This is a genomic window from Limosilactobacillus coleohominis 101-4-CHN (genome assembly GCF_000161935.1).
GTDB lineage: Bacteria > Bacillota > Bacilli > Lactobacillales > Lactobacillaceae > Limosilactobacillus > Limosilactobacillus coleohominis_A.
This window is the reverse complement of the sequence record NZ_GG698806.1, coordinates 82,853-140,523: the sequence shown is the minus strand read 5'-3', so window position 1 is coordinate 140,523 and position 57,671 is coordinate 82,853. Positions and strand designations below refer to the sequence as shown.

Sequence of the window (57,671 nt, the reverse complement as noted above, 5' to 3'; positions counted from 1 at the left end):
TATGACATTGTTGGCAGTTTTTTACGTCCAGAAAAGTTAAAAAACGCTCGCGAAAAATTTAATAATGGCGAAATTAGTCAAGACGAATTAACTGAAGTCGAAAATCACGCCATTATTGATTTAATTAAGCAAGAAGAAGCCGTGGGCCTCAAGGTCGTTACCGATGGTGAATTTCGTCGTAGTTATTGGCACCTTGATTTCTTTTGGGGTTTACAGGGCGTAAAGCATGTCAAGCTTGAACATGGTTATTTCTTCCATGATGAAGAAACCCGTAATGATTCAGCTCAGGTTGTTGGTAAAATTTCTGGTGAAAATCATCCCTTTGTTGAACATTTTAAATTCGTGCGGGACCATGTTACTGCTGGAATCCAAGTTAAACAAACGATTCCCGCGCCAGCTCAATTTCTTGAAGAATTAATTCGGCCCGAAAACCAAGCGAGCGTCAAGAATGCTTACGCCTCACTTGATGAACTTGACCATGACGTTGCCGCTGCCTATCATCAAGTAATCGAAGATTTGTATGCAGCTGGTTGTCGGACTTTACAACTTGACGACTGTACCTGGGGCATCGCTGTCAATAATTTTGCCAATTTGAAAAAGAAAGATCCGAATGCAGACACATCACAACTGAAGGAACTTCAAGAACGGTTCTTAAAAGTTAATAATGCGGCGATTGCTAACTTACCAGATGATCTAACCATTAATACCCACGTCTGCCGAGGTAACTACCATTCAACATGGGCAGCCGCTGGTGGATATGGACCAGTTGCTGATACTCTCCTTGCTCAAGAAAACGTTCACGCCTTCTACCTCGAATATGATTCTGATCGGGCAGGTGGTTTTGAACCACTCGCTAAGGTTCCTGAAGATAAGTACGTTGTCCTTGGTCTTGTAACCTCTAAATCCGGTGAGCTAGAAGATCGCGAAACCATTATTAAACGAATTCACGAAGCAGCTAAATTCCATCCATTAGATAAACTGTGTCTCAGTCCCCAATGTGGGTTTGCCTCAACTGAAGAGGGAAACATTTTAACCGTGGAACAACAATGGAATAAGATCAAATTCGTTAAAGAAATTGCCGCTGAAGTTTGGAACACCAAATAAGGAGGGATCACAATGAGTAACACCGTTCAAGCACTATTTAACCAACTTAAAAGTAAGGAATGGGTTGATTTAACGCACACCTTTGGTCCTGGCAGCCCCCGCTTTCCCCAATTTCATCCTGCAGAATTTAAAACCATTTTTACCCATTCTGACGGCTTTTTCGTCAAAGAATACACATTTCCTGGTCAATATGGTACCCATATCGATCCGCCAGTTCATTTTTATAAGGACAATGATCGATATGTTGAAGACCTTTCCCTTAAAGACCTGGTCTTACCACTAGTGGTCATTGATTTCAGTCAGCAGGCTGCCAAAGATCCGGATGCTAGTCTATCCGTCAAAGACATCAAAGCATGGGAAAAAATTCACGGGAACATTCCGGAAGGCTCTTTCGTTGCTTTACGAACCGATTGGAGTAAACGCTGGCCTTCTCAAGAAAAATTTGCCAACCCAGATCCTAATGGTCAAAATCATTATCCAGCCTGGTCCTTAGAGGCGCTTAAATATATCTATGAAGTTCGCCATGCGGCAGCTAATGGTCACGAAACTTTTGATACGGATACTGCAACTCAGCAACAAGATGGCCTCGTTGGTGAATATTATGTCCTTTCTCACAGCCACTACCAAGTAGAACTCCTTGATAACCTTGATCAAGTACCAGCAACTGGAGCCGAAATTTTAATTTCCGTTCCCAAAGCTGAAAAAGCACCTGGCTTTCCAGTTCGCACCTTCGCGATTTTCGATTCACCAGCCACAAAGCAAAAATCAGCAGATTAAATTAATATAACCTTCCCCTCTCCTGAAAATATTAGCTATTAAAAGAGGACGTGACAGAAGCTATAAATGGCTTCTATCACGTCCTCTTATTTTAATTGGCAAAGTAATGCTTCCAGAACTGGTTAACGTTGTATTTACGGGTCTTATTCTTAGACCAAAAACCAACCTTTACTACTCCATCAACTTTATTCTTGGGTACAAAACCCCAGTAACGACTGTCATTAGAAACTGTTCGGTTATCCCCTAACACGAAATATTCGCCCTTAGGAACCTTAGTTGCGCCAGCATTCCGGACCCAATTATTCTGTTTAGAAATACTCTTGAGGGTCCAATTACCAGTCCCCGCTTTTCGTTGGTCCATCTTGATATAGCTTTGGTTTGCTTTCTTACCGTTAACATACAAGTTTCCATTTTGCGATTTAACGGTATCACCGGGAACTGCAATTACCCGCTTAACGTAATCAGTCTTAGTAGAAACTTGGGGATCCACGCCATCCGCATTAAAGACGACCACACTCCCCCGGTGAATTTTGGATTGTTTAAAACTAAACGCCCGTTCATTATTTACCAAATTGGGCAGCATTGACGGACCATCAACTCGGACATTTTGAAATAAAAATTGCCGAATCAATAAGGCCAAGATTAAACCAATTACTACCGGAATGACCCAACTAAAAATTTGCCGTAATGTTTTCATTCTTCCATCCCCGAATTACATAAATATTCAGGATAATGATAGTACATTTTAAATTAAAATATCTACTATCTTGTCTGAACTTTTATTATTTTTCAGAATTTTCTTCAGGATTGATCTTGGCAATTCGGCCTTGCTGAATATAGACACTCAAAATCGCCAAATCAGCCGGATTGACTCCACTAATTCGTGATGCTTGGGCGAGTGTTTCTGGACGAATCTTTTCGAGCTTTTGACGACCTTCAGTAGCTAATCCATCAATTGCTTCATAGTCGATATTGGCCGGAATCTTTTTCGCTTCCATCCGCTTCAAGCGGTTAACCTTGACTTCCTCTTTTTTAATATAACCAGCATACTTAATCTGAATTTCAACTTGTTCAGCTTCCTGACGATCCAGGGCAGTAGTTGGTGACGGGATAAACTCTAATAATTTTTGATAAGTTACATATGGCCGTCGCAGTAATGCCGCTGCCGTTAAGGAATCCTTCAAAGGATTATCACCATTGGCTTGAATAAATTCATCAGCCGCCGTCTTTGGCTTAATCCGTAAGCTCTCCAAACGTTTAATTTCATCCGCAACGTGCTGCTTCTTTGTTTCCATCTTGGCTAGTCGCTCATCACTGACAAGGCCGATTGCATGACCCTTTTCCATTAACCGGAAGTCTGCATTATCGTGCCGTAAAATCAAACGGTATTCAGCCCGACTGGTTAATAGTCGATATGGTTCCTTGGTGCCCTTAGTAACCAAGTCATCAATCATGACCCCAATGTAGGCATCGGAACGTTTCAACACAAACGGACTCTTTCCTAGTGCACGGCGTCCAGCATTAATTCCGGCAATTAGACCTTGCCCAGCGGCTTCTTCATAACCGGAAGTCCCATTAGTTTGTCCCGCAGTGTACAAGTTCTTAATCTTCTTTGTTTCCAGTGTCGGGTGCAATTGGTATGGTGCCACCACATCATACTCGATCGCATAACCAGGCCGCATTAGTTGCGCATCTTCCAGTCCCTTAACAGAATGCAGCATTTTTTGCTGAATTTCTTCTGGCATTGAAGTTGAGAGACCATCAACGTAATATTCGTCAGTATCTCGTCCTTCTGGTTCCAAAAATAATTGGTGACGATCCTTATCGGCAAACCGGACAATCTTATCCTCGATTGATGGGCAATAACGCGGTCCTACCCCCTTGATTACTCCTGAAAACATAGGTGCACGATCGAGGTTAGCACGAATGAGGTCATGAGTATGGAGGTTAGTATATGTTAACCAACAAGAGATTTGATCTGATAACGCTAAATACTGACTGTCTGGGGTATCAAAACTGAAGTGGTTTGGTTCTTCATCACCAGGTTGCTCTTCAGTTTCATCATAGTGGATTGTGTTTCCGTTAATTCGTGGTGGGGTCCCGGTTTTGAAACGTTCTAGATCAAAGCCTAAACGCTCCAAGCATTCAGACAACTTAGTAGCACTCTTAGAGTTATTAGGACCAGACTCATACTGGAGTTCACCGATGATGATTTTGCCCCGCGCAGCTGTCCCAACAGTTAGCACAACCGCTTTTGCTCCATAGCGAGCACCAGTATTGGTAATGACTCCTTTACATACCCCATCTTCAACAATCAAATCGTCAACCGTTCCTTGACGCAAGGTTAAATTTGGTTCTTTTTCAATCGTTAGTTTCATCTGCCGATGGTAGGCATGCTTATCCGCTTGGGCCCGTAGTGCTCGCACTGCAGGGCCTTTACCAGTATTAAGCATCCGCATTTGGATGTAGGTCTTATCAATGTTGTGGCCCATTTCACCACCAAGGGCATCAATCTCACGGACAACAATTCCCTTTGCTGGTCCCCCTAGTGATGGGTTACAAGGCATGAACGCCACCATTTCCAAACTAATTGTAATTAATAATGTTTTATTCCCCATCCGGGCCGCCGCTAACGCCGCTTCTGATCCCGCATGGCCAGCACCAACTACGATTACATCGTAATTGCCACCGTCATATTGAACTGCTTCTCCTGTTTTCATTGCTAACCTCCTTGCTACTTTCCTAAACAGAATTGACTAAATAATTGATCTAATAGCTCATCTTGGTAACTGTCACCGGTAATTTCACCAAGTAAATCCCAGGCCCGTGTCATATCAATTTGAACTAAATCAACTGGCATCCCATCATCCAGGCCCTTTAATACATCACCCAAAGCTTGATCTGCTTGACGTAGTAACCCAATATGCCGCGCATTCGTGACCATAACATTATTTTGGTTACTTTCAATTCCTTCATTAAAGAAAAGATGACTAATTGCAGCACTTAATTCATCAATTCCCTCATGCTTAGTCATCGAGGCCGTGATTACTTTATCGCCATCAACGAGCGCTTGCAGTTTATCTTGATCAACCTTCGTTGGCAAATCACTCTTATTAAAGATAATGATTCGTGGCTTATTTGCGGTTTGTGCGATTAATTGCTGATCTTCTTTCGTGAGCGGTTGAGAGCTATCAATTAATAACAAAATTAAATCTGCCGTATCAATTGCCTGTCGGCTTCTTTCTACCCCAATCTTCTCGACTGTATCGTCAGTGTGCCGAATTCCTGCAGTATCAATTAACTTGAGTGGTACATCATTAACGTTGACATATTCTTCAATCACGTCTCGCGTGGTTCCGGCCACATTAGTTACAATCGCCTTATCTTCATGCAACAATGAATTTAATAAACTCGATTTCCCGACATTGGGGCGACCAATAATCGCGGTTGCTAAACCGTCACGTAAAACTTTGCCTTGCTTAGCAGTTTTAAGAAGCCCCTCAATTCTTTGACGAATTTCAATTGCCTTTTCCCGTAGAAGCTTGCTGGTCATTTCTTCAACCGCGTCATATTCTGGATAATCAATGTTAACCTCCACTTGCGCCAGCACATCTAAAATGTCCTTACGCAGATGTTTGATTAAATGTGATAAATTCCCATCAAGTTGGTTTAACGCCACCTTCATTGACTTATCAGTCTTAGCACGAATTAAATCCATCACCGCTTCCGCCTGTGAAAGGTCTAGTCGTCCATTCAAAAAGGCGCGTTTAGTAAATTCTCCTGGTTCTGCCATCCGTGCCCCAGCACCAATCGTCAACTGCAAGATCCGGTTAGTTGCTAGTAAGCCACCATGACAATTAATTTCGACAACGTCTTCCTTTGTATAAGTTTTAGGTGCCCGCATTACGGAAACCATGACTTCATCCACTTCTTGATTAGTCTGGGGATCAATAATATGTCCATAGTTAATGGTATGACTAGCCACTTTTGCTAAGTCTTTTCCCTTAAAAAGCTTTTTCACTACTGGAATCGCTTCTTCACCACTAACCCGAATAATTGATATTCCACCTTCCCCAACCGGGGTTGAGATTGCGGTAATGGTATCAAATTCTGAATTTGCCACTGTCTTCCTTCCTTTCTAACTTAATAAAAAAAGTGCCCCTCCAGCAACAACGATTCCCCGTTGGTGATGGTCAAAGCACTTTCACTACTCTAACAAGCTCGATTCAATTAACACCGCTATTTTAAATTTACCGGTTCTGAATGTCAATACTTACCTAATTTTGTGGCGCAATCACAATACTCCGGAATGGTTCCCGACCATGCGAGTACGTCCGCACTTCAGCATGTTGTTCCGCTAGCTTATGTAAATATTTACGTTCGCGTGCTGGCATTGGATCCAAAAAGACTGCTTGCCCCGTGGCAATTACTTGAGTTACGCTCCGCTCCATTAGTTTATCCAACGTTGCCCGGCGTTTTTCACGATAATCTCCTGTATTAAGAATTAATTCTACTTCACGAACGCCATGGTAGTTTAAAAAAGCTACACCAAGTTGTTCAATGGCATTTATTCGCCGCCCATGGTAGCCGACCACTTGTCCCGGACGATCGGTCGCCAAACTGACTTCACAATGATGAACCTTTACTACTTGAAGCTGTGGTTTAACATTAATCCCCAATTGTTGATAAATATCAATTAGATAGTCTGTTAATCCCACCATAGCATTCTTCACTTTAGCTAAATTATGTTGATGATTTTCTGCCATTTGTTTTTGCAGCTTCTCTTCTGGCGTCATTGTTATCTCTGGAGTCGTTTTCTTAGGTTGTTCATTTTCTTCATGCTGCTTATCTCTATTCACCGCTGATATAGATGGACCATTATTTTTCCTGCGTAGTGTAACTTCAACCTTAGCGGGACGACGGCCAATTCCTAAAAATCCATGGTGAGCAGTTTGCAAAACCTTTATTACTAATTGCTCCTTAGTCACCGCTAATTGCCTGATCGCTTTTTCGATTGCTACCGTTTCATCTTTTCCCGTAAAAATTGTCATTATTTCACCTCAACAAAAAAGCCACCAGCCGGAACCAACTAGTGGTTGCCAGGCTAGTGGCATTTGCTTTACTTTCGTTTACTCTTCATTGCATTTCGTTTAGCATGGGCAATCTTATTTTTCCGTTGGCGTTCTGCCCGTTGCTTTGCTTCCCGTTCACGTCTAATTTTGAATGGATTTTGCAACAGCAACGTTTGGACAACTTGAAAGGCATTCGTTACCACCCAGTAAAGAGTGATAGCAGATGAAAAACCTAACGCCATAAAGAAGATCATAATTGGCATAAACCATGTCATTGCAGTTGACATTGAGTTCTTTTCTGGCATTGATGCCATTGATAACCAAGAACTAATAAATGTAAACAACGCCGCTAAGATTGGGAGAACATAGTATGGATCAGGCCGTCCTAGTTGTAGCCATAAAAATGTCCCATGACGTAATGTACTTGTTCGCCAAATTGCTTGGTATAAAGCCCACATAACTGGCAGTTGGACAATTAATGGCAGCATAGATGCAAATGGATTAACTCCAGCTTCTTTATAAAGCTTTTGTTGTTCTACTTGTAGTTTCTGCATCGTTTCGCGATCCCGTGAAGAATACTTCTTTTGTAATTTCTTCAATTCAGGCGCTAATTCTTGCATCCGCATCATCGACTTTGTCTGATAATACATCAACGGTAAAATAATAATCCGAATGATGATGGTGAAGATAATAATCCCCATCCCATAACCACCAAAGTGATTAGAGAGCCAGATAATAAATCGGGAACAGTTATAGATAATGTAATGATCCCAAATTCCCGTACTATGACTAGTAATTGGTTTATTAGAACAAGCCGCTAAAAATAGCGTTAAACTTAAAATTCCTAATAAACTCACAAGTTTTTTTGAACGTTTTTTCATTTTTTAATCCTCAATTAATAGGTTGGCACGCTTTAAAGCATGTACCAAATTTTTCTTGGTTTCTGCCATGGTCATCCCATCAGCAGCAGGGCGAGCAATCACTAAGAAATCAACCTCAGACTTTAATTGTGGTTTAACTTCTAACAACGTTTGTCGAATACGCCGCTTTAGCCAATTGCGATGAACAGCATTCCCAATTTTCTTACCAACAGAGATCCCCACTCGAAAATGTGGTTGACCAGGCTTTTCCATTTGATAAATCACAAACTTATGATTAGCAACGGAATTATGGGTTTCAAAGACCCGTTGAAATTCGTTCTCTTTTTTTACTCGAAATGATTTTCTCATTATTAATCTCCTCAGTAACTAAAAAAGGGAGAAGGAACATAACAACACCACAATATTAAAATTGCAGCAAAGTGTATGGCCCTGCTCCCTACTGAGAAAAAAGCCGCCTTGACGGACTTTTTTATGCAGATAATACTTTACGACCCTTTTGACGACGACGGGCCAATACCTTGCGACCGTTACTAGTGCTCATCCGAGCGCGGAAGCCGTGAACACGAGCACGGTGACGCTTCTTTGGTTGAAATGTGCGCTTCATAAGCTTTTGCACCTCCTCGGCATTGTAATAAATTGTTCGGTTTAACGTCCAAAATGGACAAACTCTTCAAACATACTGTCAAAGTATATCATACTTTTTTTCTGCAATAAAGGGCGATTTCGCCGAAAAAACTTTTTAGTTTTCCACAAGAAGAAGTAAATAATCCACAGCGTTATTTTTTGACGATCAGATTCTTGAACCAATTCACAGGGTTTTTAACTAAAAATAACCAACTCACAGGGTTGTCAACAAAGTTATCCACAGCCTTGTGGAAAATCCTGTTAATTACTATTCTTTCACCTTTTAGCCCTGTTGATATCCACAAAAAGTTGTGGATATCTTTTATTTTCTGTGGATATTTCCACATTTCCACACCCCTGTGAGTATTTTCCACACAGCGTTGTGTAATTTGTGGATCAAATTTTTTACTGCCTGTGGAAAACTAGAAAAACTAATGATAAAATTACTCTTGGTTTTTATTTATCCACATTATTTTATTCTGAGGAGGAATTATTTTGACTGAGCTCGATTCTCTCTGGGAAACGGTCCAAAACGAGTTTAAGCAGTCGATCACTCCACCGACTTACGAAAACGTCGTTGCTCCGGCAAAAGCATACTCTCTTCAAAATCATCAATTAACGGTTGTCTTACCAACCGACTATCATCTTGATTGGTGGAAGAAGAGTTTAAATATTCAACTAAAGCATATTTTGCACGAAAAAACTGGTGAAGAAATTGAACCAATTTATGTTCTTACTAAGGATCTAATGAAAAAAGCGGATCCCGCACCAGATCAACCAACTTATAAAACCCAAACACCACTCAATCCTGAATATACATTCGATAATTTTGTTGAAGGACGTACCAATCAGTTTGCGTACGCATCCGCATTTGCCGCTTCCGAGCAACCAGGTGGTTTATACAATCCCCTCCTTATCTATGGGGACGTCGGTCTTGGTAAAACACACTTAATGCAAGCCATCGCCAATAACATGCTCGTTCATAATCCCGATGCAAAGATTAAATACGTGACGAGTGAAAATTTCATGAACGATTACATTAATTCTATTAAAACGGGTACACAAGAGCAGTTTAGGCAGGAATACCGGGATTTAGATGCACTCCTGGTGGACGATGTACAATTCTTCAGTGAAAAAAATGGGACGCAATTAGAATTTTTTAATACCTTTAATAGTCTTCATGACAACAACAAACAAATCGTTTTAACTGCTGATCAAAATCCGAAGGAAATCCCTAATTTGACTGATCGACTGGTTTCACGATTCGTTTGGGGATTAACCGTTGAAATTACTGCACCGGACTTAGAGACACGAATTGCAATTCTAAACCGCAAAGCCGAAGAAGAAAACCTTCAAGGTATTCCAAATGAAGTTTTCAATTTTATTGCTTCCAAAATTAATACGAATGTACGGGAACTTGAAGGTGCTCTCATGCGCGTACGGGTTTTTGCTGATTTACATAAAACTTCAATCAACGAAGCGGTCGCACGAGAAGCACTACAAGGAATTGGCAACGATGCTCCAGCAACTCTCTCAATTGATTTAATTCAAAAAAAGGTGGCTGCTCACTTTAACATCAACCAAAGTGATATTACTGGTAAAAAACGTGTCAAAAATATTGTGATCCCACGTCAAATTGCAATGTATCTATCACGGGAATTAACAGATAACTCTTTACCACGAATTGGTAAGGAATTTGGTGGAAAAGACCATACAACCGTCCTGCATGCAATCGATAAAATTGAAAAACAAATGACTTCAGATTCCAATTTACAAAAAGAAATTAATTCATTAAAGAAAGATTTACGTCCTTAATAGTTGTGGATAATTTTAAAGTTATCCCATAGTTTTCAACAAGTTATCCACATGTGGAAAAGTCAAGAGTACCATCTATTCTTATTATTTTTCCACAATTTCCACAAGCCCTATTACTACTACTAGTTATAATATTAATTAAATATATATATTAAGGAGCAGCTCAATATGAAATTTACAATTAATCGTTCTGTTTTTGCTAACCAATTAAATAATGTTTTACGGGCAATTTCTTCAAAAACAACGATTCCGATTTTAACAGGAGTTAAAATTGTTGTTGAAGATCAACAAGTTATCTTAACAGGAAGCAATGCAGACATTACGATCCAAACAACTCTTTCAGCTGAAAATGGTAAAACCGCTTTGACCATTGAAGAACCAGGCGCCATTGTGTTACCTGCAAGATTCTTCAGTGAAATCATCAAGAAATTGCCTGATCAAGATGTAACAATTGAAGTTCATGATGGATTTCAGGCTAAGATTTCTTCGGGAACTGCAGAATTTCAAATCAACGGTCAGGATGCTAATAACTATCCACACTTACCGGAAATTCAAAGTGCATCAACGATTACAGCTGTTGCTGATTTACTTCGAGATGTCGTTGAACAAACACGAATCGCTGTTTCTAAACAAGAAAGTCGTCCAATCTTAACTGGGATTCATATGCGGCTTGCTGATGATCAATTAGTGGCAGTTGCCACCGATAGTCACCGATTGGCACAACGGAAAGTTACTGTTCCAACTAATGGTCAGAGTTATGATGTTGTCATTCCTGGTAATAGTATGACTGAATTAGCGCGAATGATCGCTGATGTCAAAGGTGATATTCAAATTCAAATTGCTGAAAATCAAGTTTTATTCCAATTCGATAACGCCTTGTTTTACTCACGGTTACTGGAAGGAATGTACCCAGAAACGAGTCGGTTAATTCCAGATACTGCTGATACAACGATTGAATTGGAAGCAGGAAATTTCTTGGCAGCAATTGATCGGGCCTCACTGCTATCCCACCAAGGACACAACAATGTTGTTAAGCTGTCATTAGATCCTGATACAAATACTGCCAAGATCAGTGGTGATTCTGCAGATGTTGGTAACGTTGAGGAAGACGTTAGCTTTGAAAAACTAACTGGGAATAAGTTAGAAATTTCATTCAATCCTGACTATATGAGTGACGCTTTGAAGTCATTTGGTCAAGCCAGCGTCTTGTTGTCATTCACTTCACCATTACGACCATTTACGCTAGTCCCAACCGAAGATCAGGAAAATTTTGTTCAATTAATTACACCAGTTCGAACGTTTTAGTCGTGATTGCTAAAGAGAGAGCGTGCAAAGGAGTCATTAATGACCTCTTTGTACGTTCTTTTTTTATTGACCAAAAGGCTCAAAGATAAATAAAGCGATTCTCAACGAATTTAGGCCAATTTTGATTAAAAACATTCGTGGATACTAAATTCGCTAAAATCGCCTGAGAAGATGTTTAAGTTTGTTTTTGGAGTGATAAAAGACTATAATAAACTATTAGTAAAGCAGGTGAATAAGGTGAGTAATAGTAAAGTTTTCCAAATTGATCGTGACTTTATTACCCTTGGTCAACTTCTCAAAGAAGAAGGGATTATTCCAACTGGTGGAGCCGCTAAGTGGTTTTTGAAAGAACATCAGGTCAAAATTAATGGTGATCTCGATGACCGACGAGGTAAGAAACTCTATCCAAACGATCAAGTTGAAATTATTGGCATCGAATCTGTCAAAATTGAAAGTAAGCAGTGATGTTTGATGATTCTGCAGGAAATGCATTTAAAACATTTTCGCAATTATGATGAGTTAAAAGTGGTATTTTCACCCGGGATTAATATTTTGATTGGTGAGAATGCCCAAGGAAAAACGAATCTCCTGGAAGCAATTCATGTTTTAGCATTAACGAAAAGCCACCGCACTTCTAAGGACCGGGAACTGATCCAATGGAAGCATAAGCAGGCTTTTTTGTCTGGTAAGGTTCAAAAACAGGTTGAACGGGTTCCGTTGGAAATTCAGCTTGCTCAGGGCGGTAAGCGGGTTAAAGTTAATCATTTATATCAAAGCCGGCTATCAGCATATGTTGGTAATTTAAATGTTGTTCTCTTTGCACCGGAGGATTTAGCCCTGGTTAAGGGAGTACCCCAAGTCCGTCGGCAATTTATGAATATGGAATTTGGCCAGATGAGTAGTGCTTATTTGTACAACGTTAGCCATTACCATTCATTGCTTCAGCAACGCAATCAGTACCTAAAACAATTACGTTCTGGTGAGCAGACAGACCGGGTCTTGCTCGGGGTCATTTCCGACCAATTAGCACAGGACGGTGCGGCGATTGTTTTGGCTCGATTCAGATTACTGAAGCAATTAGAAAAGTGGGCTCAGCGACTGCATGAACATATTTCTTTGCAAAAGGAGCAACTACGGCTCAAGTATGTAACTCAACTCACAATTGATGAGCAAACGACAAGAGAGAATCTTGAAACGCAGTTAAGAAAACTTTTTGATGATAACCTAGAACGTGAGATTGCCCTTGGAACAACGTTAGCGGGGCCACAGCGGGATGATATTCACTTCATCGTGAATGGTCAAAATGTTCAGCATTTTGGATCGCAAGGGCAACAACGAACGACTGCCTTGGCAGTTAAACTAGCGGAAATCGATTTGATGAAGGAGCAAACAGGTGAATATCCATTGCTGTTATTGGATGATGTCCTTTCAGAATTAGATGATGATCGTCAGACGCATTTATTAACGGCAATTCAAGATAAGGTTCAGACGTTTTTAACAACTACTAGTTTGAGTGGAGTTGCACGGCAACTAATCAAGCAGCCAACAATTTTTAAAATTGTTGGCGGGACATTGACGAAGGAGGAAACAACGTGAGCGATAAAGAACGCGAACTACAGGAAGAAAAGGCTGAAAAGAAAGCTGAGCTCGGAAGTAAGTATGATGCTAGCCAAATCCAAGTTTTAAAGGGATTAGAAGCAGTTCGTAAGCGGCCTGGGATGTACATTGGTTCGACTACTGCTCAAGGATTACACCACTTAGTATGGGAAATTGTTGATAATGGGATCGATGAAGCGTTAGCTGGGTTCACAGATGAAATTAACGTTGTTGTTGAACCAGATAACAGTATTACCGTTACTGATAATGGTCGGGGAATTCCAGTTGATATTCAAAAAGAAACTGGTAAGCCTGCTCTTGAAACAGTCTTCACGGTCCTCCACGCTGGGGGAAAGTTTGGCAACGGTGGTTATAAAGTTTCCGGTGGATTGCACGGGGTTGGTGCTTCCGTTGTTAATGCCCTTTCTACGGAGTTGGATGTTCGAGTTGCTCGGCAAGGTAAAGAGTATTACATGGACTTTCAAGGTGGCCATGTTAAGACGCCAATGAAGGTGATTAAAGAGGGACTTCCAGAGACCCAGCATGGGACAATTGTTCACTTTAAACCAGATCCAGACATTTTCCGTGAAACGACGGTCTATAACATTAAGACGTTAACTGATCGAATTCGTGAACTTGCCTTTTTGAACAAGGGACTAAAGATCACGATTGAAGATAAGCGAAATGATGAAGATAACCGTCAAGAATTTCATTACGAAGGTGGAATTCGTCATTACGTTGAATTCTTGAATCGAGGTCACGAATTGATTTTCGATCCGCCAATTTATGTTGAAGGTGAATACAATGGCATTACGGTGGAAGTTTCCTTGCAATACACCAGTGGATACCGTTGTAATCTATTAACGTTTACTAACAATATTCACACCTATGAAGGTGGGAGCCACGAAACTGGATTTAAGACTGCTTTGACACGGGTAATTAATGATTATGGACGAAAGAGTGGCCAACTGAAGGGAAACAACAGTACGTTGTCTGGTGACGACGTTCGTGAAGGGCTGACTGCTGTTGTATCAATTAAGCACCCAAATCCACAGTTTGAAGGCCAGACGAAGACTAAGTTAAGTAACTCCGATGCACGAACGGCGACTGATCACATTTTTAGTGAAACAATGAACCGGTTTATGATGGAGCATCCGGATACGGCGAAGAAGATTGTCGAAAAAGGGATGTTAGCATCCAAGGCACGGGTAGCTGCTAAACGAGCGCGTGAAGTTACTCGTAAGAAGAGCGGACTAGAAATTAGTAACCTTCCTGGAAAGCTCGCTGATAATACCAGTAAAGATCCAAGCATTTCAGAATTATTTATCGTCGAAGGGGACTCTGCTGGTGGGTCTGCTAAGCAGGGACGTTCCCGGTTAACTCAAGCAATCTTGCCAATTCGGGGTAAAATTTTAAACGTTGAAAAGGCCAGCCTGAATCGGGTTCTTGCTAATGATGAAATTCGGTCATTATTCACCGCACTTGGGACTGGATTTGGGGAAGACTTTGACGTTTCGAAGGCTAATTACCATAAGCTTATTATCATGACGGATGCTGATGTCGATGGTGCGCACATTCGGACGTTATTATTAACCCTCTTTTATCGGTTTATGCGGCCGATGATTGAGAAAGGCTATGTCTACATTGCTCAGCCACCGTTGTATCAAGTTCGGCAAGGAAAATTCGTTAAATACATTGAAACGGATGAAGAATTAGAGCAAGTTGTCAATTCACTCCAACCGAGTCCCAAACCAGTTATCCAACGTTACAAGGGGCTTGGTGAAATGGACGCGGAACAATTGTGGGAAACTACAATGGATCCCGAAAATCGGCACTTGTTACGGGTTGATCTGGATGACGCTGCGGCAGCAGATGAAATTTTCCCAATGCTGATGGGAACCAAGGTCGGACCACGGCGTGATTTTATCGAAAAGAATGCAACATTTGTTAAGAACTTAGACCTTTAATTTGAGGAGGAACAAGACGAGTGGCTGAAGAAGAAATGTCAAACCGCATTACAGATGTCAAACTGACCAGTCAAATGCGGAACTCGTTTTTGGATTATGCGATGAGTGTCATCGTTTCACGGGCGTTACCAGACGTTCGTGATGGTTTAAAGCCAGTTCAAAGACGGATTTTATACGGAATGAATGAATTAGGAGTTACTCCTGATAAGCCTTATAAGAAGTCTGCCAGAATTGTCGGGGACGTTATGGGGAAGTTCCACCCCCATGGTGATTCTTCAATTTATGAAGGTTTAGTCCGGATGGCGCAGGACTTTAGTTACCGCTATATGTTAGTTGATGGTCACGGTAACTTTGGTTCCGTCGATGGAGATGGTGCGGCCGCAATGCGGTATACCGAAGCGCGGATGAGTAAAATCGCCGTTGAAATGTTGCGTGATATTAACAAGGATACGGTTGATTTCCAAGATAACTATGATGGAACTGAAAAGGAACCTACAGTTTTGCCTGCCCGTTTTCCAAACTTGTTGGTAAACGGTGCTTCAGGAATTGCCGTTGGGATGGCGACTAATATCCCAACGCATAATCTTGGTGAAGTAATTAGTGCAATTCATGTATTGATGGATAACCCTGATGCAACGACTGAAGATCTGATGAAGGTGTTGCCAGGACCAGATTTCCCAACTGGTGGGGTGGTACTTGGTAAATCAGGAATTCGGAAGGCTTATGAAACCGGTAAGGGAACCATTATCGTTCGCGCAAAAGTTGATATTGAAGAAACTAAGACAGGACGACAACAAATAATTGTTCACGAAATTCCGTACATGGTTAACAAGGCAAAGTTGATTGAACGGATTGCTGAATTGGCACGTGAAAAAGAAATTGATGGTATTACCGATGTCAATGATGAAACTGACCGTGAAGGAATGCGGATTGTAATTGATGTTCGACGGGATGCTAGTGCAGAAGTCATTTTGAATAATCTATACAAGATGACGATGATGCAAACGACCTTCAATTTCAATATGTTGGCAATCGTCAAGGGTGCACCAAAGATTTTAAGTTTGAAAGAAATCTTGACCTACTACCTTGAACACCAAGAAGAAGTGGTCCGGCGGCGGACAGAATTCGAACTTAAAAAGGCGGAAAGTCGGGCCCACATTGTCGAAGGGTTGCGGATTGCCCTTGACCATATTGACGAAATCATTAAGATCATTCGTCAATCACAAACTAGTGAGGTGGCCAAGAGCGAATTGATGAGCAAGTACGGATTGTCAGATCGTCAAGCCCAAGCAATTCTTGATATGCGACTAGTTCGGTTAACCGGTCTGGAACGGGAAAAGATTGAAGCCGAATATAAGAAATTAATGGAAGCAATTGCTGATTATAAGGATATCCTTGCTCATCGTGAACGGATTCAACAAATTATCTATGATGAATTGAAAGAAATTCAACGGCGATTTGGTGATGCCCGGCGAACCGAACTTCAGGTTGGGGATATTACGAACCTTGAAGATGAAGATTTAATTGAACAACAGGATATTGTGGTCACCTTAACCCATAACGGTTACATTAAACGGCTTCCCGTGGATGAATTTAAATCACAAAATCGTGGAGGTCGTGGAGTTAAAGGAATGGGCGTACACAGTGACGACTTCATTGAGCACTTAATTTCAAGTTCAACTCATGATATGCTGCTGTTCTTTACTAATTCAGGTAAGGTCTTCTCGATGAAAGGGTATGAAATTCCTGAATACGGACGGTCGGCACAAGGAATTCCGATTATTAATCTGCTCGGAATTGATGCTAAAGAAAAGATTAACGCTGTGATTAATGTTTCTAATACAGCGGAAGAAGACGCAGACCGTGATCTCTTCTTTGTAACTAAACAAGGGGTTGTTAAGCGAACGGCAGTTGAAGAGTTTAAGAATATTCGGAGCAACGGACTGAAGGCAATTAACCTGCATGATGGCGATGAATTAATTGCGGTGGAAATCATTGACCATGATCAAAATATGATTATTGGGACGCATGAAGGGTACGCAGTTAGTTTCAGTGCGAGTGCAGTCCGTTCGATGGGGCGTGCTGCTGCCGGAGTTCGTGGTGTTCGCCTTCGTGAGGGTGACTTTGTAATCGGTGCTGGTCAATTGAATCCAGATAGTCGGGTGCTTGTCATCAGTGAAAAAGGGTTTGGTAAACAAACGCCGGCTGCTGAATACCCAATTAAGGGACGTGGCGGTAAAGGAATTAAGACCGTTAATGTTACTGAAAAGAATGGTCCGTTAGCTGGATTAACAACGGTTGATGGTGATGAAGACATCATGCTAGTGACAACGGAAGGGGTCATTATTAGGTTTGGTGTTGAAACCGTCTCTGAAACCGGGCGGGCCACAATTGGGGTTCACCTAATTAAGTTGACCGATGGTTCAAAAGTAGCAACAATGACCCGGGTTGCTAAGGAAGAAGCAGCGGATGATGAACAACCAGATTTGAGTACTGAAGATGCTCAGTCCACATCAGAAACTGAAAATTAAATAATACAAAAGATCTGAAATTACGTCTTTAAATAATAGACCGCAATTTCAGATCTTTTTGCTTAATCCTTGTTATTTAGGAGTAATTATGCTATTATTCTAGTCTGTGAGTATACGTTAGAGAACGTCTACTCTCCTTGTTCTTTCTCATGAGGAGAAGGGGCCAGAGTCCATAAGGAGGTGTAACATTCATGGAAACACGCAAATATGAAATTACTTACATCATTCGTCCTGATATTGATGAATCAGCAAAGAGTGCTTTAGTAGAACGCTTTGACAAGGTTCTTTCAGACAATGGTGCAACTGTTGTTGACTCAAAGGATTGGTCAACTCGTCGTTTCGCGTACCCAATTGATAAGTACACAGAAGGTACTTACCACGTTATTAACGTAACGACGGATAACGACCAACCATTAAACGAATTTGATCGTTTATCTAAGTTCAGCGACGACATTTTACGTCACATGATCGTTAAGCGCGGTTAGTCTTAACGAAATATTTTGAGAGGAGTGATGTCCGATGTTAAATCGTGTAGTATTGACTGGACGGTTAACAAGAGATCCGGAATTGCGGTATACCGGTAGCGGAACAGCAGTCTGCAGTTTTTCAGTTGCTGTCGATCGTCAGTTCAGAAATCAGAATGGTGATCGGGATGCTGACTTTATTAACTGTGTCATTTGGCGAAAGTCTGCTGAAAACTTCGCTAATTTCACTCATAAGGGTTCGTTAGTCGGCATTGATGGACGACTATCAACGCGGAATTACGAAAACAATCAAGGTCAACGTGTTTACGTAACTGAAGTAACCGTTGAAAACTTTGCATTATTGGAACCACGGTCAAGCAATCAGGGTTCTAACAACCAGGGTGGCTACAACCAAGGTAATAATGGCGGTTTTAACAACAACCAAAACTTTAGCCAAAATAATGCATTTAATAATAACGGTGGTAATTTTAGCAATAATAACCCTGCTCAACCAGCCGCAAATAATCAACCAGTCTTTAATCAAGATAATCAGGTTGATTTGAGTACACTGCCGTTTAATAACGATGATTCAAATGATTCATCTAACGGTAATGGCATCAATATTGATGATAATAGTGCAATGAGCACAAATAAAGACAACAACAGTTCATCAGATAACGATGCTGGTGATCAACCATCAATCGATGATGTACCGTTCTAAATAATTAACGGGGAGGGAAATTTCATGGCACAACAACGTCGTGGTGGCCGTCGTCGCCGTAAGGTTGACTTTATCGCCGCAAACCACATTGAATACATTGACTACAAAGACACTGATTTATTACGCCGGTTCATCTCTGAACGTGGTAAGATTTTACCACGCCGGGTTACTGGAACAAGCGCTAAGAACCAACGTCGTTTGACGATTGCAATTAAGCGTGCGCGGATTATGGGTCTTTTGCCATTTGTTGCGGAAGATTAATCTGCAAATGGGGTATGAGTTTAACTCATATCCTATTTTTTTACCCAAAATTACTAAAGTGTTTGTGATAAGATAAGAATGTTAAACTATTCTACTGGGAGGTGAGGGAGATGCGATTTTGGTTTGGACAAAATACAATTGCAAAAGTGTTTAAAAATCGTCGGTTGCGACTAAATACACTCTTTTTACTTGCTACGACGACGATTGCGATTGTGATGGCCTTTCTCTATAACTGGGTTGCGGGAATAATCCTATTATTATTAGGAATTATTGGCTTAATATTGAGTCTCACGCAACTCCAACATCTTGCCGGAGAAACTGAGCAGTACCTTAGCGATTTAACTTATGAAGTCCAAAATAGCCAGCAGGAAGCCCTTCTTGAAATGCCCCTTGGCATTATCATTATGAATGAACGGGGAGTTGTTCGTTGGGCCAATCCATACATGGTGAAGTATTTTGGCAATCAAATTGTTGTCGGAGAAAAACTGGAAAACAGTATCCCAGAATTAGCGGAAATTGTTGACCAACATCAGGATGATCATGCTCCAACGATCGTTAGTTGGAATGATCATCAATTCGAATTCTTTTACCAAAAGCGGTTTAACAACCTCTATTTGATGGATATTACGAAGTATGAACGAATCAATAAGCGGTATTTAAATGAACGGCTCTTCCTTGGGAATATTTATTTAGATAACTATGTTGAACTAACGCAGGGAATGAGTGATTCAGATGTTTCCAACCTACATAATTACGTTACCTCTGAATTAAGTAAGTGGGCGGATAAGTTTAACTTATTGCTGAAAGTCATCGATGACGATAATTATCTTCTGATGGGACACGAAATCGATCTGCATAAGCTTGAGGAACGGAAGTTTAAAATCCTGGATACGATTCGAGAAAATACCTCTAAAATGAATTCACCAGTTACGCTGAGTGTCGGGATTTCGTATGGTCAAACTGACTTTATTAAGTTAGCAGATACCGCTCAACGAAATTTGGACTTAGCACTTGGTCGTGGTGGTGATCAAGTAGTTGTCCGGGCAGAAGATGAACAGGCTCGTTTCTTCGGTGGAAAAACTAATCCAATGGAAAAACGGACCAGAGTTCGAGCACGGGTAATTAGTCATGCATTCCAAGAATTAATGAACCAAGCTGATCAGATCTTTGTTGTTGGGCATAATAATCCTGATATGGACTCAATGGGGGCTTGTCTAGGAATTCGGCGAATTGCTGAAATGAATGGTCAAAAATGTTGGATTGTTCTTGATCAAGAACGTCTGCACTCTGATATTGCGCGGCTGATTTTTCAATTCAAGGACTATCAAAGCATTGAGGACTGTGTGGTAACGCCTGAACAAGCCTTAGATAAGGCTACGGATAAGAGTTTGTTAGTAATGGTTGATCATTCGAAGGTTAGTCTGTCAATGGCGCCGAAACTTTATTCGCGATTGGAAGATCGGACGGTTATTTTTGACCACCACCGGCGGGGAGAAGAATTCCCAGAAAATCCATTGTTGGTATATATTGAACCATATGCTTCCTCGACCTGTGAACTAATTACAGAAATGTTTGAATACCAACCACGAGAGGGGAAAGCCTTAAATAAGCTTGAAGCTACGGCAATGTTGACAGGGATTGAAGTGGATACCAAAAACTTTACCCAAAATGCCGGGACGAGAACGTTTGATGCTGCTAGTTATCTCCGGTCAGCAGGTGCTGATGGGTTAATGATCCAGTACTTTATGAAAGAAAATGTGGACGATTTTATGGAACGTAATCATTTAATCTCCAACACTGAATTTTTAAATGATAAAATAGCATTGTGCGTTGGTGCAGATGATAAGTTATATGATCCCGTAACGGCTGCCCAAGCCGCAGATATGCTGCTTCAGGTTGAAGGGGTCGATGCATCATTTGTCATCACGAGACGTTCTAGCGATGTAGTTGGAATTTCTGCTCGGTCAATGGGTGATTACAATGTTCAGCTAATTATGGAAAAAATGGGTGGCGGTGGTCATTTAGCAAACGCTGCGACCCAAATCAAGGATCAGCCAATTGCCGATGTAAAGCAACAACTAATGGAAATCATTAATTCAAGTGATGATCCAGAAACAGCTGAGGAGTGATTTAGAATGAAAGTTATTTTTATTGAAGATGTTAAAGGACGCGGTAAGCGCGGTGAAGTGAAGAATGTACCAGACGGCTATGCCCAAAACTTTTTAATTCCTCGTGGTAAGGCTAAGTTAGCCACGAAGGCGGCATTAAGTGAGGTTCAAGGCCAAGAACGTTCTAAGGAAAAGCAAGAAGCTGAAGAATTAGCTGAGGCAAAGAAATTAAAGCAAACCTTAGAAAGCGATGATATGGTTCTTGAAATGAAGGGCAAGGCCGGCACTGATGGTCGGATGTTTGGTTCAATTTCAAGCAAACAAATTGCTAAGGCGCTTCAAGATCAATACAATATTAAGTTAGACAAACGAAAGCTAGAATTAGCAGCGCCAATTAAGGCTTTGGGTTATGTAACGGTTAAGGTAAAGTTACACCATGATGTTGAAGCTAAGATGCGTGTTCATATTGCTGAAAAATAAAAATTAACATATTCCATAAAAAGGAGGGCAATCCATGGATAACGCGCCAGAAATTAATCGAACACCACCGCGGAATCTAGAAGCAGAACAAGCAGTTCTGGGGGCGGCCTTCTTGGCTAAAGATGCGATTGTTGAAGCTATGGAGTATGTCCAACCAGAAGATTTCTATACGCGGGCTCACCAGATTTTATTTTCAACAATGATCAAACTAAATGATCGTGATGTGCCGATTGATGTTGTTTCATTGAAGAATGAATTGGATCGGGAAAATCAAACCGAAAATGTTGGTGGCGTAGAATATTTGGCTAAACTTGCCGGTGCAGTGCCCACGGCAGCTGATGTGGTTTACTATGCTAAGATTGTCAAAGAAAAGGCAACTTCCCGTCGGCTAATTGATACAGCTACTAAAATTGTCAGCAAGACCTATGATGATACAGAGGACCTCACTGATTTACTTGATGATGCGGAACGCTCAATTTTAGGAGTGGCAGAAAGTAATAATAATACTGATCTGCAAAAGATTGGTGACCTATTAAATTCATCAGTTAATAAGATTTTTGAATTATCTCGCCAAGAATCGGATGTTACTGGGATTGCAACAGGTTATCCGCAACTTGATAAGATGACGACCGGACTCCACCCTGACGAGCTTGTGATTTTAGCAGCACGACCGGCGATGGGGAAGACTGCCTTTGCGTTAAACATTGCCCAAAATGTGGCCATTAAAAATAACACTTCTGTGGCTATTTTTAGTCTAGAAATGGGTGCTGAATCGTTAGTGAATCGGATGCTGTGTGCTGAAGGCAGTATCAATGCTAATCACTTACGGACGGGTGAGTTAACCCAAGATGAATGGCGTAGTTTATGGGTAGCAGCAAGTACCCTGGACGCTGCTGATATTTATATTGATGATACACCAGGAATCCGGGTACCGGAGATTCGGGCCAAGTGTCGACGATTAGCTAAACGAACTGGTAATCTAGGCCTAATTGTAATTGACTACCTTCAATTGATTGAAGGAGGAAACTCGGAAAACCGGCAACAAGAGGTTTCTGAAATTTCTCGACAACTGAAAAAGCTGGCAAAGGAACTTCAATGCCCAGTGATTGCACTTTCCCAACTTTCCCGTGGAGTGGAGCAACGACAGGATAAACGTCCGGTATTGTCTGATATTCGTGAATCAGGGTCCATTGAACAAGATGCAGATATTGTTAGTTTTTTGTACCGTGATGATTATTATCAACGTGAAGAGGGTAATGATGATCAAGGGAATAATCAGCAGGCCAACCAACAGGAAGCGGATGTCCCAAGTCTAAGTGAAGTTGAAGTCATTATTGATAAAAACCGGAGTGGTCCGCGAGGAACCGTTAAATTATTGTTTAATAAAACATACAACAAATTTGCTTCAATTGATTATCAACATGATGATCAATAAGGAAAGGCTGGGTTTATCCCAGCCTCTTTAGTTAAAAGGAGAGAGACAGACGATGAATAAGGGGATAAAACTCCATTGGCTGCTGATCGGAGTATTTTTAGTTAACTTCGGGAATAGCTTTGTTTGGCCATTAACAACCGTATATATTCATGATCAGTTGCATCAATCGTTAACCATTGCCGGATTGGTCATTCTTTGTTATTCAGGAGCAAATGTGGTTGGCAGTTATATTGCCGGAATCCTCTTTGATCGGTATAATCCACGTACTTTGATGATCGAAGGATTGATTGGGGCAGTCATCACGATGTTTGTTCTGGTTTGGAAAAGTAATTGGCCAATTTATCCCGTGATGTTAACCTTGGTTGGCTTCTTTAATGGTTGGCTAGTTACTCTGCATAATTCATATGGAACCATGGTAAAAGGACATGATGGCCGGTTTGTATTTAACATGATCTATTTCTCTAATAACCTCGGAATGGTTTTTGCAACCAGTGTCGTCGGTCCCCTTTATCAGTTTGCACGTAATCATGTTGGCCCATTATTCCTTTTGACAGGGCTCTTATATTTATTCTTTATTCTGATTGTTGCGAAGTTTTATCGAGTTCAGGTTAGTCGTCAACGAACAGCTGCCGTTGACGAAAAGGAAATTGTTAGAGATAAAACAACTAAATTACCGGTACCAAATCTTATTACGATCTGGACAATGTTTATTGCTATGGTGATTATTTGGATTGCTTATTCTCAGTGGTCCAGTAATATGTCAGTATATGTTACTAATCACGGGATCTCAATGACCTTATACAGTCTTCTCTGGACGATTAATGGGTTGATGGTGGTCCTTTTACAGCCGCTGATGAATATTGTTAATCAATACGTCAAGAACGATTATTTAAAGATTTACGTGGGAATTTGTGGCATTATGATGTCGTTTGTTGTATTAGTGTTTGCTAAGCAGTATTGGTGGTTTGTGCTTGGAATGGTTGTTCTCACCCTGGGGGGAAATTACGGTTTTCCCAACGGTACCTGCCGTAGTTGATCAGTTATCACCAACAGACGAAAAGGGACGCTATCAAGGCTTACTAAATGCACTAATTTCTTTTGGTAAAGCGGTCGGTCCGGCGATTGGTGGAATGATAATTGAAGGATTATCGTATCGACCATTGTTTATTGCCTGTGCTGGAGCATTGATTTTGGTTGTTGTAGTGGCAAGCATCATCTTAGAGCAAACGAAAAAACTAGTTACTGAATATTAATTATTTCCCAGGGAATAATTGAAAAACAAAAAGGACGATCACTTCTTTCGTGATCGTCCTTTTTTAATATGGGCAGTCAGGGGATCGAACCCTGGACCCACGGATTAAGAGTCCGTTGCTCTGCCAGCTGAGCTAACTGCCCATGTCATATTGACAACACAAATAATGATATCAATTCTTGTTTGATTTTGCAAGAGAAAATTTAGAATGAAAAGCTAAATAAGTTGTGGCAATAAAAAAAGAGATTGAAGAAAAACTTCAATCTCTGTAAACCTCTGATGGGCAGTCAGGGGATCGAACCCTGGACCCACGGATTAAGAGTCCGTTGCTCTGCCAGCTGAGCTAACTGCCCATAAATATCAGAACATTAAGTATAATATCAGTTATTAGAAATTTTGACAAGGCTTTTTTGATATTTTTTTAAATTAACCGAGAAGTGGTATAATATGAAAGTAATTAAAACGGATGAATTAGGAATAAAAGGCACTGCTAACGGTGACTTAATTAGTTCCATTATCAATTGGAGGAATTCACATGGCCAATAAAGTTTTGGTAGTTGATGATGAAAAACCAATTTCAGACATCATCAAATTCAACTTAGAGAAAGAGGGCTACGAAGTCGTAACCGCTTTTGACGGTGAAGAAGGCCTGGAAAAGGTCGAAAGTGACCAGCCTGATTTGATCATTCTTGACCTGATGTTGCCGAAAATTGATGGCCTCGAAGTAGCCAAACGGGTGCGGGCTAAGCATAATACACCAATTATTATGGTTACTGCCAAGGATTCAGAACTTGATAAAGTCTTAGGCCTTGAATTAGGGGCAGATGACTATGTTACTAAACCATTTTCCAACCGTGAATTGGTAGCGCGAGTTAAGGCTAATTTACGGCGTCAAGATGCTGCAAACACACCCAATGCTGAAACAGAAAATAATGATATTAAAATTGGTGCTTTAACTATTCACCCCGATGCATATACTGTCACTAAACGCGGAGACAATATTAATTTAACTCATCGTGAATTTGAATTGCTGCATTACTTAGCCCAACATATTGGGCAAGTGATCAAGCGTGAACAACTCTTACAAACGGTTTGGGGATATGACTATTTTGGTGATGTTCGGACAGTTGATGTGACGGTTCGTCGTCTACGTGAAAAAATTGAAGATAATCCAAGCCACCCGCAATGGCTAGTAACTCGGCGTGGGGTTGGCTACTACTTAGCAAATCCTAATCAAGAGTAGGAGTAAATAAGTTGTGAATAGCAAACTAAAATTTTATCAATCTATTCATTTTAAAATCGCCCTAGTATTTGCGTTGATGTCAATGTTGACGCTGGAAATTGTTGGGGCGGTTTTTGTGCGTCAATTGGAACGGCAGAATCTTTCTAATTTCCGCCAGCAAATAGAACTGCCATCATATATTGATAACTCATTAGCAACACAACTTGGACGAAAAAATACGAAAAAGGCTAATCGTCAAATTCGTGAAATCCTGACAGAAGTAAATAATAACAACATTTCTGAAATTCGGGTTATTGATAATAAGGGAATAATTCGTGGAAGTAGTAATCCAAGTAACCGCAATATGGTTGGCCAGCGAACAACGGATAGTACGGTAAAAAATGTTTTAGCTACTAACCGTTCGCACAATAAAAATGTTTATGATAATGATAACCATAATCGTTATTACGTAAATGTTGTCCCGCTATTAAGCAATAATAATGCCAATAATGTTGTTGGAGCCGTTTATATGCGGGCTAGCTTAGAGGGCGTTTACTCAACGATCAATAATATTTCCTTGATCTATGTGTTTGCTGCTTTGGTAACAATTATTATTGGTTTGGGAATTACGATTATTATTTCCCGGGAAATAACCCGACCAATTGAGGAAATGCGTAAGCAAACCCTTCGAATTGCCCGTGGTGACTATTCTGGTCGAGTTGCGGTAATGGGTAATGATGAATTGGGCCAACTGGCTGGTGCAATTAATAACTTGTCGGTGCGGGTGGAAGAAAGTCAAGAAGTTTCCGAAGCGGAGCAACGGCGGTTGAATAGCGTACTTTCTCACATGTCAGATGGTGTTCTGGCAACTGATCGTCGGGGAAATATTACAATTATTAATGAAACTGCTCAACAACTGTTGGATGTCAATGATGATGATAACGTCATTGGTAAATCGTTGTTGGACATTCTGGGAATCAGAAAAGATTACACAATGCGTGAATTGGTTGATGATGATGTTCAACAGATTCTGATAGATAATAGTGATACCAGCGGCATGATTCTTTCTGCTTACTTTTCAGTTGTGCAGCGTGAGTCTGGATTTGTCAGTGGGTTTGTCTGTGTTCTGCATGATGTTACTAGTCAACAGAAGGAAGATCAGGAACGTAAACAATTTGTTTCGAACGTTTCGCATGAATTACGGACGCCATTAACGAGTGTTAAAAGTTACGTCGAAGCATTGAGTGATGGTGCTTGGAAGGATGCAGAGATTGCTCCCCAATTTTTAAAGGTGGTTCAAGATGAAACCGACCGAATGATTAGAATGATTAATGATTTACTGAGTCTATCCAGAATGGATTCCGGGACGGTAAAGTTAAATCTTGAATACGTTAATATCAACGAACTTTTTAATTATATTCTGGACCGTTTTGATATGATTTTGAAAAAAGAAACTGATCCACAGCAAAAAAAGTATACGATTCAACGAAAAATTACTCAGAAGGATCTCTGGGTTGAAATCGATACCGATACATTTACCCAAGTGATTGATAACATTATGAATAATGCCGTCAAATACTCACCTGATGGTGGTGTAATCACTGCTCGTCTGATGGAGACTAAGAATCATGTCATTATGAGTATTGCGGATCAAGGGCTTGGTATTCCACGGAAGGACATCGGACATATTTTCGATCGGTTCTTCCGGGTTGATAAGGCGCGTTCGCGGAAACAAGGTGGGACCGGACTAGGATTAGCAATTTCAAAAGAAGTGGTTAACCTATTAGGTGGTCAAATCTGGGTTGATAGTATCGAAGGCAAAGGATCAACTTTCTACATTTCCCTACCATATGTACCATACGATGAAGGAGATGAATGGAATGCTAGCGAAGATTAAAGATAACTGGTTAGCCATAATTTTAACCATTGTGGTGGTTATTAGTCTTATTCTCTCTGGAATTGTTTGGGTAAACCCATATCGGTCGGATCATCGTTTTTTGGGTGATTCTGGAACGAGTACAGGAAGACAAGTCGCAACCCAATCGATGCGCGATATTTATTTACCAACGCAGGTTATCAAAACGAATGGTGATCAAGGACAAAAGCTCCTTTATGGGCAAGCTAAAAATCCTGTGTTAACGGCTCGTCAAAGTATTGAACGTTGGCGAATGCACCGGTTAACGAGAATTGAGTCTGGTCGGCAAAATAATTATCTTAATTATCTGCGTTTAAATAATTCGGTAATGTTGTCGTACCCATCGAGTGTGCCGATGACGATCTTTAACGATAGTTTCAATCAAAATCTCAATTATAATAATCTTAGTCGGGTTGATCATATTGTTATCCCATTAAATAAAAGCAATCGGATTAACCGGATTTATTTGTTGAGCGATAATAACTATCGGGTCTTCCGAGTTAAGGTTGATAACGCTAATATTAAGTCGATTAGAGAATCTTTAAGGGGTGGGTCATCAATTAGCGTTGACCATAAGATTTATGGTGGTCATCCGATGGTTACCTACCCGCATGGGGTAAAATTACCGAACTTTGGTTATCAAATTAGTAAGATTAATCCGGATAGCGTAAGCCAAACGTTAATGAATAACTCATCAAAGCAGTCGACGGTCACGTCACAACAGGAAAATAACCATATTGTTTATCAGTCAGGAACCAGTAAACGGTTGGTATATGATCCAGCAAAGGGTGCACTTGACTATGAAAATTACGTTGGGCGGTCCGACAATTTTAGCTACCAACAGATTTTTGGGCATATTTATAACCAGTTAGCTAGCACGAGTATTCCATTGGATTCACTTCGCTATGATTCCTATAATGGAAAAAGTGAATCAATTACTTACCGCAGTTTCGTAGAAGGATTCCCCATCTTTAATGATGATGGTTATGGAACCGTCCAGATCCAGAATAATCATGATGGTGCGGAACGCTACCACTTTTCCACCTACAGTTTGCAGGTGCCGGTGCCCGTAAATAATAAAAAGACCGTTCTACCATCATCAGCGGTGGTCTTTAATGGCCTCCGATCAGTTAATAAGTTGAAGGAAGTTACGGGAATTCGCATTGGTTATCAGTGGAAGACAGATCAAAATACTAAAACGGTAACGTTAACACCGACTTATTACATTCGTTATCGGAATAGTTGGGAAAATTATAAGAGTTTAATCGATAATTAGGAGGGACTGGAATGAATTTTAAACGAATTCAGTGGATTTTCATAATTGCCTTTGTCCTTCTTGATATTGGACTCTGTATTTCGTTATTAATGGGGACGCAGTTTCATAATAGTGGTCGGCAACAAAGCCAGTCACAAATTACGATGAAAGAAATGAAGAATGACATGATTAGTTTTGGGTCGCTCTCCAATCATCGACAAGACGGTTATTACATTGCGGCTCAAGATAATAATCAGTGGACCAGTAATTCACGAGTGACATCGTTAAAAAATCAGAGTTCTCATCTGAACAACGGGACAGTCACAAGTACATTTCAAAAACCGATTAAAATTCATAATCAAGTTAACCAACAGCAACAACTGGATAAGCTCGTTCATTCCAAACGGATTATTCATGGACAGGAATATACTTATTGTGCGCAGTTATCAAATAAACGTCAGGTTGTCTATGCCCAAACAGTTCATGGACAGCCAATTTTAGATAATGCGGGACAATTGCGTTTACATATTAATGATAGTAACGAAGTCACAGGATATACGCAGAATTATTTAAATCATTTTACGATTTTGCGACCACGCTCCCTGACGGTTTCACAGCAACAGGCAGTGACTTGGCTCTATCGGCATAACCAGATTGCTAATAATTCGCGAATCCGCTATGTCCTGTTTGGCTATGATAAGATTAAGAAGAATGGTAATCAGCTTGTGTATGTTCCAATTTGGAATGTGAATGTGAAAAGCAAAACTGGTGATAATACCCAAAATTTGCGGGTGAATGCCTTTAGTGGAACGCTTTTTAAAATGAATGGTGATAATTAGTAGAGAAAGGGATAGTTGTGGCAACAACGGATAATTTACACTACAGTATTTTAGCCAGTGGCAGTAAGGGTAATTCTACATATATTGAAACTGCCCACCACCGAATTTTAATTGATGCAGGATTAAGTGGTAAACAAATTGAAGCCCGGATGGCAGCGATTAACCGCTCGTTGAAGGACGTTGAGGCCATTTTCGTTACGCACGAGCACAGTGACCATAGTCATGGTGTGGGGGTGTTAGCGCGTCGGTATGGCCTGGATATTTATGCTAATCGCGGTACTTGGCAAGCAATGGATAATAAAATTGGTAAGGTTCCTTTAGACCAAAAGCACTTGATTGCACCAGGATCGGTTAAGGACTTTGGTGATCTTCAGGTTGAAAGCTTTGCGGTTTCCCATGATGCAGCAGAACCACAGTTTTATCAGGTTCATCACGATAATAAAGCGTTTTGTATTTTAACTGATACCGGGTATGTTTCTGAGCGAGTGGCAGGGACGATCCGAGATGCAGATGCTTATTTGATGGAGTGCAACCATGATACTGAAATGCTAATAAATGGAACCAAGTACTCGTGGCCCTTAAAACAACGAATCTTGGGTGATGAAGGGCACCTCTCTAATGAGGATGGCGCAGAAGCACTCACGAGCGTGATTGGTCGTCATACGAAAGAAGTTATTATTGGCCACCGCAGTCACGAAAATAATACCCGATCATTAGCACACTTGACGGTTGCCACGTTGTTAGAGCAACGTGATTTTGGTGTTGATCATGATTTTCAACTAGATGATGCTGAGCAAGATCACGCTAGTAAACTAATGACGTTATAATGAAAAATGTTATAAAAATTTCAAAAATAATTCATATTTGGTTTCTATAATGAAAACTAAATAGGAGGACGTATCATGCAACAGAAAAATAATAAATTTTGGATAAAAGTTGCTGTGGTTGGTTTAATTGCTGGTTTGATTGGTGGGGGATTATCATTAGGAATCGGCAATGTGGTTAGTGGTATTCGTGACCGAATTGCCATGCGGACTCCCGCTGGTTCGAATAAAGCAGGTGGGACATCCGTTGCCAAGAATAAGGCGAATTTAAATAATGAATCGACGAAGGCTTATAAGTCAGTTAAAGATTCAGTAGTGTCGGTAATTAATTTACAAAATCGGCAAAGCTCAAGTAGTATTTATAGTTTGTTTGGACAAAGTAGTGGTCAGAGCAGCTCTGGAAAACTGCAAACGGTTAGCGAAGGTTCTGGGGTCATCTACAAAAAGAGTGGTGGCTCTGCCTATATTGTGACTAACAATCATGTGGTCTCCGGTTCAAATGCGCTCAAAGTTATCATGAGTAATGGTAAGGAAGTTTCTGCTAAGATTGTTGGGACAGATTCCACCACTGACTTAGCAGTTTTACGGATTAGTGCAGCAAATGTGAAAACTGTTGCGTCCTTTGGTAATTCTAATGACATTGAAGCAGGACAAGATGTGCTAGCGATTGGCTCCCCAATGGGTAGTGAATACGCAAATACGGTTACCAAAGGGATTATTTCTGCAAAGAATCGGACAATTCGAGCGAAGTCTGGTGCTGCAGCAACTAGTGTTATTCAAACTGATGCAGCTATTAATTCAGGGAATTCTGGTGGTCCCCTCATCAATATGGCTGGCCAAGTGATCGGAATCAATTCAATGAAGTTAGCTTCTGATACTAACGGAAGCAACGTTGAAGGGATGGGCTTCTCCATTCCAAGTAACGAAGTTGTACGGATTATCAATCAATTAGTTAAGAACGGTAAAATCACTCGTCCTTCACTGGGAGTGGGGTTAATTGACCTAAGCAGCGTTTCGCAAGATCAACAATCTTCAGTCTTAAAATTACCTTCTAGCGTTACTAAAGGGGCAGTTGTGATGACCATCACGGACGGTGGTGCCGCTAAAAACGCTGGTATTAAAAAATATGATGTCATTACGAAGATTGGTAATAAGTCAGTAACGGATGTTAGTTCATTACGAACTGCATTGTATAAGTATAAGGTCGGTCAATCAGCTAAAATCACATATTATCGAAATGGGAAGGCCCACACAGTTACCGTTAAGTTAACTGAAAACGATAGTTCAGCTAACAGTAGTTCAGATTCAGAGTCTTCTCAACAGGAAAGTGATCAGGATCAGCAAAGTCAAGATAATGATGATGCGGGATTCTAGAAAAAGACTGGTGCTTAGAAAGCACCAGTTTTTTTATCCTGTCAAGGACAGAACCTTGACGGTTAAGTAAAGAGAGATAGTTCGTTAATGATAGAATATTTGACATAAAAGTTTACCAAAATCATCGAATGTAAATGAAAAGCGAATAATCTGTCTAAAGATTGGTGATTAATAACAAACCGTGGAAAAGTTATCCACATAATTATCCACAGGCTGTTGATAGTTGTTATTTCAACGATTTTTCTTGTGTAAAAAGTTATCCACAGGTTTTATCCACACTTGTTGATAAGTGGATTAAATTTAATTAAGACCGTCATAAACGTTGCTATATCAGGTCATCGAATTAAGACGAGCGAACGATTGTTTTTGTTGCTAATGTGGATAACTTAAGTTGTCAATTCGGGGTAGACCAAAGATAGAAGAACGAACTTCCCGATTTATCCACGATCTTCTGTGGATAACTTGTGGAAAAATTGTTGAAAAGTTCTAGTTATTAACATGATGGTAAAATAGCAAGAAAAAGGTAAGGAATGAAGAATTTTGAATATTAAAATTATTGGTGTGGGGAAAGTCAAAGAAAAGTATTTTAAAGATGGAATTGCTGAATACCAAAAGCGCCTTGGGAGGTTTTGCAAATTTAAGATTGTTGAGGTCGCCGATGAACCGGCTCCTGAATCACTTAGCCAAAATGAAATGGTTGAGGTAATGGCCAAGGAGGGGGAGCGGATCCTTAGTAAGATTAAAGATCGCGAATACGTATTCGCGTTGGCGATTAAGGGAAAGGAACGTTCCTCAGAAGAATTTGCTAAGGAGATTAATCAGTTAACCACCTATGGACATAGCGACCTCACTTTTGTGATTGGTGGATCACTAGGATTAAGTCCAGCTGTTTTGAAACGGGCGAATACTGAAATTTCTTTTGGACGGTTTACGCTCCCGCACAAATTGATGCGGTTGGTCCTCACGGAACAAATCTATCGGGCATTTACGATTATTAACGGCTTACCTTACCATAAGTAATGTGATTGATTTTACAAGGTACAATTAGTTTATAACTCAGGATTCAAATGAAACAGATTGATAAAAATGTTTAGTTTCCTTTAAAATTGTGTTGATTTTCACAAAGTTGGTATTACAATCAATACTGTAATTAACTTATTGGAGGCAATAGCATGGAACGACAATTTGATTTCTTAATGCCAAGTGTAAACTTCTTTGGCCCGGGAGTAATTGCTAAAATTGGTGATCGGGCTAAGATGCTTGGAATGCACAAGGTCCTCGTGGTTACTGGTGGCCACATTGGCAAAATCGAAAATGGACCAGTTGATCAAACTGTTAACTCATTGAAGAAGGCCGGCGTTGAATACGTCATCTTTGATGGTGCAGAAGAAAACCCCAAGATTCGTGATATTAAGAAGGGTAAGCAAATCTATCTGGATGAAGGTTGTGATAGCATCATCACTGTTGGTGGTGGCTCCGCTCATGACTGTGGTAAGGGAATTGGAATTATTCTTACGAATGGTGACGATATTACTAAACTTGCCGGAATTGAAACGCTAGATAAGCCGTTGCCACCATTGATGGCGGTAAACACGACTGCTGGTACCGGTTCTGAACTGACCCGGCACGCAGTAATTACCAATGAAGATACCCATCTGAAGTTTGTGGTTGTTTCATGGCGGAACATTCCATTGGTTTCATTCAATGACCCAATGCTAATGCTGGATATTCCACAAGCAACGACTGCCGCAACTGGTTTGGATGCTTATGTTCAAGCAGTTGAACCATTCGTTTCAGTTGACCACAATGATATTACTGATAGCCAATGTGAAAAGGCTATTCAAATTATTCAACAATACTTACCAGAAGCGGTTGCGAATGGTCACAATGTTGAAGCACGGACCAAGATGGTCGAAGGGGAAATGCTTGCCGGAATGGCCTTCAATAACGCTAACTTGGGATATGTTCATGCAATGGCGCACCAATTGGGCGGTCAATATGATGCCCCTCATGGTGTTTGCTGTGCTTTGATGCTTCCAGTAGTTGAAGAATGGAACATCATTGCTTGCCCAGACCGTTTTGCTAAATTAGCCCAAATCATGGGTTATGACACAACTGGTATGACGACTATGGAAGCTGCCCACAAGTCAATTGATGGGATGCGTGAATTAGCTAAGTCAATCGGTATTCCGGATTCAATTAAGGCTATTGGCGCTAAGCCAGAAGACTTTGAATTAATGGCCAAGAATGCATTAAAGGATGGTAATGCATTCTCCAACCCACGGAAGGGAACTGTTGAAGAAGTTGTTAAGCTATTCCAAAAGGCTTACGACGGCATTTACTAAAATTAAAATACTTGATAACACAAAAAAAGGTGATCGATTTCGATCACCTTTTTTGTGTGTTTCACATGAAACATTATAGGTTTAGTTTTAGATCAGTTGGCTGAACAAAAGTAGTGCGTTTAACAAAGACGAAATTCATGAGCCAAGCACAGATTACCGGGATGATTACAAACACCAGGATTACCCGTAGCAGGAGGAATGAACCGGTGGAATGTTGGTAAGCAGTTAGTGGACCGATTAATCCCGAAAAACCAAATCCAGCGGAGAATGGTGTACCATTCATTTGGAAAAGTGCTGCGAACAAACCAGAAATACCTGAAGCAATAATGACTGTGATGAATAGTTTCGGTTTTTCAAGCATGTTGGCCATTTGAATCTTGGGTGAACCTAAGAAGTGCGCCAGGGTTCCACCAATCGGGTTCACAGTTGCTCCCATCCATGCCAAAGTAAAGGAACAGGCAACGATTCCAGCATTTGCGGCCCCAGATCCAACGCCGGAAAGCGAGATTGCCATTGCGATAGCAACGGAGGAAATTGGGGAGACAATCAGAACACCAAATAACATTCCGAGGACAATCCCCATTAATAGTGGTGACATATTAGTGGCAGCTTGGACTACCTGCCCAATTGCGTTTTGAATTGCAACCATTACGGGCATGGTAAGAAGGCTAATTCCACCAGCAATCAGTAATACTAATAGTGACTCTAAAATCATTTTGAACTGACCAAGAAATTGATCTAAAAAGATCACCACAATGGAGGCAATGAAGGTTGTTAACATAATGTTCAAAATAATTCCAGAACCACTAATGATAAAGGCGCCTTGTGGGGGACTGCGTTACCGGCAGCTACGAAGGTCGCCAGTGCCATCGAACCGACTTGTAAAGTGGTGAACTTTAAGATCATCCCCACCGCAAAAGCGGCAATGAAGGGGAAGGCGGCTTGCGCGAGGTTAATCATGTGGGTAATCCCAGTGGTAACCGAGTTAACCGGGCAAAATTGTAGTAATTGAGAGAGCAATGCACTCGGAATTAGCGCAATGACGATGGCAATGGCGTTTCCGTTAAGCGTGGCCATCGTTAATTCTTTGAGCTTGGCTTTCATAATTGTAATTTCTCCTTATCTTAATTGAATTCGTGAGGTGATGATTGACCATCAAGGATGGTTAAGACATCCGTTAAGGCAATTTCAACCATATTTTGTACTGCAATGTTGGTGAAAAATGCAATGTGCGGGGTCAGAATGACGTTGTCCATCGCATGAAGTTCTTTGACTAATGGGACAGCATCTAAACCGTCCTCGCGATGATCTTGATTGAAAATGTGTTCTTCGCCTTCAACCGTATCGAGGGCGGCCGCAGCAATTTCTTGATCTTTAAGCGCGGTGACTAGGTCTTGGGTGACGACAACAGGACCACGACTAGCGTTGACCAATCCGGCAGTGGGTTTCATTAACTTGAAATCATCGAGCGTAAGCAGGCCTTTGGAAGTATCGTTTAAGTCTACGTGCAATGAGACAACGTCAGATTGTTGCAGGAGTTCCTCTTTTGAAACGTATTCGACAATCCCATCCATTTCTTTTCGTGGTTTGACATCGTAGCCGAGCACTCGTGCATCTAACGCCTTTAGTAATTTAGCCAGGGTTCCCCCAATTCGACCAACACCAATGATCCCAATGGTTGCGGAATGAATTTCAGTGGCTTGCAGACCAGCCCACCGGTAATCGTTTTGAGCAACCCGGTGGTCAAATGCATATGATTTACGCAAAAGGCGGAAGATTTGCATTAAAGCATGTTCTGCAACGCTACGTGGTGAATATGCTGGAACGTTAGTTACTTTTAGACCGTTTTCATGTGCTAATGGAACATTGATCGTATCAACACCAGCTGTTCGGGTACTAATTTGTTTAAGCCCATTGGCTTTTAAAGCAGCGTAGGCGTTGTCAGGAACTTTGGCGTGTTGCTGGATGACTAATCCATCCATTCCCTTAGTCATCGCGATGGCTTCATCGTCGATAAATGGCTTAGAGGTAGTTACAACATCGATCTGGTGCTGTTCGGCAAAATCGTTGATCGCTTTTTGCTCATCAGGGCGGACACTAGTCATTAAAATTTTTGTCATAATTGAATTCCTCCTAGTTATTTAACATGTTTTTGATCCGGTCGACAGCTAATTTCAGGTTGTCCATGCTGGTAGCGTAGCTCATTCTTAAGTAACCTTCACCGCCATCACCGAAATATGATCCAGGAATAACGGTAACTTTACCTTCTTGAGCTAATTTAGTAGCAAAGGCTTCGTCGTCAGTACCATATTTGGCCGGTAATTTAGCGAAAACGTAGAAAGCACCATTTGGAGTTGCAACACCGAAGCCAAGATCATGCAATGCAGCTACTAAGAAGTCTCGCCGCTTTTCGTAGGCTGCTTTCATATCAAGGGTAGCTTGATGTCCTGCTTCGCTATCAAAGATTGGAACGGCAGCAGCCATTGCTGGATCAGAAGGGGAAGTAATCATGATTGAGTGAACCATCCCTAATCGTTTCATCAATTCTGCCGGGGCTGCCATGAAACCAATCCGGTAACCAGTCATGGCTCCAGACTTAGAGGCACCATTGAGGACGATGGTTTGTCCAGGAAGGAATTTAGCAATGGAGGTGTGTTGACCACCATAAATTAGCTCAGAGTAGATTTCATCAGCAATCACAATCAGGTTCGTATCTGCTAAGACGTCTGCAAGAGCCTTTAGTTGGTCAGCTGAATAAGTAACCCCGGTTGGGTTTGATGGGTAGTTTAAAACAATTGCTTTAACATTTTCGTGCTGGTCTAAGGCAGTTTGCAAGGCTTCCGGTGATAGTACGAAGTTGTTATTGCTGGTGTCAAGATTAATTGCTTCACCACCAAGAAGGTTAACGACTGCTTCATACAGTGGGAAGGTTGGTGTTGGGATCAAGACTTGATCACCAGGTTTGATAATGGCAAACAGGGCGGCGTAGATAGCTTCGGTTGCGCCAATCGTGACCGCAATTTCAGTTGTGGCATCATAATCGAGATCATAATGCTTCTTTAGATAGTTTGAAATTGCTTCACGTAAAGCCGGGGTTCCTGAACCAGCTGAATAGTGCGAGTCATTATCTTTGATACTCTCAATCGCAGCCTGTTTAGCAACTTCTGGAACATTGAAGTCCGGTTCACCAAGGGTTAATTTCACGATCCCGGGAATTTGACTAGCTTGATTATCAAACACCCGGATGGGCGTTGGTTGAACTCTAGAGAGGTTGGGATTGAATTGTTGACTAAGACTAGCTTTCATTTTTGGCATTGAAAAGTTCCTCCTTTAAATAAAAACCCGGGAATTGCATTTCTGCAACACCCGGGAGCGCTCGTTTCTTAAATGGTAGTATGCCAAATTAAGGTTGGTCAGCTTCCGGATGTATGAATCCTAGAAGCCATCACAAAAGGTTACTGACTCTAGGAGATGGAGTTCCAGAACCAGTAGCTAAACGCATTATTCAATTGAGAATAATTTAATGCAGTCATTTGTGTTACCTCATTTAATTTGATTAAGTACATTCTAATCGAAATCTAATGAATGTCAACATAAAATTTAAAATTCACAGGAAAGTATCATAAAAAAATATAAATTTATTCCACTTTTTTGTCATATTACACTTGTGGTATATCACAAATATGGTATAATAAAAACATAAAGTGTGAAGGAAGTGAGCGGTAATGCGGATTGATATTAAGAGCTATCTTAATGAAAATCACCTGACGATTTATCAGGTTGCAAAGACTTCCGGATACGGCTACACAACCTTACATAAGTCGTTTAACAAACAGCAATCAAAAGCCACGTCATTGAACTTACGAGATCTGGATGCAATTGCGCGTGCACAGCATCGACAGATGTGGCAAGTTTTACGCGATTTAGAAGAACACTATTTATTGGACGACTAATTCGGGTTAGCTGTATGATGAAGTTGATTCGGATGTAATTAAAAAAGCAATTAAACAAATAGGGAGGAAAGTATTATGGCACAAAACCCAAGAGACCCATTTGACAACGACATGAATGACATTTTTAACCAATTAATGGGAGGGATGAACGGCTTTAATTCAGATAACCGTCGTTACTTGATTAACGGCCGTGAAGTTACTCCTGAAGAATTTGCTCAATATCGCCAAACTGGCCAATTACCTGGTGGAGCAGCTCCACAACAACCTGGTCAACCAGGACCACAGCCAAATGAAGGCAAGGACAGTATGCTCCACAAGCTTGGCCGGAATTTGACGGAAGAGGCGCGCCAAGGCGAATTGGACCCAGTGATTGGCCGGAATAAAGAAATTCAAGAAACTGCTGAAATTTTAAGTCGGCGGACTAAGAACAACCCTGTACTTGTTGGTGATGCCGGGGTTGGTAAGACCGCGGTTGTTGAAGGCTTAGCTCAGGCAATTGTTGCTGGTGATGTTCCAGCACCAATTAAAGATAAGGAAATTATCAGTATTGATATTTCCGGACTGGAAGCTGGTACGCAATACCGGGGCAGCTTTGAAGAAAATATGCAAAAGCTGATTGACGAAGTTAAAAAGGCTGGCAATGTTATTCTCTTCTTTGATGAAATTCACCAAATCATCGGTGCTGGTTCGACTGGTTCTGACAGTGGCTCTAAAGGAATGGCTGACATTATTAAGCCAGCATTGTCACGGGGTGAAATCACGGTAATCGGGGCAACCACCCAGGATGAATATCGAAACACCATTATGAAGGATGCTGCTTTAGCCCGGCGGTTTAACCCGGTAACTGTCAACGCTCCAAGCAAGGCAGACACGCTTGCTATCCTGAAGGGAATTCGTGACTTGTACGAACGTCACCACAACGTTAAGTTACCAGATGACGTTCTTCAAGCAGCAGTTGACTACTCTGTTCAATACATTCCACAACGGTCACTTCCTGACAAGGCAATTGACCTGATTGATATGACGGCTGCTCACCTGGCTGCTAAGCACCCGGTAAAGGACGTTAAGGAAATCGAAAAGGAAATTGAAAAGGAAGAAAAGAAGCAAAAGGACGCTGCTAAGAAGGAAGACTACAAGGCTGCTCAAGAAGCTAAGGACAAGATCGCTGATTTGAAGAAGCAAATTAAAGATCACTCCAAGCAAGAAGAAGTCACTGCTACACCAGAAGATGTGGCTGCCGCAGTTGAACAAATGACGGGTATTCCAGTTTCTAAGATCGGTGCTAGTGACGTTCAACGCTTGAAGGAAATGGACAAGCGGCTTGAAGGTAAGGTCATTGGTCAAGACGAAGCTGTTGAAGCTGTTGCCCGGGCTATTCGGCGGAATCGGGCCGGCTTTGACGAAGGCAATCGGCCAATTGGTAGCTTCCTCTTCGTTGGTCCAACTGGGGTTGGTAAGACCGAACTTGCCAAGCAATTAGCCCTTGATATGTTTGGTTCTAAGAATGATATTATCCGGCTGGATATGTCAGAATACTCTGACCGGAATGCGGTTTCTAAGCTAATTGGTACGACTGCTGGTTACGTAGGTTACGATGATAACTCCAACACCTTGACTGAAAAGGTTCGTCGTCACCCATACTCCATCATTCTCTTGGATGAAATTGAAAAGGCAAACCCACAAGTTATCACCTTACTTCTCCAAGTCTTAGATGATGGTCGGTTAACTGATGGTCAAGGGAACACCGTTGACTTCAAGAACACGGTCATCATTGCGACATCCAATGCCGGTTACTCCAACGATGCACCAGTTAAGCTCGGTGACGAAAAGGATGAAGAAGATTTGATCAAGAAGTTGACCACTTACTTCCGTCCAGAATTCTTGAACCGGTTTAACGCGATTGTTGAATTCCACAGTTTGACAAAGGACGATTTGCAAAAGATTGTTGATTTAATGATTGCGGATGTAAACAAGACGTTGGCTAAGAAGGATATGGACGTTAAGGTCACACCAACGGCAAAGAAGTTCTTGATTGACGAAGGTTACGACGAAGCCATGGGTGCACGTCCACTGCGGCGGGTCATCGAACAACAAATTCGTGACAAGGTTACGGATTACTACCTTGACCACCTTGATGCAAAGCACCTAGTTGCTGAAATGAAGGATGGCAAGCTGGAAATAGTTGACGCCAAGGATGCTGCTGATGACGACAGTGATCAATACAAGGCCGACGAAAAGAAAGATGATCAAAAGGCTGACGACCAAGACTAGTCGTTAATGATAAGGGAGTGGGGAAACGAACTAGGCAAGCTAGTTCTTTCCCACTCTTTTTTTTGGCTCTGCGATGTGGTATGATCATCGTTGTAAAAAAGTTAACCTGTCTGGGGTGCTATTTAGTTAGCTGAGAAATACCCATAGAACCTGATCTAGTTAATACTAGCGGAGGGAGACAGCAATTATTTGATGTGAAAATATCCAATAATGGCTTCTCCGTGATGGGGGAGCCTTTTTAAGTATCAACGTTATTAGTATGCAAAGGAGATTTTTATGTTTAAACGTTATACACATTGGAATTTAGCATCAGTTATTCGGGTAGCCCTAGTCGGGATCCTATTTGGAGTTATCTATATGTTGTTGATTAATACAGTTTATAACTCCGTTAAATTACTCCTAACTCCATTCGGCATTGGACCGTTAGTTGATACGATACTTTCGGGATTGTGGTATATGGCTGGACCAATTGCAATCTATTTAGTGCCAACAATTGGGTCTGCCGTGGTTGGTGAGACGATTGCTTCCATGGTGGAAATGTTTCTTGGCGGTCAGTGGGGAGCATTGACGATTATGGAAGGTTTAATTCAAGGGGCCGGAAATGAATTAGGATTCTTTCCGAAAAAGTCCCGTTATGAACGGTGCAGTTGGGGGAGTGTCCTTTTGGGGTCCTTTGGTGCCCACTTGGGTGGCTTTATCCCGTCGTACTTTATTTATGGGTGGAACCACTTCAGTGTGAGTTTACAAATGGCGATGTTTATTACTGGAGCACTGTCCTCATTAGTCTTTGATGGGGTGCTTGTAAAGTTAATTATGAATTTACTGGACCGGGCATTGTCCCCTGAGGTTCGTTAATGTTAATTGATATCCATTGTCATAACGATGAGCATCAGCAGATTATTCAGGTGCAGCAGCAACATCAAATGAAAAGTACGATTAGTTCGACAAGTAACGCAGAGTATGAAAGAAATCGGCAAGTTGCTAATGCTCAACAAAAATTAAGTTATGGTGTTCATCCATGGCAAGCAAGGCAGGAAACGATCGACACGGATTTATTAGCGAGTGTTTCAGTGATTGGTGAAATCGGACTGGATACGACGTGAACAGAAGTGCCGTTAGCTATTCAACGTCCAGTATTTCAAAAACAATTGGAATTAGCAGCTATGAATCATAAACCAGTTGTTTTGCATGTTAAGGGTTGTGAGCGGGAACTTTTGGAGGGGATTCATGAGTTTCCAGATGTTCATAAGCTGGTTCACTGGTATTCATCAAAACGTTACCTACAACAGTATCTAGCAGTGCCGAATACTTGGTTTTCGGTAGGCCCTGATGTCTTTAATGATTCGGCAGTTCAAAAAGTTGCTCAACAGGTTCCTGCGGAGCTGATTTTTATTGAGAGTGATGGCTTAGAAGGAATTTCCTGGGCGCAGAACAAACCGCTTGATGAAATTGATTATTGGCAGACGATGCAGCGTCTGTATGATGAGGTGGCTCATTTGAGAAAGCTAACCGCAATTGAATTAGAACAACAAATTGAACAAAATTGGCAGCAGTTTTTTGCTTAGCAAAAGGGATCATCTCCGCAAGTCACGTTCACGACTTCGGTGATGATCCCTTTGGTTAATGATTCTTAAAGTAGTAGGCTAAGGCAATTAAAGCGACCAGCACAATGATGGCCAGTACTGGGTTTTGGTTAAACAGCATATGAAAAGCGCGGATTTGACCAACGGCCAATTCTGAAAACATAAATAACCACCTCGTTTGATTTTGAACTATTATACATGAATTAGTGATTTGGTTCAGGGTGAGGAATGCGTTAAAATTATTATAAGTGATTTTATCGGGTAGAGGAGGACAGCAAGCATGGTATTGACGTGGAATATTATTCGTGTTGTCCTCATTATTATTGTGCTGGTGAACGAAGTGGCGGCGCTTTTGACCGTCTTTCGGGAAAAAAGAGATATCGCGGCAACCTGGGCATGGCTCCTTGTTTTGACACTCATTCCAGTAATTGGATTTATTGCGTACGCCTTTCTCGGTCGAAAACCAACCCGCCATCGGATGGAAAGAATTCAAAGTGCCACCCAGCTAGAGCTGACGGAGGCCATTGAAGAACAAAAAAAGAAGTTTGCTAATATGATGAAACCGAAAAAGCAAACCCGGCGCACCTATTGGCGGACGGTGATGTTATTTCAAAACCTCGATGATGCTTTTTTTACCCGGCATAATAATGTTGAGATCTTTAATGATGGGCACAAGTTATTTCGCCAAATGTTTAAAGATATTGAAGCAGCGAAAAAGAGCATTAATATCGAGTTTTACACCATTTATAATGACCAAATCGGTAATCAGTTGCGGACGATTCTGGAACAGAAAGCCGCAGAAGGGGTCGAAGTACGGGTTCTCTATGATTCTTGGGGTTCCCGAGGCGTCAAGCCGAGTTTTTATAACCATCTACGCGAAAACGGTGGCGAAGCTGCACAATTCTTAATGACGCGGAGTAACCTTTTTGACTTCCGGATTAATTATCGGGATCACCGAAAGATTGTCACAATTGATGGCCGCATCGGTTATGTTGGTGGCTTCAACGTTGGTGATCAATACCTGAGCCGGGTAGCGAAGTTTGGCTACTGGCGGGATACTCACCTCCGGCTGATTGGAGGGACGGTTTATTCACTTCAACAACGATTTATTCGTGACTGGAATGCCACAATGCAGGGAACTGACAAACAAATCCTACACTATCGGCGCTTTTTCCCACCAATTAAGGTTGAAAATGGGACCACCCCAATGCAGATTGTTTCCAGCGGTCCTGATACACAGTTGGAAACGATTAAACTTGGTTATTTGCGACTCATTAATGCAGCTCAGGACCATATTTGGATTCAAACACCATACCTAATTCCGGATGACAGTATGATTGATGCACTAAAGGTAGCTGCCCATTCAGGAATTGATGTCCGGATTATGATTCCGTGCAAGCCTGATCACCCATTTGTTTACCGCGCAACGCAATACTATGCATGGATGCTCGCCAATGAAGGGGTCACGATTTACTACTATGACAATGGCTTCATGCATGCTAAAACCGTCATGATTGACGGCAAAATGGCTTCGGTTGGGTCTGCCAACCTTGATTACCGGAGTTTCAAGTTAAACTTTGAAATCAACAGTTTTATCTATGATTCACGGATTGCTGATCAGCTTGAACAAATTTTTATGGAAGATGTTCGGCATAGTCATGTAGTTACGCCAGCAATGTTTGCCCAACAACCACGATGGTTACGTTTTAAGCAGACGGCTTCGCGATTGTTGTCGCCAATTTTATAAGTTTTAAAGAAATTATTGACAGCGCTTTCGTAGAGGGATAAGATGAACAGTGTAGTTAGGTGTTATTACTTTGGGTAAGCATGGATAGCTACTTAATTGTGTGAATAATGTAAGGTGTTATCTTAAACTTAAAAGAGCATGACTTACTATTGGTATTCGTTGTACTATACCATGTAGTAAGCCATTTTTGTTTTGAAAGGGGGCGGCGGTTTGCAAATTAAACGGGTCCTAAATAACAATGCGGTGATTTCGGAAAACCATTCCGGAGTCGAAGTTCTTTTAATGGGATCAGGAATTGCCTGGAATAAAAAGCGTGGACAAGACGTCGATATTAGTAAGGTTGAACAAACCTTTCTATTAAAAAATCCGGATACCCTCAATAAATTTAAAGAAGTTGTGATTGATGCACCAATGGACGAAGTCTTGATTGCGGAACGGATCATTAATTACGCTAAGATTAAACTTGGACGGAAATTGAACGAAATTATTTATGTTAATCTCACTGATCATTTACATGGTGCCATTGAACGGTATCGGTCAGGAATTAAGCTCACTAATCCGCTCAAGTGGGATATCGCACGTCTTTATCCTGATGAATATGATGTTGGGATGAAAGCGGTGGAGTTAGTTAAAAGGAAGTTAGGAATTGACTTTTTAGATGATGAGGCCGCATTTATTGCATTAAGTTTTTTGGACGTTGAATCAACGGGTGGTAACGAACAAAATAATGCTTATCAGATGACGCAGATAGTGACAGAAGTGGAAAAAATTGTTAAAGATTTTTTTCATACGGAATTTGATGAACAATCATTGAACTATTTTCGTTTTATTACACATCTAAAATTTTTTGCACAACGAATTTTGACGGATACTCACTATCCCGATGATGATACTGACCGTGAATTAATGGAAAGCCTAAGTCGTCGTTATCCCAAGGCATTGACTTGTGCACAACAAGTGCACGATTTCATTCAACGAAAGTATCGATTTACAATTTCTGATCAAGAAGTAATGTATTTAACAGTTCATATTGCACGATTAGTTAAAAATTTATAATTAGGGTGTTATCTTAATTGAGCATGACCTAAGTAGTTTCAAAAAGAGACTATTTAGGTCATTTTTTTGTAAAGGAGTCCTAGAAATGGCTAACCAGAAGGAAATTGAACAATCTGTTCAGCAAATTTATAAAGCAGTTGGTGGTGACAATAATATCAAATCATTGACCCACTGTATTACACGTTTACGGTTTCAATTGAAAGATTGGAATAAGGTTGACGACCAGACAGTTAAAAATATTCCTGGTGTTCTGGGCGTTAACCGGCAAAATGGCCAGTATCAGATTATTATTGGTAATCAAGTAACGGATTATTATAATGCCATTACTAAACTGGGACATTTTGCATCGAATGGCGAGGTTCCAGCTGATGATAATGATGATCAAAAACGGGGCTTATTTGACCGGTTTGCGGACTTTATTTCATCATGTATGGCGCCATTAATTCCAGCGTTAGTTGCTGGTGGATTAATGAAATTAATCTTAATTGTTTTAACAACACTCAGTTGGATGAGTGATAAGAGTCAAACATATATTTTATTAAGTGCGATTGGTGATGCACCATTTTATTTCTTACCAATTGAATTAGCCTATACTTCAGCTAAGTATTTCCGAGTTAATCAAATGCTAGCAGTTTGTACAGCAGGAGTGCTAATTTATCCGACATTTACTGCACTAGTAAAAGCGGGCCATGCCGTTCATATGATGGGTCTTCCTGTTACCTTGGCAACTTACTCAGCATCGGTCATTCCAATTCTAATGACGGTTTGGGCAATGAAATACATTGAACATTGGATTGATGCAATTACACCAAACCAAATCAAGAGTATTGTTAAACCACTGGCTGAACTCTTTATTATGGGAGTGCTTGCCTTAGTTATCATTGGACCAATTGGGACTTATCTTGGACGACTATTATCAATGATTATGATTTTCTTGAATACTAAAGTCGGTTGGTTAGCGATGGCTTTGATGGCATCATTAATGCCTTTAATTGTTATGACGGGGATGCATTGGGCATTTGCCCCAATTTTCTTAGCAGCTTCTGTGGCTAGTCCAGACTCACTAATTTTACCTGCAATGTTAATTTCAAATGTTGCTGAAGGAACCGCTGCGTTAGTAGTTGCTTTAAAGACAAAAAATGTAAAATTACGTGGAGTAGCTTCAGCGGCAAGTGTTTCAGCATTGGTAGCTGGAATCACGGAACCCGCGATGTATGGGGTTACTTTAAAATATAAACGTCCCCTATATACTGCGATGATTTCTAGTGGAATTGTGGGCCTGTTTGCTGGAATATTCCACATTCGGGCATTTGCTTATGCTAATCCATCATTAATCTCACTACCTCAATTTATTGCGAAAGTTGCACCACATAACTTTATGTACGCTGTACTATGTGCTGCTGGATCAGTTATTTTAACTTTTATTCTGACTTTCATGTTTGGCTACAGTGATAAGATGGTAGGGGTCCAAGCAGATCAAACCACTAATCAATCCACGGATAATAAGACAGTAACAGTTTCCTCTAATAATTCGGATGTGGAATTGGAGTCTGGCAGTAAGAACACTAAAAAAGTTTATGCACCAATGAATGGTCAATTAGTAAGTTTAGATACTGTTGATGATAATGTTTTCTCTTCTAAAATGATGGGTGATGGAGTTTCCATTCAGCCAACCAATGGTGAAATTGATGCACCATTTGATGGAAAGGTGGTAACAGTCTTCCCAACGAAACACGCGATTGGTTTAAAGAGTAATTTAGGAATTGAATTAATGATTCATATTGGATTGAATACGGTCGAACTAAAGGGAAAACCATTTACCCAATGTGTTGCAGTTGGCGATGAAGTTAAAAAAGGCCAATTATTAATGAAAGTGGATTTGAAAGCAATTCAAGAAGCTGGATATGATACCACAACGCCAATAATTGTTACTAACACAAAAGACTTTGTTGAAGTTGAACCGGTGGTCAATAAGAAAGTCACAACGGATGATGTCGCGATGTACGTTATTTAATAAAGAAGGTTGAAATAATGAAAAAATTTCCAAAGAATTTTATGTGGGGTGGCGCAACTGCTGCTAATCAAATCGAAGGAGCTTATAACATTGATGGCAAAGGCCTATCAATTGATGATGCACTGCCAGGCGGTCCAGAGCGTTTTAACATTGTAAATAAACCGGATTTTAATTGGCAAATTGACCCAGACAAATATAGATATCCTAATCATGAGGGAATTGATTTTTATCATCATTATCGGGAGGATATTAAGTTATTTGCAGAAATGGGCTTTAAGTGCTATCGTTTCTCAATTGCTTGGACACGTATTTTCCCAAATGGTGATGAAACGACCCCAAATGAAAAGGGACTTGAATTTTATGATCGAGTTATTGATGAATGCTTAAAATACCACATTGAACCAGTCGTAACTCTCTTTCATTACGAGATGCCAATCAATTTAGTAACTAAATATGGCAGTTGGAAGAATCGAAAATTCATTACATTTGCTGAGCGCTATGTCAGAGCAGTGATTGATCGTTATAGTGATCGAGTTAAGTATTGGATTACTTTTAATGAAATTAATTCTGCTTTACATTTTTCGGTAATGGGGCAAGGACTAGTTAAATCTAATGGTGCGGATAATAAACAAAACATTTATCAATCATGGCATAATCAATTTGTAACGAGTGCTTGGGCAGTAAAGTATGCTCATGAAAAACGACCTGATTCTAAAGTTGGGTGTATGATCCTCTACGCAACAATGTATGCTTATGATGCTAATCCAAAAAATCAATTAGCACGACTGAAGGAAAATCAAGAATTTAATCAATATTGTGCTGATGTGCAAGCACGTGGTGAGTATCCAGCATATGCGGACTCACTTTATCAAAAATACGGATTTAAATTTAGTGATTTAGAAACAAAACCAGCGGATTTTGAATTATTAAAGGAAGGAACCGTTGATTATATTAGCTTTAGCTACTATATGTCGACAGCGATTAATATTACTGATAATAGTTTACCAACTGCTAATGGAAACTTAGTTGGTGGGGTTAAAAACCCATTTCTGAAAGCGAGCGAGTGGGGATGGCAGATTGATCCAACTGGTTTGCGCATTGCTTTAAACGAACTTTATAATCGTTATCAAAAACCGGTTTTTGTGGTAGAAAACGGATTAGGTGCCGTTGATCATCCGAATGAGGACCATTTTGTTCAGGATGATTATCGAATTAAATACTTGCGTCAACATATCAAAGCCGTTGGAGGAGCACTTGCTGATGGGGTTGATGTAATGGGATATACTCCATGGGGATGCATTGATTTAGTGAGTGCTTCAACGGGACAAATGTCTAAGCGATATGGTTTCATTTATGTCGATAAAGATGATGAAGGCAATGGCACTATGCGCCGGTATAAAAAAGCTTCCTTTGACTGGTATAAGAATGTTATTGCCACGAATGGTGAAGAATTATAATAAAAATTTTGCGGAAAATAATTGATATGCTCTCCTTATGGTAGAAAACGAAATATATATTTCGTAATTACTCTAGGGGAGTTTTTATGTGGATTAGCTAACGAGATATAATATAGCAAGATACCAATAAAGGAGATATCACTAATGAATAAGGATACAGTCGTCACGAAGGAAATGATTGCTAAGTTCCATGATAATTATGTTTCACGTGGAACAGCCAAAGTATTGGAACGGGCGATCCGCAAGAATGGTATTAAAGCCACCAGTGAAGATCCAGCAGTGAGCCAACGTTTACATCGTGTATTTTCACATGAGATTAAAACTGGCAAAGTTAGTAATCAAAAGCACAGTGGTCGGTGCTGGTCTTTTGCCACGCTAAACACTTTACGTCACCAGTTTGCGTTGACTCACAAGGTGAAAGATTTTGAACTATCTCAGAATTATTTATTTTTCTGGGATCGGATTGAACGAGCCAATAAGTTTTTCGACAATATTTTAGCAACGGCTGATCGCGATCTGCATGATCGGCTAGTGGATTATTATTTAAGATCTGCAGAAAGTGATGGGGGACAATGGGCGAACGCGGCTTCCATTATTGAAAAGTATGGGGTAATTCCGCACTATGTCATGCCAGACACTTTTAATACTGAAGATACGACCGATATTGCGGAAGTTTTAACTTATCTAATGAAGAAGGACGCGTTAGTATTGCGTCGTTTGGTTCATGAAAAAGCCGGTAATGAGGAAATTCAGGAAACTCGACAACAGATGATGAGCGATGTCTATCGTGCTTGTGCCTATGCATTTGGTGAGCCGCCGGCAAAGTTTGATTTAGAGTATCGTGATGATGACCATAAATACCATCGTCAGGCTAACTTAACACCTCTTGAATTCTACCATCAGTATTTTAAAACTGACTTGCATGATTATGTAGTCGTTACTAATGCGCCAGACCATGAATATGGGAAATTATATTCATTACCATCGCAGGACAATGTCAATGGTGGGATTCCAATTCAGTTTGCAAACGTGCCATTCAAGAAACTCCAAGAAGTGGTCATTAACCAACTGGACCATGATGAAACAATCTGGGTTGGTAATGATATTCTCCAACAAATGGATCGGAAACGCGGCTTGATGGACGCTAAACTATATCATCGTGAGGAATTACTTGGCATTGATTTCACGATGAGTAAAAAAGAACGTTTAGAAACGCACCAGGCAGAAGTTACCCATGCTATGACGTTAACTGGTTATAACCTGGTTGATGGTCAACCGGACCGATGGAAGATTGAAAATAGTTGGGGTGAGAAAAATGGCGACCAGGGTTACTTTGTAATGAGTCAGGACTGGTTTGAACAGTATACGTATGAAGCGGTCATTAATAAAAAGTATTTGACGGATGAAATTAAACAAATTGCGGACCAAGCGCCAATTAAATTGGCTGCTTGGGATTCGCTACAATAAATAGAAAAAATCCTGAACCAGCCGGTTCGGGATTTTTTAATTATTATCAAAAAATTTAACATAAATTGAACATTAAAGGCCTAAATATATATCACTGTGTAAATTAGTGTACCTTTCATCTTTAAGTGTAGTATAATTAATGTTATAATAATTATGGTACTAATGGAACTTAAATTGGGAGGGTAAATATGTTATCAAGACATAATCAAAAAGTGATGTTGCAACAAAACGCGACAACCAAGCAACGATTTGCATTGCGGAAGCTAACTGTTGGGGTGGCCTCTGTTTTAGTTGGTCTGACATTTGCGGGCTATAACACATCAGTAAGTGCTAATGCCCAAAATGAAAATGGGGATACTGTTGCACCGACTAGTGATCAGAAGAGCGAAACAAATAACCTAAATACCAAAACTTTAGAGCTTGGATCAACTTCGACTCCAAAACAACTAACGTCTTCCAAAGTAGAAATAAAGCCATTTGATCCAGTCAAACCAAGCTCTGAATTGACTTCGGTATCGGGTGGAAATACAGACAAGCCAAGTGATTTGAAGCCAACTCCGGTGGAAGTAGGCTATAATTACTTTAGTAAAGTAACTATTAATTATCCAGGAGATCAGCAGGTAGTTGAAGATAGTGTACCATTGACTGATAATCATGATGAGCAACAATTATTTAAGCCAATACAATTGAAGAAGGTTGAGGGTTACACCCCAAAGGTTGAAAACGTAAACACGCCGCTTAAGCCTAATGCAACAATTAGTCAGAATGATGATGGATCTTATACGCTAACATTGCCTAAGCCATATACCCCTAAGACCATCGACAGTATGACTATTAATAGTAATGATGAAGATTATGATTATACGGTTGACTATATAATCGATGATCCTTCTGTTACCATTAATTATGTGGATGAGGAAGGAAAAAAAGTAGGAGAACAGAAGATTACTGGTAAGCCCGGCTATTCCTATCAAATAGACTACCAATATCCTGAAAAATATGAACCAGTAAACGAAGATTCCCAACCACAATACGCAAACATAACTAATGAGAAAGCTGCCCCAATTACCGTTAAAGTAAAGCCCAAAATTCGTCATTGGACAGAAAAGAAGACGATTACCTATATTATAAATGTGGATGGCAAGCAAGACTATAGGCATGATTACCACTTTACTAAAGAACACAATACAGATGAAACTGGTGGTGTTCCAGTGTGGGAAGGCGATAATATTGGTTGGACACAACCACGAACGTATATTAAACCCGGTTATGATACTTATATTAATGGTGAAAAGACAACTGAAACAGTGGCTTACAGTATTAACCCAGATGATTCTTCGAAGGATCCGTATGTTATCATTGATAATGTCGTGTACAAAGCGTTGTCACAGTCGATTCATATAATCTATCAGAATGACGAAGGAAAGACTGTTGGTAAGCAAGAAGTATCAGGAGTTACCGATCAAACGGTCGATACTGTGTACAAAGCACCTGACGGTTACTTTATTAGCGATAATAGAGAGCTACCAAAAACTTATACTTTTAACGGTGACCATAATCAAGATATTCTTGTTAAAGTTACAAAGAAAGCAGGTCAAAGTGATGATCCAGTAACTTCGAATAAAGATATTGCCAACATTGTTAAGTTTATTGATGGTGACGGGAACGAAGTATCGCACACGGTTGTTTCTGGTAAGACTGGTGATAAACATAACGTTAAGGTTCCGGATGGCTATCACACTAAAAACCAGGGTCATAGTGTCGATGTTACAATTGATGACCAAAAACCAGAACAAATCTTTACAGTCATTAAGGATCAGTCGGAAACTGGTGCGCCAGTAACGAGTGATAAGGATGTTTTAAATGTCATTAACTACGTTGATGAAAACGGAAAGACGGTTAAGACTGATAAGGTTACAGGTCAAGATGGCGATTCAATTACGTTAAGTGCTCCAGATGGTTACCACTTTGTAGGACAAACTCCGGTATTGAAGATTAATAGCTCAACACCAGTACAGGTAGTAGAAGTGGTAGCTGACACGCCAATAACTAATGATACAAAGCCGACTAAACCAATTGAACAACCTAGTGAATCTGATGATGAACGGAAATCAGCATCCGTGGAGGTTATCACATCAGACTCATTAAAGGATTCCAAGAGTTCATCAGTAGTAACTACTAAGACCGATCATCAGAGTAAGCAATTACCACAGACTGGTAATCAAAGTAACGTTGCTTTAGTTGGACTCGGAGCAGCTAGTTTACTTGGGATGTTTGGTCTTGCCGGATTAGCAAGAAAGCGTAAGGAATAATGGCGACCTACCTTTAATGGATTAAGCGAAAATGGACAGAGAATGCACAACAACATTCTCTGTCCATTTTATTTAGTTATTAGCAATCGTAACGGTTTGATGTGGCTGTAACTCAATCATTCCCGAGTCGGTAATTACGGTCCCGCCAGATCGATCAGTTCGGATAGCAATTTTCCCATCGTGAACATGATAGTGGACGGAGCCATTTTTTAATGGCAAAGAGCATTTTAATTCGTTAAACATCGATAGGTGAGGATGAATGGTAAATGTTGCATATCCAGGAGTGGTGGGTTGAAGGCCCATGAAGTACCGCCCCAGTAAATAGACAGGACTACCACCCCAGGCATGGCAAAGGCTTTTACCAAATGGATCACCATACATGGCGTTTGACAGATTCGTAACTATCAATGAAAGTTTTTTTCATCATCCCAGAAATGGCTTCGGGGGCTTAAACTATTTACTTATGCAAATGCTTTTTAAGATTATTTTGAATGCGTCTGGGAATTGAGATGCCAAGCTTTTGTTTGACTGCCGGGTCGCGATAGGTATCCATCATAGATGAGAAGAGTTCAGCACTGGTCGGCGGGGTATAGGTAATCGCGTTTGCTCCAGCTTTGATAGTTTCTTGAATACTTTCTTCGGTTTTGCCACCGCTAGCGATAATTGGCAGATTAGGATGATTTTGCCGAATTTTCGCAACAATGGCTGCAGTATTTTTACCACCGGCAACGTTAATCATCGCCGCACCGTTGCGGATCCGTGCGTCAATGTCCGTATCAGGGCTAACGACTGTAATCACCGTTGGAATATCAATGTTCTGGGTTACAGTCCGTAAGTTGAGATTAGTGATCGGAGCATTTAAAACGACTGCCAAGGCGCCTTGACTTTCAACATCTTTGGCCAACGAAACGGTTCGAACACCCTTGGTGGTACCGCCACCACAGCCACAGAAAACGGGAACATCAGCTGCCTCGATGATGGCTCTACTAATGGCTTGCTGTGGCGTAAATGGGTAAACGGCGAAGACAGCATCAGCATCGCAATTTTTAATGATGGCGAGGTCAGTTGAAAAGATGAGGCTCCGAATAACCCGTCCGTAGATTGAAATTCCGGTTGCTTCTTTAACGGCTGCGGGCATGCGTAAAATTTGGTGACGCAGTTTTGAACCCACTTGGGGCGTTGTTAATTGTTCTTCAGTCATTAGTAATCAACTCCTTAGGGAAGAAACTAAAAGCCAACGTATCTATTAAAGTAGAAACGTTGACCTTATTCCCAATGGACCATGCGAGATTCGAACTCGCGACCTCCTGCATGCGAAGCAGACATTCTCCCAACTGAACTAATGGCCCGATTCAGTGTCTATTCTAGCAGATTATGATCATTATGAACAAAAAAACTCGCCATCAAGCGACGAGTTTAAGAAATTGTATTTAATTTACGAGCGGTCTAGTCTCGCCGTAATTGTTGGTGCATTGTGAACAGGTAGCTGATCCCGAGCATGATTGCTAACCAGAGCAGGCCAAATAGCGCCCATGAACCCTGCCAGTTGAAAATATTTGCTAAAGTGTTCAAGGTTGCTTCGCTTGGATGCCACAGGTTGACCATTAAACGAATGATTTGGATCAAGACAAAGATAAAAATGGTTGGTAGGGCAATTGCCACAATGATTTTCCATTTACGTGGTAGCAGGCCAAAGCCACTACCGATTGCATAGGAAAAAGTAATTCCGTCGAGCATCAATAACAACATACCGGTAATTGTTAACCAATCCTGGTGCTGGAATCCGACGCTGATCAACCAGATAATAAAAGTGATTAGAGTAATCGTAGCAATTCCCAGCAGGTCACTCAGCCAAATCTGCCAACGGGTTTGACCATTTTGAATGCCAAGTTTGAATTCACGATAGGGGATCACTAAGTAGAAGAGTCCATAGATTCCAAAGGCAATGCCGATAAGTTGTCCACTGAACGCATCGATGAAATTATTGATGTTGAGGTCGATATGGCTTCCTGCAAAGATTAAGCTCAATAGTTGTAAGCCAAAAACTGTGGCGAGGGCAATGCCGAAGACGATGAAGTAAGAGCGCATTGATTGTCGATAAACCATTGGTAATTTTTTCATTTTAATTCTCCTCCCCATTTGTCAAAGCCATAAAGGCCTTTTGTAAATCAATGTGTTCAATTTTAACCCGATCAGGGATCACTTTTGTTTCATCAAGTGGTTGAACAACGTAGACGGTTTTAATGTTGCCAATTGTTTGGTGATCGAGGACTTTTAGCTCCGTTGTGTATTCATCAACTAACTCTGCTGGTCCACTAATGGCGTACGCATTCGCTAGTAAGTCATCAACATTTTCGTTGCAAATGAACTGATGATCATCAAGAATCCAGACGTGCTCAACTAGTGGCTGAACTTCGCTAATGAGGTGGGTCGATAAGACAAATGTCCGTGGCCGTTCTTCGTAGGTCTTCAATAATTCGCGATAGAATAACTCTCGGTGACCGGCATCCAACCCCAGCGTCGGTTCATCCAGAAAAATGAAATCTGCGTTAACGCAGAGCGCGGTAATTAACTTAGCGATTGTAGTCAACCCAGTTGAAAGATTACTAAGATGTGCTTTTTCTTGGACGTCAAACGCTTTCGTAAGGCGATGCGCCAGTGCAAAGTTGAATTGACCATAACCATCATCAGCAAGGCGGAACATATCGCTAACCCGAGTGCGTTTTGGGTACATGTTTGTTTCACTCATTAAGTAAAGTTGTTGAAGCGCAGCCGAATTATTGTTAATTGAAGCATCATCAAGCAAGACTTCACCATCAGTAGGGAAGTTGCGGTTATTAATGATGTTGAGCAAGGTACTTTTTCCCGCACCGTTACGCCCAAGTAATCCATAGATTTTGTTCGCTTCAATTGTAAAGTCCAGATTATCTAGGATGGTGTGTCGCCCGAAGCGTTTTGTGAGTTGATTAATTTTGAGTGTTGCCATTTTGATACCCCCGTTGAATAAGTGTTAGTAGGTGATCTTCGGTAATCCCGAGCTTCGTTGCTTCCTGAATCAGACTTGCAACATAGTTTTGATAAAAGCCTTCTTTACGTTTTTCCATAATTTTCTCCTGTGCACCAGCGGTCACGAACATGCCACGACCACGACGTTTTTCTAATAACTGCTGATCAACTAGCATGTTCATTCCTTTCAGCACAGTTGCTGGATTGATATGTAACTCTTGTGATAACTGCGTGGTGGAAGGAACTTGGTCGCCTTCTGGAAAGAGCCCTGAGAAAATCATTTCTTCCATCTGGTCCGCTAATTGCTGATAGATTGGCGAAGACTGGTCAAATTCAAAGTGCATTTCAGATCATCCCTCCTTAGTTGGTTAGTTACTTGTGTAATTAACTATATAACTAAATAACGAAAATAGCAAGAAAAAAATACCCCACTCTTTCGAGTGAGGCAGTGATAGCTTGTTCTTCTAGAGATTCGGATCCATCTTAAAAGTTAATTTAGATAATTCCGTCCCCTTTGTGAGTAACTTGAAGATTAGTTCACGGGTCTTCTGGTTACAATATTGAGCGATTTCATGGTTTTGTTGGGTGAGGAAGTTCGTTAACTCATTAGCCGACTTCTGGGTACTTGCGAGATCGACTTCATGAATCTTTTGTCGAGTCCACGAGTGCATTTCCTTTATGAAAGCAAAGTCGTCTTCTGCAAATTCTGTCAGGTGGGCTTCAACGATTTCCGCTAGCGCTTCATCTAACCAGAAAGCGTGATCGAAGTCCATAGTTTGTGGAACGTTCTTATAGCTTTCATCCGTATCATTAGCATTTGCGAAGAATGGCACATATGCTGAGAAAGTTGGAATTCCAAAAGCAATCCATTGAATAGCTTGGGTCCCAGTAGCATGGGGCCGAACCTGCAGGATATGTGACTGAGCAGTCCGGGATAGTGAAATGGATCGGTAGCGACGCCGATCGACCGGATCGCCTTCACCAATGGGATCGTACTTGGTCTCATTAAAGTGTGATCCTAAGACATGTTGGATATCTTCAACCGCAATCTTTCGTTCAGCCTTTCGGATGAATGGCATGTCCATATCTTCAGGCTGTTGATGGACAGTGGCCTGGGGACTGAGATAACGTTGGGCATACCAAAGCCGAGGCGTATTATAATGCCGGTCTTTACGGGTGCACGTCCCAAAAATGTGTCGGAAGTTCCATTGATCAGGATCTGGATTAAGGTTATGTTCAGTCACAAATTCACGAATGCCACTGGACCACATATAGTTATCTGGGTCATTAAAATCGATTTTTTCAATCATGACCTGGTTTGGAGCAACTGCATAACAATCATCAGGAATCCGTACTGCCACCCATTGGTGACCGGTAACGATTTCCATATACCAGACTTCGTTTTGGTCGATAAATTGAACTCCATTACCTTCGGCAGAACCATAGGTTGCGACTAATTTACCGAGGTATTCAACACCTTCACGGGCAGAGTGAATATAGGGAAGAACTAGCGTAGTCATGGAATCTTCGGCGAGTCCATTTTTAATATATGGATCATAAGCCAGAACGCGACCATTAGCGTAGACACTTTCGGTGGCACTTTCACCGACGTTATCTTCATTAAAACCATCTTCCTCGTTCGGCCCCATACTTTGATCTAGATGAGGAGTAGCACTGTACCGCATTGCGTTTTGAGAGAGGGGCACAGTTAATTTGTTATAAGGGGAAACGTAGGTTTCATGACGCCCGGTTACAGCAGGGCGAATGAGAAATTGTTTGGGTTCAACAGCTTTGACCCGATCTTCGTTTCGAGTAATAAATGTGGAACCATCAATGGAAGCCTTCTTGCCAACCATGATGGACGTACATGCTGAGTTTCGCATCATATCAACCTCCTTAATGACAGTATATCCCGTTTAGTGGAATTGATGTTGTGGTTTTGAAAAATAAATGCTTAAATATACTAAAATAAAAGGGGGAAAGGAGCGATCCAATGGCCTATTGTCAAGGATTATTAATTGGATTAGCATTTGTGGCGCCAATTGGAATGCAAAATATTTATGTGTTCAATAATGGACTATCGTATCGACTATCACGGGCGCTACTGTATACGTTTTTTGTTTGGCTATTTGATGCATTATTCTGTTTTGCTGCCTTTTATGGAATTGGTGCTTTGATCAGTCATAACCAATTTATCAAAGTGGGTGTAATGCTTTTGGGTGGCGCATTGACCGTCTACATTGGCTATAATATCATTCGTTCCGCTAATCAACGGGCACTAACGAGTGATGATCATCAGATTACCTTACGACAAGCGATCATGACGGCCATTGTGGTTAGTTGGGCTAATCCGCAAGCATTAATTGATGGAACGATGATGTTGGGCGCCAGTCGGGGTACATTAACCACTGCGGAAAGTATTTTCTTTATTATTGGGGTTATTACATCGTCATTTGTGTGGGATCTTGGGATGACGAGTGCGTTTAATCTCTTACGTCATCGGATGCCGGCTAAGCTCTTGGTTGGCATTAACCTAGTGAGTGGCATCATTGTTTTGGGCTACGGTGGCTTTTTAATTATGAATGGTCTTGAACAAATCTTTTAAAGTTTCACGTGAAACACAAAACCGGCCTCATCA

The 57,671-nt window shown here is 40.9% G+C and carries 52 protein-coding genes, 3 tRNA genes, 1 pseudogene and 1 riboswitch (1 of these 57 cut by a window edge); of the genes and pseudogenes, 35 read left to right on the top strand and 21 right to left on the bottom strand.

What is annotated here, in order from left to right:
- Together HMPREF0501_RS07980 and HMPREF0501_RS07975 are read left to right on the top strand one after the other, a co-directional pair.
- Nucleotides 1-1,104: the 3' portion of a 5-methyltetrahydropteroyltriglutamate--homocysteine S-methyltransferase gene (locus HMPREF0501_RS07980; RefSeq protein ID WP_006917496.1), read on the top strand. It extends 39 nt beyond the left edge of the window; only the last 1,104 of its 1,143 coding nucleotides appear in the window; the start codon falls outside the window, past its left edge; the stop codon is at nucleotides 1,102-1,104.
- Nucleotides 1,105-1,116: 12 nt separating this feature from the next.
- Nucleotides 1,117-1,881 carry a cyclase family protein gene (locus HMPREF0501_RS07975; protein ID WP_006917495.1) on the top strand — a complete coding sequence of 255 codons (765 nt, stop codon included), beginning with the start codon at nucleotides 1,117-1,119 and terminating at the stop codon, nucleotides 1,879-1,881.
- Nucleotides 1,882-1,972: 91 nt separating this feature from the next.
- Here HMPREF0501_RS07975 and lepB read toward each other — a convergent pair whose 3' ends face one another.
- From lepB to rpmH, 7 genes are all read right to left on the bottom strand, one after another.
- Nucleotides 1,973-2,578, bottom strand: coding sequence for a signal peptidase I (gene lepB, locus HMPREF0501_RS07970; RefSeq protein WP_006917494.1), 606 nt, complete (start codon nucleotides 2,576-2,578; stop codon nucleotides 1,973-1,975).
- Between the two features lie 85 nt (nucleotides 2,579-2,663).
- Nucleotides 2,664-4,601: a tRNA uridine-5-carboxymethylaminomethyl(34) synthesis enzyme MnmG gene (mnmG, locus tag HMPREF0501_RS07965; RefSeq protein ID WP_006917493.1), complete on the bottom strand. Its 1,938-nt coding sequence runs from the start codon at nucleotides 4,599-4,601 to the stop codon at nucleotides 2,664-2,666.
- A 14-nt stretch (nucleotides 4,602-4,615) separates the two neighbouring features.
- Nucleotides 4,616-6,004 (bottom strand): tRNA uridine-5-carboxymethylaminomethyl(34) synthesis GTPase MnmE, encoded by a 1,389-nt coding sequence (gene mnmE, locus HMPREF0501_RS07960; RefSeq protein ID WP_006917492.1) that lies wholly within the window; start codon nucleotides 6,002-6,004, stop codon nucleotides 4,616-4,618.
- Between the two features lie 154 nt (nucleotides 6,005-6,158).
- Nucleotides 6,159-6,932 (bottom strand): RNA-binding cell elongation regulator Jag/EloR, encoded by a 774-nt coding sequence (gene jag / locus HMPREF0501_RS07955; protein WP_006917491.1) that lies wholly within the window; start codon nucleotides 6,930-6,932, stop codon nucleotides 6,159-6,161.
- A gap of 68 nt (nucleotides 6,933-7,000) precedes the next feature.
- The gene (gene yidC / locus HMPREF0501_RS07950; protein WP_006917490.1) at nucleotides 7,001-7,834 is read right to left on the bottom strand and encodes a membrane protein insertase YidC; all 834 of its coding nucleotides are present in this window, start codon (nucleotides 7,832-7,834) and stop codon (nucleotides 7,001-7,003) included.
- Nucleotides 7,835-7,837: 3 nt separating this feature from the next.
- Nucleotides 7,838-8,182 (bottom strand): ribonuclease P protein component, encoded by a 345-nt coding sequence (gene rnpA / locus HMPREF0501_RS07945; RefSeq protein WP_040456218.1) that lies wholly within the window; start codon nucleotides 8,180-8,182, stop codon nucleotides 7,838-7,840.
- A 121-nt stretch (nucleotides 8,183-8,303) separates the two neighbouring features.
- Nucleotides 8,304-8,438: a 50S ribosomal protein L34 gene (rpmH, locus tag HMPREF0501_RS07940; protein ID WP_006917488.1), complete on the bottom strand. Its 135-nt coding sequence runs from the start codon at nucleotides 8,436-8,438 to the stop codon at nucleotides 8,304-8,306.
- A gap of 515 nt (nucleotides 8,439-8,953) precedes the next feature.
- Here rpmH and dnaA point away from each other — a divergent pair.
- The 14 genes from dnaA to HMPREF0501_RS09330 all read left to right on the top strand — a co-directional run bounded on the left by dnaA (nucleotide 8,954) and on the right by HMPREF0501_RS09330 (nucleotide 24,394).
- Entirely contained in the window at nucleotides 8,954-10,273 is a 1,320-nt protein-coding gene (gene dnaA / locus HMPREF0501_RS07930; RefSeq protein WP_006917487.1) for a chromosomal replication initiator protein DnaA, read from the top strand.
- Between the two features lie 168 nt (nucleotides 10,274-10,441).
- A complete protein-coding gene (dnaN, locus tag HMPREF0501_RS07925; protein WP_006917486.1) occupies nucleotides 10,442-11,578 on the top strand; it encodes a DNA polymerase III subunit beta in 1,137 nt (378 codons plus the stop codon).
- A 237-nt stretch (nucleotides 11,579-11,815) separates the two neighbouring features.
- A complete protein-coding gene (gene yaaA / locus HMPREF0501_RS07920; protein WP_006917485.1) occupies nucleotides 11,816-12,043 on the top strand; it encodes a S4 domain-containing protein YaaA in 228 nt (75 codons plus the stop codon).
- A 6-nt stretch (nucleotides 12,044-12,049) separates the two neighbouring features.
- Complete coding sequence (recF, locus tag HMPREF0501_RS07915; protein WP_006917484.1) at nucleotides 12,050-13,174, top strand: DNA replication/repair protein RecF; 1,125 nt, start codon at nucleotides 12,050-12,052, stop codon at nucleotides 13,172-13,174.
- The gene (gene gyrB / locus HMPREF0501_RS07910) at nucleotides 13,171-15,141 is read left to right on the top strand and encodes a DNA topoisomerase (ATP-hydrolyzing) subunit B (protein ID WP_006917483.1); all 1,971 of its coding nucleotides are present in this window, start codon (nucleotides 13,171-13,173) and stop codon (nucleotides 15,139-15,141) included. Before recF ends, gyrB begins: the two co-directional genes overlap by 4 nt.
- 20 nt (nucleotides 15,142-15,161) lie before the next feature.
- Entirely contained in the window at nucleotides 15,162-17,672 is a 2,511-nt protein-coding gene (gyrA, locus tag HMPREF0501_RS07905; protein ID WP_006917482.1) for a DNA gyrase subunit A, read from the top strand.
- A gap of 191 nt (nucleotides 17,673-17,863) precedes the next feature.
- Nucleotides 17,864-18,157, top strand: coding sequence for a 30S ribosomal protein S6 (gene rpsF, locus HMPREF0501_RS07900; RefSeq protein WP_006917481.1), 294 nt, complete (start codon nucleotides 17,864-17,866; stop codon nucleotides 18,155-18,157).
- A 34-nt stretch (nucleotides 18,158-18,191) separates the two neighbouring features.
- Nucleotides 18,192-18,857 carry a single-stranded DNA-binding protein gene (gene ssb / locus HMPREF0501_RS07895; protein WP_006917480.1) on the top strand — a complete coding sequence of 222 codons (666 nt, stop codon included), beginning with the start codon at nucleotides 18,192-18,194 and terminating at the stop codon, nucleotides 18,855-18,857.
- A gap of 24 nt (nucleotides 18,858-18,881) precedes the next feature.
- Nucleotides 18,882-19,118 (top strand): 30S ribosomal protein S18, encoded by a 237-nt coding sequence (gene rpsR, locus HMPREF0501_RS07890; protein ID WP_003682305.1) that lies wholly within the window; start codon nucleotides 18,882-18,884, stop codon nucleotides 19,116-19,118.
- Between the two features lie 110 nt (nucleotides 19,119-19,228).
- Entirely contained in the window at nucleotides 19,229-21,247 is a 2,019-nt protein-coding gene (locus HMPREF0501_RS07885) for a DHH family phosphoesterase (RefSeq protein WP_040456211.1), read from the top strand.
- A 6-nt stretch (nucleotides 21,248-21,253) separates the two neighbouring features.
- Nucleotides 21,254-21,706, top strand: a complete 453-nt coding sequence (gene rplI / locus HMPREF0501_RS07880) for a 50S ribosomal protein L9 (protein ID WP_006917478.1) — start codon at nucleotides 21,254-21,256, stop codon at nucleotides 21,704-21,706.
- Nucleotides 21,707-21,740: 34 nt separating this feature from the next.
- Nucleotides 21,741-23,141, top strand: a complete 1,401-nt coding sequence (dnaB, locus tag HMPREF0501_RS07875; RefSeq protein ID WP_006917477.1) for a replicative DNA helicase — start codon at nucleotides 21,741-21,743, stop codon at nucleotides 23,139-23,141.
- A 52-nt stretch (nucleotides 23,142-23,193) separates the two neighbouring features.
- Nucleotides 23,194-24,177 carry an MFS transporter gene (locus HMPREF0501_RS07870; protein ID WP_006917476.1) on the top strand — a complete coding sequence of 328 codons (984 nt, stop codon included), beginning with the start codon at nucleotides 23,194-23,196 and terminating at the stop codon, nucleotides 24,175-24,177.
- Nucleotides 24,113-24,394, top strand: a complete 282-nt coding sequence (locus HMPREF0501_RS09330) for an MFS transporter (protein WP_318175627.1) — start codon at nucleotides 24,113-24,115, stop codon at nucleotides 24,392-24,394. The genes HMPREF0501_RS07870 and HMPREF0501_RS09330 overlap by 65 nt, the downstream gene beginning before the upstream one ends.
- Before the next feature lie 69 nt (nucleotides 24,395-24,463).
- On the opposite strand, the gene HMPREF0501_RS07865 is transcribed toward HMPREF0501_RS09330, so the two are convergent.
- Together HMPREF0501_RS07865 and HMPREF0501_RS07860 are read right to left on the bottom strand one after the other, a co-directional pair.
- A tRNA-Lys gene (locus HMPREF0501_RS07865) sits at nucleotides 24,464-24,536 on the bottom strand.
- A 137-nt stretch (nucleotides 24,537-24,673) separates the two neighbouring features.
- Nucleotides 24,674-24,746: transfer RNA gene (locus HMPREF0501_RS07860), tRNA-Lys, on the bottom strand.
- Between the two features lie 182 nt (nucleotides 24,747-24,928).
- On the opposite strand from HMPREF0501_RS07860, the gene yycF reads away from it, so the two are divergent.
- The 8 genes from yycF to HMPREF0501_RS07820 all read left to right on the top strand — a co-directional run bounded on the left by yycF (nucleotide 24,929) and on the right by HMPREF0501_RS07820 (nucleotide 34,167).
- Nucleotides 24,929-25,636 (top strand): response regulator YycF, encoded by a 708-nt coding sequence (yycF, locus tag HMPREF0501_RS07855; protein WP_006917473.1) that lies wholly within the window; start codon nucleotides 24,929-24,931, stop codon nucleotides 25,634-25,636.
- 13 nt (nucleotides 25,637-25,649) lie between these two features.
- A complete protein-coding gene (gene walK / locus HMPREF0501_RS07850; protein ID WP_006917472.1) occupies nucleotides 25,650-27,512 on the top strand; it encodes a cell wall metabolism sensor histidine kinase WalK in 1,863 nt (620 codons plus the stop codon).
- Nucleotides 27,496-28,806, top strand: a complete 1,311-nt coding sequence (gene yycH / locus HMPREF0501_RS07845) for a two-component system activity regulator YycH (protein ID WP_006917470.1) — start codon at nucleotides 27,496-27,498, stop codon at nucleotides 28,804-28,806. Before walK ends, yycH begins: the two co-directional genes overlap by 17 nt.
- Nucleotides 28,807-28,817: 11 nt before the next feature.
- Nucleotides 28,818-29,624, top strand: coding sequence for a two-component system regulatory protein YycI (locus HMPREF0501_RS07840; protein ID WP_006917469.1), 807 nt, complete (start codon nucleotides 28,818-28,820; stop codon nucleotides 29,622-29,624).
- A 17-nt stretch (nucleotides 29,625-29,641) separates the two neighbouring features.
- Nucleotides 29,642-30,451, top strand: coding sequence for an MBL fold metallo-hydrolase (locus tag HMPREF0501_RS07835; protein ID WP_006917468.1), 810 nt, complete (start codon nucleotides 29,642-29,644; stop codon nucleotides 30,449-30,451).
- A gap of 75 nt (nucleotides 30,452-30,526) precedes the next feature.
- Complete coding sequence (locus HMPREF0501_RS07830) at nucleotides 30,527-31,822, top strand: S1C family serine protease (RefSeq protein WP_006917467.1); 1,296 nt, start codon at nucleotides 30,527-30,529, stop codon at nucleotides 31,820-31,822.
- Between the two features lie 540 nt (nucleotides 31,823-32,362).
- Nucleotides 32,363-32,842, top strand: a complete 480-nt coding sequence (gene rlmH / locus HMPREF0501_RS07825) for a 23S rRNA (pseudouridine(1915)-N(3))-methyltransferase RlmH (RefSeq protein WP_006917466.1) — start codon at nucleotides 32,363-32,365, stop codon at nucleotides 32,840-32,842.
- A 152-nt stretch (nucleotides 32,843-32,994) separates the two neighbouring features.
- The gene (locus HMPREF0501_RS07820; RefSeq protein ID WP_006917465.1) at nucleotides 32,995-34,167 is read left to right on the top strand and encodes an iron-containing alcohol dehydrogenase; all 1,173 of its coding nucleotides are present in this window, start codon (nucleotides 32,995-32,997) and stop codon (nucleotides 34,165-34,167) included.
- Between the two features lie 73 nt (nucleotides 34,168-34,240).
- On the opposite strand, the gene HMPREF0501_RS07815 is transcribed toward HMPREF0501_RS07820, so the two are convergent.
- Genes HMPREF0501_RS07815 through HMPREF0501_RS07805 form a run of 4 tightly spaced genes read right to left on the bottom strand, consistent with a single transcriptional unit; the run spans nucleotide 34,241 to nucleotide 37,482 of the window.
- Nucleotides 34,241-34,948 carry a PTS sugar transporter subunit IIC gene (locus HMPREF0501_RS07815; protein ID WP_006917464.1) on the bottom strand — a complete coding sequence of 236 codons (708 nt, stop codon included), beginning with the start codon at nucleotides 34,946-34,948 and terminating at the stop codon, nucleotides 34,241-34,243.
- A gap of 5 nt (nucleotides 34,949-34,953) precedes the next feature.
- Nucleotides 34,954-35,271, bottom strand: a complete 318-nt coding sequence (locus HMPREF0501_RS09325) for a PTS sugar transporter subunit IIC (RefSeq protein WP_006917463.1) — start codon at nucleotides 35,269-35,271, stop codon at nucleotides 34,954-34,956.
- Between the two features lie 20 nt (nucleotides 35,272-35,291).
- On the bottom strand, nucleotides 35,292-36,287 hold the full coding sequence (locus tag HMPREF0501_RS07810; protein WP_006917462.1) for a D-2-hydroxyacid dehydrogenase: 996 nt from the start codon (nucleotides 36,285-36,287) through the stop codon (nucleotides 35,292-35,294).
- 13 nt (nucleotides 36,288-36,300) lie between these two features.
- Nucleotides 36,301-37,482, bottom strand: a complete 1,182-nt coding sequence (locus HMPREF0501_RS07805; protein WP_006917461.1) for an aminotransferase class I/II-fold pyridoxal phosphate-dependent enzyme — start codon at nucleotides 37,480-37,482, stop codon at nucleotides 36,301-36,303.
- Between the two features lie 410 nt (nucleotides 37,483-37,892).
- Between HMPREF0501_RS07805 and HMPREF0501_RS07800 the strand changes: the two genes are divergently transcribed.
- The 4 genes and pseudogenes from HMPREF0501_RS07800 (at nucleotide 37,893) to HMPREF0501_RS09195 (ending at nucleotide 41,956) form a co-directional block, all read left to right on the top strand.
- Nucleotides 37,893-38,120, top strand: a complete 228-nt coding sequence (locus tag HMPREF0501_RS07800; protein ID WP_006917460.1) for a hypothetical protein — start codon at nucleotides 37,893-37,895, stop codon at nucleotides 38,118-38,120.
- Nucleotides 38,121-38,195: 75 nt separating this feature from the next.
- Nucleotides 38,196-40,391 carry an ATP-dependent Clp protease ATP-binding subunit gene (locus HMPREF0501_RS07795; RefSeq protein WP_006917459.1) on the top strand — a complete coding sequence of 732 codons (2,196 nt, stop codon included), beginning with the start codon at nucleotides 38,196-38,198 and terminating at the stop codon, nucleotides 40,389-40,391.
- A 101-nt stretch (nucleotides 40,392-40,492) separates the two neighbouring features.
- Nucleotides 40,493-40,585, top strand: a riboswitch (TPP riboswitch).
- An 82-nt stretch (nucleotides 40,586-40,667) separates the two neighbouring features.
- Complete coding sequence (locus HMPREF0501_RS07790) at nucleotides 40,668-41,246, top strand: ECF transporter S component (protein ID WP_006917458.1); 579 nt, start codon at nucleotides 40,668-40,670, stop codon at nucleotides 41,244-41,246.
- A pseudogene (locus HMPREF0501_RS09195) lies at nucleotides 41,246-41,956 on the top strand (TatD family hydrolase). The gene HMPREF0501_RS07790 and the pseudogene HMPREF0501_RS09195 overlap by 1 nt, the downstream one beginning before the upstream one ends.
- A 55-nt stretch (nucleotides 41,957-42,011) precedes the next feature.
- On the opposite strand, the gene HMPREF0501_RS09280 reads toward HMPREF0501_RS09195, so the two are convergent.
- Complete coding sequence (locus tag HMPREF0501_RS09280; protein WP_006917456.1) at nucleotides 42,012-42,137, bottom strand: hypothetical protein; 126 nt, start codon at nucleotides 42,135-42,137, stop codon at nucleotides 42,012-42,014.
- 117 nt (nucleotides 42,138-42,254) lie between these two features.
- Here HMPREF0501_RS09280 and cls point away from each other — a divergent pair, with 117 nt between their 5' ends.
- From cls to HMPREF0501_RS07755, 6 genes are all read left to right on the top strand, one after another.
- Nucleotides 42,255-43,721, top strand: coding sequence for a cardiolipin synthase (gene cls, locus HMPREF0501_RS07780; RefSeq protein ID WP_006917455.1), 1,467 nt, complete (start codon nucleotides 42,255-42,257; stop codon nucleotides 43,719-43,721).
- A 210-nt stretch (nucleotides 43,722-43,931) separates the two neighbouring features.
- Entirely contained in the window at nucleotides 43,932-44,777 is an 846-nt protein-coding gene (gene licT, locus HMPREF0501_RS07775; RefSeq protein WP_006917454.1) for a BglG family transcription antiterminator LicT, read from the top strand.
- An 85-nt stretch (nucleotides 44,778-44,862) separates the two neighbouring features.
- The gene (locus tag HMPREF0501_RS07770; RefSeq protein WP_006917453.1) at nucleotides 44,863-46,791 is read left to right on the top strand and encodes a beta-glucoside-specific PTS transporter subunit IIABC; all 1,929 of its coding nucleotides are present in this window, start codon (nucleotides 44,863-44,865) and stop codon (nucleotides 46,789-46,791) included.
- 17 nt (nucleotides 46,792-46,808) lie between these two features.
- Entirely contained in the window at nucleotides 46,809-48,248 is a 1,440-nt protein-coding gene (locus HMPREF0501_RS07765; protein WP_006917452.1) for a glycoside hydrolase family 1 protein, read from the top strand.
- A 144-nt stretch (nucleotides 48,249-48,392) separates the two neighbouring features.
- Nucleotides 48,393-49,715 carry a C1 family peptidase gene (locus HMPREF0501_RS07760; RefSeq protein WP_006917451.1) on the top strand — a complete coding sequence of 441 codons (1,323 nt, stop codon included), beginning with the start codon at nucleotides 48,393-48,395 and terminating at the stop codon, nucleotides 49,713-49,715.
- 188 nt (nucleotides 49,716-49,903) lie between these two features.
- Nucleotides 49,904-52,027 carry a YSIRK signal domain/LPXTG anchor domain surface protein gene (locus HMPREF0501_RS07755; protein WP_006917450.1) on the top strand — a complete coding sequence of 708 codons (2,124 nt, stop codon included), beginning with the start codon at nucleotides 49,904-49,906 and terminating at the stop codon, nucleotides 52,025-52,027.
- Nucleotides 52,028-52,099: 72 nt separating this feature from the next.
- Here the strand turns inward: HMPREF0501_RS07755 and HMPREF0501_RS07750 are convergent, their stop codons facing one another.
- The 7 genes from HMPREF0501_RS07750 to HMPREF0501_RS07720 all read right to left on the bottom strand — a co-directional run bounded on the left by HMPREF0501_RS07750 (nucleotide 52,100) and on the right by HMPREF0501_RS07720 (nucleotide 56,919).
- Nucleotides 52,100-52,435, bottom strand: a complete 336-nt coding sequence (locus HMPREF0501_RS07750) for a hypothetical protein (RefSeq protein ID WP_155801179.1) — start codon at nucleotides 52,433-52,435, stop codon at nucleotides 52,100-52,102.
- Nucleotides 52,436-52,484: 49 nt separating this feature from the next.
- Nucleotides 52,485-53,228: a hypothetical protein gene (locus HMPREF0501_RS07745; RefSeq protein ID WP_006917448.1), complete on the bottom strand. Its 744-nt coding sequence runs from the start codon at nucleotides 53,226-53,228 to the stop codon at nucleotides 52,485-52,487.
- Nucleotides 53,229-53,303: 75 nt separating this feature from the next.
- Nucleotides 53,304-53,376, bottom strand: a tRNA-Ala gene (locus tag HMPREF0501_RS07740).
- 97 nt (nucleotides 53,377-53,473) lie between these two features.
- Complete coding sequence (locus HMPREF0501_RS07735) at nucleotides 53,474-54,148, bottom strand: hypothetical protein (protein ID WP_040456206.1); 675 nt, start codon at nucleotides 54,146-54,148, stop codon at nucleotides 53,474-53,476.
- 1 nt (nucleotide 54,149) lies between these two features.
- Nucleotides 54,150-55,013: an ATP-binding cassette domain-containing protein gene (locus tag HMPREF0501_RS07730; protein WP_006917446.1), complete on the bottom strand. Its 864-nt coding sequence runs from the start codon at nucleotides 55,011-55,013 to the stop codon at nucleotides 54,150-54,152.
- Entirely contained in the window at nucleotides 54,994-55,377 is a 384-nt protein-coding gene (locus HMPREF0501_RS07725; protein ID WP_006917445.1) for a GntR family transcriptional regulator, read from the bottom strand. Before HMPREF0501_RS07725 ends, HMPREF0501_RS07730 begins: the two co-directional genes overlap by 20 nt.
- A 120-nt stretch (nucleotides 55,378-55,497) precedes the next feature.
- The gene (locus HMPREF0501_RS07720) at nucleotides 55,498-56,919 is read right to left on the bottom strand and encodes a C69 family dipeptidase (protein ID WP_006917444.1); all 1,422 of its coding nucleotides are present in this window, start codon (nucleotides 56,917-56,919) and stop codon (nucleotides 55,498-55,500) included.
- A 107-nt stretch (nucleotides 56,920-57,026) separates the two neighbouring features.
- Here HMPREF0501_RS07720 and HMPREF0501_RS07715 point away from each other — a divergent pair, with 107 nt between their 5' ends.
- Nucleotides 57,027-57,638: a LysE/ArgO family amino acid transporter gene (locus tag HMPREF0501_RS07715; RefSeq protein WP_006917443.1), complete on the top strand. Its 612-nt coding sequence runs from the start codon at nucleotides 57,027-57,029 to the stop codon at nucleotides 57,636-57,638.
- Nucleotides 57,639-57,671: the final 33 nt, after the last annotated feature.

Bases quoted from the DNA above. Each gene is read 5' to 3' on its own strand.
- HMPREF0501_RS07745 (WP_006917448.1), bottom strand. From the start codon at position 53,228: ATGACTGAAGAACAATTAACAACGCCCCAAGTGGGTTCAAAACTGCGT.
- jag (WP_006917491.1), bottom strand. From the start codon at position 6,932: ATGACAATTTTTACGGGAAAAGATGAAACGGTAGCAATCGAAAAAGCG.
- HMPREF0501_RS07790 (WP_006917458.1), top strand. From the start codon at position 40,668: ATGTTTAAACGTTATACACATTGGAATTTAGCATCAGTTATTCGGGTA.
- HMPREF0501_RS07820 (WP_006917465.1), top strand. From the start codon at position 32,995: ATGGAACGACAATTTGATTTCTTAATGCCAAGTGTAAACTTCTTTGGC.
- HMPREF0501_RS09280 (WP_006917456.1), bottom strand. From the start codon at position 42,137: ATGTTTTCAGAATTGGCCGTTGGTCAAATCCGCGCTTTTCATATGCTG.
- HMPREF0501_RS07870 (WP_006917476.1), top strand. From the start codon at position 23,194: ATGAATAAGGGGATAAAACTCCATTGGCTGCTGATCGGAGTATTTTTA.
- HMPREF0501_RS07795 (WP_006917459.1), top strand. From the start codon at position 38,196: ATGGCACAAAACCCAAGAGACCCATTTGACAACGACATGAATGACATT.
- rnpA (WP_040456218.1), bottom strand. From the start codon at position 8,182: ATGAGAAAATCATTTCGAGTAAAAAAAGAGAACGAATTTCAACGGGTC.
- HMPREF0501_RS07840 (WP_006917469.1), top strand. From the start codon at position 28,818: ATGAATTTTAAACGAATTCAGTGGATTTTCATAATTGCCTTTGTCCTT.
- cls (WP_006917455.1), top strand. From the start codon at position 42,255: ATGGTATTGACGTGGAATATTATTCGTGTTGTCCTCATTATTATTGTG.
- HMPREF0501_RS07830 (WP_006917467.1), top strand. From the start codon at position 30,527: ATGCAACAGAAAAATAATAAATTTTGGATAAAAGTTGCTGTGGTTGGT.
- rpsF (WP_006917481.1), top strand. From the start codon at position 17,864: ATGGAAACACGCAAATATGAAATTACTTACATCATTCGTCCTGATATT.
- HMPREF0501_RS07735 (WP_040456206.1), bottom strand. From the start codon at position 54,148: ATGAAAAAATTACCAATGGTTTATCGACAATCAATGCGCTCTTACTTC.
- ssb (WP_006917480.1), top strand. From the start codon at position 18,192: ATGTTAAATCGTGTAGTATTGACTGGACGGTTAACAAGAGATCCGGAA.
- HMPREF0501_RS07885 (WP_040456211.1), top strand. From the start codon at position 19,229: ATGCGATTTTGGTTTGGACAAAATACAATTGCAAAAGTGTTTAAAAAT.
- rplI (WP_006917478.1), top strand. From the start codon at position 21,254: ATGAAAGTTATTTTTATTGAAGATGTTAAAGGACGCGGTAAGCGCGGT.
- HMPREF0501_RS07720 (WP_006917444.1), bottom strand. From the start codon at position 56,919: ATGATGCGAAACTCAGCATGTACGTCCATCATGGTTGGCAAGAAGGCT.
- HMPREF0501_RS07755 (WP_006917450.1), top strand. From the start codon at position 49,904: ATGTTATCAAGACATAATCAAAAAGTGATGTTGCAACAAAACGCGACA.
- recF (WP_006917484.1), top strand. From the start codon at position 12,050: ATGATTCTGCAGGAAATGCATTTAAAACATTTTCGCAATTATGATGAG.
- rpsR (WP_003682305.1), top strand. From the start codon at position 18,882: ATGGCACAACAACGTCGTGGTGGCCGTCGTCGCCGTAAGGTTGACTTT.
- lepB (WP_006917494.1), bottom strand. From the start codon at position 2,578: ATGAAAACATTACGGCAAATTTTTAGTTGGGTCATTCCGGTAGTAATT.
- yycH (WP_006917470.1), top strand. From the start codon at position 27,496: ATGCTAGCGAAGATTAAAGATAACTGGTTAGCCATAATTTTAACCATT.
- HMPREF0501_RS07730 (WP_006917446.1), bottom strand. From the start codon at position 55,013: ATGGCAACACTCAAAATTAATCAACTCACAAAACGCTTCGGGCGACAC.
- HMPREF0501_RS07765 (WP_006917452.1), top strand. From the start codon at position 46,809: ATGAAAAAATTTCCAAAGAATTTTATGTGGGGTGGCGCAACTGCTGCT.
- rpmH (WP_006917488.1), bottom strand. From the start codon at position 8,438: ATGAAGCGCACATTTCAACCAAAGAAGCGTCACCGTGCTCGTGTTCAC.
- HMPREF0501_RS07800 (WP_006917460.1), top strand. From the start codon at position 37,893: ATGCGGATTGATATTAAGAGCTATCTTAATGAAAATCACCTGACGATT.
- HMPREF0501_RS07760 (WP_006917451.1), top strand. From the start codon at position 48,393: ATGAATAAGGATACAGTCGTCACGAAGGAAATGATTGCTAAGTTCCAT.
- HMPREF0501_RS07805 (WP_006917461.1), bottom strand. From the start codon at position 37,482: ATGCCAAAAATGAAAGCTAGTCTTAGTCAACAATTCAATCCCAACCTC.
- HMPREF0501_RS07815 (WP_006917464.1), bottom strand. From the start codon at position 34,948: ATGTTAACAACCTTCATTGCCTCCATTGTGGTGATCTTTTTAGATCAA.
- mnmG (WP_006917493.1), bottom strand. From the start codon at position 4,601: ATGAAAACAGGAGAAGCAGTTCAATATGACGGTGGCAATTACGATGTA.
- HMPREF0501_RS07770 (WP_006917453.1), top strand. From the start codon at position 44,863: ATGGCTAACCAGAAGGAAATTGAACAATCTGTTCAGCAAATTTATAAA.
- yycF (WP_006917473.1), top strand. From the start codon at position 24,929: ATGGCCAATAAAGTTTTGGTAGTTGATGATGAAAAACCAATTTCAGAC.
- dnaB (WP_006917477.1), top strand. From the start codon at position 21,741: ATGGATAACGCGCCAGAAATTAATCGAACACCACCGCGGAATCTAGAA.
- HMPREF0501_RS07715 (WP_006917443.1), top strand. From the start codon at position 57,027: ATGGCCTATTGTCAAGGATTATTAATTGGATTAGCATTTGTGGCGCCA.
- yidC (WP_006917490.1), bottom strand. From the start codon at position 7,834: ATGAAAAAACGTTCAAAAAAACTTGTGAGTTTATTAGGAATTTTAAGT.
- HMPREF0501_RS07725 (WP_006917445.1), bottom strand. From the start codon at position 55,377: ATGCACTTTGAATTTGACCAGTCTTCGCCAATCTATCAGCAATTAGCG.
- HMPREF0501_RS07810 (WP_006917462.1), bottom strand. From the start codon at position 36,287: ATGACAAAAATTTTAATGACTAGTGTCCGCCCTGATGAGCAAAAAGCG.
- HMPREF0501_RS07975 (WP_006917495.1), top strand. From the start codon at position 1,117: ATGAGTAACACCGTTCAAGCACTATTTAACCAACTTAAAAGTAAGGAA.
- HMPREF0501_RS09325 (WP_006917463.1), bottom strand. From the start codon at position 35,271: ATGAAAGCCAAGCTCAAAGAATTAACGATGGCCACGCTTAACGGAAAC.
- dnaN (WP_006917486.1), top strand. From the start codon at position 10,442: ATGAAATTTACAATTAATCGTTCTGTTTTTGCTAACCAATTAAATAAT.